At 66.1% G+C, this 57671-nt stretch carries 52 protein-coding genes and 3 pseudogenes (1 of these 55 only partly in view); 32 read left to right on the top strand and 23 right to left on the bottom strand.

What is annotated here, in order from left to right; genetic code table 11:
• On the top strand, nucleotides 1–924 hold the full coding sequence (locus B1A87_RS01325; RefSeq protein WP_078029802.1) for a phosphatase PAP2 family protein: 924 nt from the start codon (nucleotides 1–3) through the stop codon (nucleotides 922–924).
• Between the two features lie 79 nt (nucleotides 925–1003).
• Here B1A87_RS01325 and B1A87_RS01320 read toward each other — a convergent pair whose 3' ends face one another.
• Nucleotides 1004–1555, bottom strand: a complete 552-nt coding sequence (locus tag B1A87_RS01320; RefSeq protein WP_139362932.1) for a DoxX family protein — start codon at nucleotides 1553–1555, stop codon at nucleotides 1004–1006.
• Between the two features lie 280 nt (nucleotides 1556–1835).
• On the opposite strand from B1A87_RS01320, the gene B1A87_RS22765 reads away from it, so the two are divergent.
• Together B1A87_RS22765 and B1A87_RS01310 are read left to right on the top strand one after the other, a co-directional pair.
• Nucleotides 1836–2759: a D-glucuronyl C5-epimerase family protein gene (locus tag B1A87_RS22765; protein ID WP_185982200.1), complete on the top strand. Its 924-nt coding sequence runs from the start codon at nucleotides 1836–1838 to the stop codon at nucleotides 2757–2759.
• Between the two features lie 260 nt (nucleotides 2760–3019).
• Nucleotides 3020–3895 carry a class I SAM-dependent methyltransferase gene (locus tag B1A87_RS01310; protein ID WP_078029804.1) on the top strand — a complete coding sequence of 292 codons (876 nt, stop codon included), beginning with the start codon at nucleotides 3020–3022 and terminating at the stop codon, nucleotides 3893–3895.
• A gap of 40 nt (nucleotides 3896–3935) precedes the next feature.
• Here the strand turns inward: B1A87_RS01310 and B1A87_RS01305 are convergent, their stop codons facing one another.
• Nucleotides 3936–5147 carry an MFS transporter gene (locus tag B1A87_RS01305; protein WP_078029805.1) on the bottom strand — a complete coding sequence of 404 codons (1212 nt, stop codon included), beginning with the start codon at nucleotides 5145–5147 and terminating at the stop codon, nucleotides 3936–3938.
• Nucleotides 5148–5348: 201 nt separating this feature from the next.
• Between B1A87_RS01305 and glgX the strand changes: the two genes are divergently transcribed.
• The 9 genes from glgX to B1A87_RS01265 all read left to right on the top strand — a co-directional run bounded on the left by glgX (nucleotide 5349) and on the right by B1A87_RS01265 (nucleotide 12444).
• A complete protein-coding gene (gene glgX / locus B1A87_RS01300) occupies nucleotides 5349–7679 on the top strand; it encodes a glycogen debranching protein GlgX (RefSeq protein ID WP_144275686.1) in 2331 nt (776 codons plus the stop codon).
• Between the two features lie 199 nt (nucleotides 7680–7878).
• Nucleotides 7879–8106 carry a hypothetical protein gene (locus tag B1A87_RS01295; RefSeq protein WP_078029807.1) on the top strand — a complete coding sequence of 76 codons (228 nt, stop codon included), beginning with the start codon at nucleotides 7879–7881 and terminating at the stop codon, nucleotides 8104–8106.
• 278 nt (nucleotides 8107–8384) lie between these two features.
• Complete coding sequence (locus B1A87_RS01290; RefSeq protein WP_144275685.1) at nucleotides 8385–8963, top strand: hypothetical protein; 579 nt, start codon at nucleotides 8385–8387, stop codon at nucleotides 8961–8963.
• Nucleotides 8964–9071: 108 nt separating this feature from the next.
• Nucleotides 9072–9230 carry a hypothetical protein gene (locus B1A87_RS22760; RefSeq protein ID WP_185982199.1) on the top strand — a complete coding sequence of 53 codons (159 nt, stop codon included), beginning with the start codon at nucleotides 9072–9074 and terminating at the stop codon, nucleotides 9228–9230.
• Between the two features lie 24 nt (nucleotides 9231–9254).
• Nucleotides 9255–9932, top strand: coding sequence for a class F sortase (locus tag B1A87_RS01285; protein WP_078029809.1), 678 nt, complete (start codon nucleotides 9255–9257; stop codon nucleotides 9930–9932).
• Between the two features lie 156 nt (nucleotides 9933–10088).
• Complete coding sequence (locus tag B1A87_RS01280) at nucleotides 10089–10790, top strand: SipW-dependent-type signal peptide-containing protein (RefSeq protein ID WP_260680575.1); 702 nt, start codon at nucleotides 10089–10091, stop codon at nucleotides 10788–10790.
• A gap of 3 nt (nucleotides 10791–10793) precedes the next feature.
• Entirely contained in the window at nucleotides 10794–11417 is a 624-nt protein-coding gene (locus B1A87_RS01275) for a SipW-dependent-type signal peptide-containing protein (RefSeq protein ID WP_260680574.1), read from the top strand.
• 17 nt (nucleotides 11418–11434) lie between these two features.
• Nucleotides 11435–12007, top strand: a complete 573-nt coding sequence (locus tag B1A87_RS01270) for a signal peptidase I (RefSeq protein ID WP_260680573.1) — start codon at nucleotides 11435–11437, stop codon at nucleotides 12005–12007.
• Nucleotides 12004–12444: a hypothetical protein gene (locus B1A87_RS01265; RefSeq protein ID WP_078029812.1), complete on the top strand. Its 441-nt coding sequence runs from the start codon at nucleotides 12004–12006 to the stop codon at nucleotides 12442–12444. Before B1A87_RS01270 ends, B1A87_RS01265 begins: the two co-directional genes overlap by 4 nt.
• A gap of 59 nt (nucleotides 12445–12503) precedes the next feature.
• Here B1A87_RS01265 and B1A87_RS01260 read toward each other — a convergent pair whose 3' ends face one another.
• Nucleotides 12504–13652, bottom strand: coding sequence for an EAL domain-containing protein (locus B1A87_RS01260; RefSeq protein ID WP_078029813.1), 1149 nt, complete (start codon nucleotides 13650–13652; stop codon nucleotides 12504–12506).
• 500 nt (nucleotides 13653–14152) lie between these two features.
• On the opposite strand from B1A87_RS01260, the gene B1A87_RS01255 reads away from it, so the two are divergent.
• Nucleotides 14153–14500, top strand: a complete 348-nt coding sequence (locus tag B1A87_RS01255; protein WP_185982198.1) for a response regulator transcription factor — start codon at nucleotides 14153–14155, stop codon at nucleotides 14498–14500.
• Nucleotides 14501–14555: 55 nt separating this feature from the next.
• Here the strand turns inward: B1A87_RS01255 and B1A87_RS01250 are convergent, their stop codons facing one another.
• The 4 genes from B1A87_RS01250 to B1A87_RS01235 form a co-directional block, all read right to left on the bottom strand.
• Nucleotides 14556–17030 (bottom strand): EAL domain-containing protein, encoded by a 2475-nt coding sequence (locus B1A87_RS01250; RefSeq protein WP_078029815.1) that lies wholly within the window; start codon nucleotides 17028–17030, stop codon nucleotides 14556–14558.
• A gap of 208 nt (nucleotides 17031–17238) precedes the next feature.
• Nucleotides 17239–18087 carry a phosphatidylinositol-specific phospholipase C/glycerophosphodiester phosphodiesterase family protein gene (locus B1A87_RS01245; RefSeq protein ID WP_078029816.1) on the bottom strand — a complete coding sequence of 283 codons (849 nt, stop codon included), beginning with the start codon at nucleotides 18085–18087 and terminating at the stop codon, nucleotides 17239–17241.
• Between the two features lie 201 nt (nucleotides 18088–18288).
• The gene (locus B1A87_RS01240) at nucleotides 18289–18564 is read right to left on the bottom strand and encodes a hypothetical protein (protein WP_078029988.1); all 276 of its coding nucleotides are present in this window, start codon (nucleotides 18562–18564) and stop codon (nucleotides 18289–18291) included.
• A gap of 145 nt (nucleotides 18565–18709) precedes the next feature.
• Complete coding sequence (locus B1A87_RS01235) at nucleotides 18710–20689, bottom strand: APC family permease (protein WP_078029817.1); 1980 nt, start codon at nucleotides 20687–20689, stop codon at nucleotides 18710–18712.
• Nucleotides 20690–21031: 342 nt separating this feature from the next.
• On the opposite strand from B1A87_RS01235, the gene B1A87_RS01230 reads away from it, so the two are divergent.
• Both B1A87_RS01230 and B1A87_RS01225 read left to right on the top strand, forming a co-directional pair.
• Nucleotides 21032–22462: a TrkH family potassium uptake protein gene (locus tag B1A87_RS01230; protein WP_078029818.1), complete on the top strand. Its 1431-nt coding sequence runs from the start codon at nucleotides 21032–21034 to the stop codon at nucleotides 22460–22462.
• A complete protein-coding gene (locus tag B1A87_RS01225) occupies nucleotides 22455–23147 on the top strand; it encodes a TrkA family potassium uptake protein (protein ID WP_078029819.1) in 693 nt (230 codons plus the stop codon). The genes B1A87_RS01230 and B1A87_RS01225 overlap by 8 nt, the downstream gene beginning before the upstream one ends.
• Before the next feature lie 6 nt (nucleotides 23148–23153).
• On the opposite strand, the gene B1A87_RS22755 is transcribed toward B1A87_RS01225, so the two are convergent.
• On the bottom strand, nucleotides 23154–23543 hold the full coding sequence (locus tag B1A87_RS22755) for a hypothetical protein (protein WP_185982197.1): 390 nt from the start codon (nucleotides 23541–23543) through the stop codon (nucleotides 23154–23156).
• A gap of 452 nt (nucleotides 23544–23995) precedes the next feature.
• Here B1A87_RS22755 and B1A87_RS01215 point away from each other — a divergent pair.
• Nucleotides 23996–24968: pseudogene (locus B1A87_RS01215) on the top strand (IS481 family transposase).
• A gap of 310 nt (nucleotides 24969–25278) precedes the next feature.
• Here the strand turns inward: B1A87_RS01215 and B1A87_RS23450 are convergent.
• The 4 genes and pseudogenes from B1A87_RS23450 to B1A87_RS01200 form a co-directional block, all read right to left on the bottom strand.
• The gene (locus B1A87_RS23450; protein WP_260681081.1) at nucleotides 25279–25485 is read right to left on the bottom strand and encodes a transposase; all 207 of its coding nucleotides are present in this window, start codon (nucleotides 25483–25485) and stop codon (nucleotides 25279–25281) included.
• 81 nt (nucleotides 25486–25566) lie between these two features.
• A pseudogene (locus B1A87_RS23445) lies at nucleotides 25567–25908 on the bottom strand (hypothetical protein); the annotation flags it as partial.
• Entirely contained in the window at nucleotides 25808–26383 is a 576-nt protein-coding gene (locus tag B1A87_RS23440) for a transposase (RefSeq protein WP_260680569.1), read from the bottom strand. The gene B1A87_RS23440 and the pseudogene B1A87_RS23445, both read right to left, overlap by 101 nt.
• Nucleotides 26384–26676: 293 nt before the next feature.
• Nucleotides 26677–28428 carry an O-antigen ligase gene (locus B1A87_RS01200; RefSeq protein WP_144275683.1) on the bottom strand — a complete coding sequence of 584 codons (1752 nt, stop codon included), beginning with the start codon at nucleotides 28426–28428 and terminating at the stop codon, nucleotides 26677–26679.
• 269 nt (nucleotides 28429–28697) lie between these two features.
• On the opposite strand from B1A87_RS01200, the gene B1A87_RS22750 reads away from it, so the two are divergent.
• From B1A87_RS22750 to B1A87_RS01140, 8 genes are all read left to right on the top strand, one after another.
• Nucleotides 28698–33368, top strand: coding sequence for an S-layer family protein (locus B1A87_RS22750; RefSeq protein WP_185982196.1), 4671 nt, complete (start codon nucleotides 28698–28700; stop codon nucleotides 33366–33368).
• A 186-nt stretch (nucleotides 33369–33554) separates the two neighbouring features.
• Nucleotides 33555–34343, top strand: coding sequence for a CHRD domain-containing protein (locus B1A87_RS01160; protein WP_078027925.1), 789 nt, complete (start codon nucleotides 33555–33557; stop codon nucleotides 34341–34343).
• Nucleotides 34344–34477: 134 nt separating this feature from the next.
• Entirely contained in the window at nucleotides 34478–35065 is a 588-nt protein-coding gene (locus tag B1A87_RS01155; protein WP_078027924.1) for a hypothetical protein, read from the top strand.
• 3 nt (nucleotides 35066–35068) lie between these two features.
• On the top strand, nucleotides 35069–35779 hold the full coding sequence (locus tag B1A87_RS01150; RefSeq protein WP_078027923.1) for a sortase domain-bontaining protein: 711 nt from the start codon (nucleotides 35069–35071) through the stop codon (nucleotides 35777–35779).
• Between the two features lie 138 nt (nucleotides 35780–35917).
• Nucleotides 35918–39094: a bifunctional cytochrome P450/NADPH--P450 reductase gene (locus B1A87_RS01145; RefSeq protein ID WP_144275682.1), complete on the top strand. Its 3177-nt coding sequence runs from the start codon at nucleotides 35918–35920 to the stop codon at nucleotides 39092–39094.
• Between the two features lie 62 nt (nucleotides 39095–39156).
• Nucleotides 39157–39396, top strand: coding sequence for a hypothetical protein (locus B1A87_RS23435; RefSeq protein WP_260680568.1), 240 nt, complete (start codon nucleotides 39157–39159; stop codon nucleotides 39394–39396).
• 18 nt (nucleotides 39397–39414) lie between these two features.
• Complete coding sequence (locus B1A87_RS23430; RefSeq protein WP_260680567.1) at nucleotides 39415–39609, top strand: hypothetical protein; 195 nt, start codon at nucleotides 39415–39417, stop codon at nucleotides 39607–39609.
• Nucleotides 39610–40449 (top strand): glycoside hydrolase family 3 N-terminal domain-containing protein, encoded by an 840-nt coding sequence (locus B1A87_RS01140; RefSeq protein ID WP_260680566.1) that lies wholly within the window; start codon nucleotides 39610–39612, stop codon nucleotides 40447–40449. It begins immediately after the preceding gene.
• Between the two features lie 133 nt (nucleotides 40450–40582).
• Here B1A87_RS01140 and B1A87_RS23425 read toward each other — a convergent pair whose 3' ends face one another.
• The 4 genes and pseudogenes from B1A87_RS23425 to B1A87_RS24815 form a co-directional block, all read right to left on the bottom strand.
• Nucleotides 40583–40909 carry a VCBS repeat-containing protein gene (locus B1A87_RS23425; protein WP_260680565.1) on the bottom strand — a complete coding sequence of 109 codons (327 nt, stop codon included), beginning with the start codon at nucleotides 40907–40909 and terminating at the stop codon, nucleotides 40583–40585.
• Nucleotides 40906–41256 carry a VCBS repeat-containing protein gene (locus B1A87_RS23420; protein ID WP_260680564.1) on the bottom strand — a complete coding sequence of 117 codons (351 nt, stop codon included), beginning with the start codon at nucleotides 41254–41256 and terminating at the stop codon, nucleotides 40906–40908. Before B1A87_RS23420 ends, B1A87_RS23425 begins: the two co-directional genes overlap by 4 nt.
• A 48-nt stretch (nucleotides 41257–41304) precedes the next feature.
• A complete protein-coding gene (locus tag B1A87_RS23415; protein WP_260681012.1) occupies nucleotides 41305–41622 on the bottom strand; it encodes a S8 family serine peptidase in 318 nt (105 codons plus the stop codon).
• A 70-nt stretch (nucleotides 41623–41692) separates the two neighbouring features.
• Nucleotides 41693–42772 (bottom strand): annotated as a pseudogene (locus tag B1A87_RS24815) (S8 family serine peptidase); the annotation flags it as partial.
• A gap of 230 nt (nucleotides 42773–43002) precedes the next feature.
• Here B1A87_RS24815 and B1A87_RS01130 point away from each other — a divergent pair.
• Both B1A87_RS01130 and B1A87_RS01125 read left to right on the top strand, forming a co-directional pair.
• Nucleotides 43003–43206 carry a hypothetical protein gene (locus B1A87_RS01130; protein WP_078027920.1) on the top strand — a complete coding sequence of 68 codons (204 nt, stop codon included), beginning with the start codon at nucleotides 43003–43005 and terminating at the stop codon, nucleotides 43204–43206.
• A 258-nt stretch (nucleotides 43207–43464) separates the two neighbouring features.
• Nucleotides 43465–44136, top strand: coding sequence for an endonuclease/exonuclease/phosphatase family protein (locus B1A87_RS01125; RefSeq protein WP_139362771.1), 672 nt, complete (start codon nucleotides 43465–43467; stop codon nucleotides 44134–44136).
• A gap of 130 nt (nucleotides 44137–44266) precedes the next feature.
• Here B1A87_RS01125 and B1A87_RS01120 read toward each other — a convergent pair whose 3' ends face one another.
• Together B1A87_RS01120 and B1A87_RS22745 are read right to left on the bottom strand one after the other, a co-directional pair.
• Entirely contained in the window at nucleotides 44267–47665 is a 3399-nt protein-coding gene (locus tag B1A87_RS01120; RefSeq protein ID WP_185982195.1) for a S8 family serine peptidase, read from the bottom strand.
• Between the two features lie 614 nt (nucleotides 47666–48279).
• The gene (locus B1A87_RS22745) at nucleotides 48280–48726 is read right to left on the bottom strand and encodes a hypothetical protein (protein WP_185982194.1); all 447 of its coding nucleotides are present in this window, start codon (nucleotides 48724–48726) and stop codon (nucleotides 48280–48282) included.
• Between the two features lie 537 nt (nucleotides 48727–49263).
• Between B1A87_RS22745 and B1A87_RS01110 the strand changes: the two genes are divergently transcribed.
• From B1A87_RS01110 to B1A87_RS01090, 5 genes are all read left to right on the top strand, one after another.
• Nucleotides 49264–49773, top strand: coding sequence for a GNAT family N-acetyltransferase (locus B1A87_RS01110; RefSeq protein WP_185982193.1), 510 nt, complete (start codon nucleotides 49264–49266; stop codon nucleotides 49771–49773).
• Between the two features lie 292 nt (nucleotides 49774–50065).
• The gene (locus tag B1A87_RS01105) at nucleotides 50066–50644 is read left to right on the top strand and encodes a signal peptidase I (RefSeq protein WP_078026265.1); all 579 of its coding nucleotides are present in this window, start codon (nucleotides 50066–50068) and stop codon (nucleotides 50642–50644) included.
• A 31-nt stretch (nucleotides 50645–50675) separates the two neighbouring features.
• Nucleotides 50676–51329: a TasA family protein gene (locus B1A87_RS01100; RefSeq protein ID WP_078026266.1), complete on the top strand. Its 654-nt coding sequence runs from the start codon at nucleotides 50676–50678 to the stop codon at nucleotides 51327–51329.
• A gap of 12 nt (nucleotides 51330–51341) precedes the next feature.
• On the top strand, nucleotides 51342–51887 hold the full coding sequence (locus B1A87_RS01095; RefSeq protein WP_139362651.1) for a hypothetical protein: 546 nt from the start codon (nucleotides 51342–51344) through the stop codon (nucleotides 51885–51887).
• 196 nt (nucleotides 51888–52083) lie between these two features.
• Nucleotides 52084–52482: a hypothetical protein gene (locus B1A87_RS01090; RefSeq protein WP_078026268.1), complete on the top strand. Its 399-nt coding sequence runs from the start codon at nucleotides 52084–52086 to the stop codon at nucleotides 52480–52482.
• Nucleotides 52483–52551: 69 nt separating this feature from the next.
• Here the strand turns inward: B1A87_RS01090 and B1A87_RS01085 are convergent, their stop codons facing one another.
• From B1A87_RS01085 to hisD, 4 genes are all read right to left on the bottom strand, one after another.
• Entirely contained in the window at nucleotides 52552–53388 is an 837-nt protein-coding gene (locus tag B1A87_RS01085; protein WP_078026269.1) for an amino acid ABC transporter ATP-binding protein, read from the bottom strand.
• A complete protein-coding gene (locus B1A87_RS01080) occupies nucleotides 53381–54034 on the bottom strand; it encodes an amino acid ABC transporter permease (RefSeq protein ID WP_078026270.1) in 654 nt (217 codons plus the stop codon). Before B1A87_RS01080 ends, B1A87_RS01085 begins: the two co-directional genes overlap by 8 nt.
• Before the next feature lie 81 nt (nucleotides 54035–54115).
• On the bottom strand, nucleotides 54116–54931 hold the full coding sequence (locus tag B1A87_RS01075; protein ID WP_078026271.1) for an ABC transporter substrate-binding protein: 816 nt from the start codon (nucleotides 54929–54931) through the stop codon (nucleotides 54116–54118).
• A 26-nt stretch (nucleotides 54932–54957) separates the two neighbouring features.
• A complete protein-coding gene (gene hisD, locus B1A87_RS01070) occupies nucleotides 54958–56277 on the bottom strand; it encodes a histidinol dehydrogenase (protein ID WP_078026272.1) in 1320 nt (439 codons plus the stop codon).
• Nucleotides 56278–56360: 83 nt separating this feature from the next.
• Here hisD and B1A87_RS01065 point away from each other — a divergent pair, with 83 nt between their 5' ends.
• A complete protein-coding gene (locus B1A87_RS01065) occupies nucleotides 56361–57293 on the top strand; it encodes a LysR family transcriptional regulator (RefSeq protein ID WP_078026274.1) in 933 nt (310 codons plus the stop codon).
• A gap of 43 nt (nucleotides 57294–57336) precedes the next feature.
• Here B1A87_RS01065 and B1A87_RS01060 read toward each other — a convergent pair whose 3' ends face one another.
• Nucleotides 57337–57671: the final stretch of a S1C family serine protease gene (locus B1A87_RS01060; protein WP_395940265.1), read on the bottom strand. Its footprint extends 907 nt past the window's final position; 335 of the gene's 1242 nt are visible here — the last part of the coding sequence; its start codon lies off the right edge, out of view; it ends in the stop codon at nucleotides 57337–57339.

Below are 57671 nucleotides of genomic sequence, written 5' to 3'. Positions count from 1 at the left end.
ATGACTTTCCAGCTCAGGGACCCCCGACGCAAGCAGGCAGCGGGCCGGACTCGCCTCGCCAGGGGCACCGGCTTCCTCTTTGCCGTGGCCACCCTGGCCTGCGCCACCGGGCTCGCGGCCACCTATTACTACTTTGTCCGCACCACCACGGGGCAGTTCATCGACGAGTCCGCACTGGTGGAGGCGGTGGCCATCCACGGGCCTGCCGGTAAGGTCACCACCCAGTTCCTGGACTGGCTCCCCACCATCTCACTGGTGATGGCCGCCGTCGTGGTTCTGCTGGTGACGGTGATCCACCGCAGATGGCGGGCCGCGGGCATCGCGGTGACGGCATGCGTTGCGGCGAACATCGCCACCCAGGTGCTCAAGGAGCTTCTGCCGGTGCGGCCGTACCGGGGCGTGGAGACGCTGGAGCTGAACTCGCTGCCGTCCGGCCACACCACGTTGGCGGCGTCGGCGGCTGCCGCCGTGTTCCTGATGGCGTCGCCGCGGTGGCGTCCGCTGGCGGGTTTTGTGGGCGGCAGTTTCGCGATTGCGTCAGGGATGTCCACGCTGGTGAACCAGTGGCACCGGCCGGCGGATGTGGTGGCCGCGTTCCTGCTGGTGGGCTGTTTCATGATCCCGGCGGGCTGGCTGATCATCCGCAACGACAACCACGAGTGGAGTGTCTGGGACGGCTTTGGCGGGCACTGGGCCTCGGCCCGGCTGTGGGTCGCGCTGCCGGTGGTGCTGGGGCTGGCGTCGGCCGCGGTGGCCGTGTACTCGCTGATCAAGATCGCCCCGGGCCTGAGCCAGGAGGACAGCACCACCAACTACTTCTGGGCCGGCATTTCGCTGATCGTGATTGCGGGGTACCTGGCCACCGTGGCGACGACGTCGCTGTTCGCCTACGCGGCCCGACGGCGGGAATCAGCTGAGCGGTAGCCGCACCTCCCGCACTCCCCAACCCAACTAGGTCGCAGCTCGCGCAGTTATCAGCGCTGAAAACGGCGCGAACTGCTACTCAGTTGAGCGCCGCGGGAGCGGGTGCGGCCTCGTGCGACGAGCCCCTCCGGCCCGTGTGCGCGATGAGGACCAAGGCCGCCGAGATGAGGACCGCATTCTTCATCACGAATTCGCCGCTGGCGGTCAGCATGAGGGGGTCGCCCTGGGTGAACATGGCGTCCGGAGCCATCACAAAGGTCGCAAACGTTCCCGCCAGGTGCAGGGCCATGACCAGCAGCGTCAGGCGAACGAAGACCCCTGCCATGAGCATCGCCCCGAGGAGAACTTCCCCTGTGCCGAGCGTGACCATAACCAACTGGTCATTGCCGAACGGAAGGGTTTTGGCGATCAGTCCGGCCACAGGTGAGTTGCCGGTGATCTTCAGCCCGCCGAACCAGACGAAGACCACGCCGAGCACCACCCGCAGGAGGCGCAGCGCCACCGGCCTGAGTGCCTGGCAAGCCGACGCCTCCCACTTTTGTGCTTTGGCCGCGAGGCCGCGTTCGCCTGCGGCCGTGATTCCGCCGGGCTGTGTTTGCGGGCGGCGCTTAGTGCTGCTTTCAAAAATCATCGGAACTCCTTCCTCGCTCAGCCGGACACGGTGCCCGGCAGTCCCCAGAGAAGTGTGTTCGAAGTGTGCGGGAACCCGCTTGGGGAAAACTTGGGCGGTCAGCCGGAGGGCGAGGCCCCTCGCCGTGCGGACAGCAGAGCACCGCTTGGGCGCCCCGCGACCGGGTAGCTCGGATGCGGGATCAACCTTGCTAGCATGGGCGCATCTTGACTTGAATAATGGGGGAATTCTTTTGCGCTTCCGTGGCTTTTCGCGTTCTGTTTCGGCTCTCAGTGCGGTTGTGGCGATTCTCCTGGCGGCCGGGGTGTCATCCCAGGCGGCACCGGTAAAGCTCACGTATGCCAATGCGGGCTACACCATAAACACGGCCCTCGGGTCGCCGTACATCGGCACCGCCGTGGTGCCTTTGACGGCAACAACATGGGGCACCGTGAACAGCCAGGGCGTGGTGCAGATCAAGATCAACAACGTGGCGGTGTACCACCCGGTCAACAGCGCCTGGTTCATCAACCAGATGATCTCTTCGTACCGGGTGACCAAAAACCGGGAGTATCTGCGGCGCGCCGAGGCCACCACACGGTACATCCTGTCGGGCTCGTTCTCCGATGCAAGCGGTGCCACGTGGTTTCCCTACAACTTCCGGCACACCCCGGGCAACAGGATTGACATGGGCCGGCCGTGGTATTCGGGAATGGCCCAGGGAATGATGCTCTCGACGCTCGTGAACCTTTATGAGACCACCGGGAACACCTATTGGAAGACCCATGCCGACCGCGTTTTCAAGTCCTACCAGGTGTCGAAACGGAACGGCCAGCCGTGGTTCAAGGACCAGGTCCTTGAGGGCAGCAAAATCTACGTGTGGTTCGAGGAGTACGTCGGCAAGGACATTCCCTCCTCGCGGGTCGTCAACGGGCACATTTACGCTGCCTGGGGAGCCTACGACTATTACCGGCTCACCAAGAATCCCACGTCCCAATTCATGTTCAACACCGCGGCAACAGCCATCCGCGACCACTTCAATGTGTACCGGCGCCCCGGAACCATCTCGTGGTACGCAGCCAGCGCCTACGGCCAGTACGTGTGGCGTACTCCCGCGACCTACCACAAGGGCGTGACCAGCCAGCTGGCCATTCTGGGTAGGCAGACTGGCGACCCCGTCTTCGCGAACCAGTCGGCACTCCTGAAGGCGGATTACCCGGGATAAGCGCCCCCTCAGTAAGCGGCCCACCCAGGGCAAGCGGGCCTCCGTCGCATAAGCGCCCTCCCTGCCCGCCCCACCCAACTGAGTCGCAGCTGACGCGGTTCTGAGCCCTCAAAACGGCGTCACCTGCGACCTAGTTGGGCAGTCCGGTCCCGGTCTCCTTTACATCCCCTGCGCCGAAGCCCACAATAAGGCGCACCACAGCCTCCGCTGGGTCAGCAGCGCGCTGTCACCGAAACGTGCACCAGCAGAGGGGCGCCGACATGAATGACCACAAAGATGCAGCCGCAGCGGACCACGCCCTGAAGGAAAAGCACCGGGCCATGTGGGCGCAGGGCGACTACCCGGCCCTCGCCAGCGAGCTCATCCCAAACCTCGGAGCCATCCTGGTGGAGGCGTGCGGGCTCAGGCCCCGCCAGCGGGTGCTGGACGTCGGCGCCGGCGCCGGCAACGCGGCAATTCCCGCGGCCCTGATGGGTGCCGAGGTTGTGGCCAGCGACCTCACCCCGGAGATGTTCGACGCCGGGCGCCGCGAGGCCGCCGATCGCGGTGTTGAGCTGGAATGGATCGAAGGGGACGCCGAGGCGCTTCCGTTCCCGGACAACGAGTTCGACGCCGTGATCTCCTGCCTCGGCGTCATGTTCGCCCCGCACCACCAGGCGGGCGCCGACGAACTGGTCCGGGTGTGCAAGCCGGGCGGAACCATCGGGCTGCTGAACTGGACGCCCGAAGGCTTTATCGGGCAGATGTTCAAAACGATGAAGCCGTTCTCTCCCCCGCCCCCGCCCGGCGCGCAGCCGCCCCCGCTGTGGGGAAGCGAGGACCACATCCGCGAGCTGTTCGGTGACCGCATCGCGGACATCCAGGCCCGGAAGCAGACGGTCACCGTCACCAGCTTTCACGAACCGGACGACTTCCTGCGGTACTTCAAGTCCCACTACGGCCCCACCATCTCCGTCTACAAGTCCCTCGCCGGCGACGCAGACAAAGTGAAAGCCCTGGACACAGCCCTCACGGAGCTCGCCGATGCCTTCAGCGACGCGCACGGCGATGCCCCGTCGCAGATGGACTGGGAATACCTGCTGCTCACGGCGCGGAAGACCCGGGAGGCCGGGCAAAGCCACAAGCAGGCCGGCTAAACGCCACAAGCCGGAGCAGGCAGGAGCCAGCAGGCGGCCGTCAGTAGTTCCGGCGGTGCTTGAGTTTGGGGAGGACGACGGCGAACACGCCTGCCGCCGCGAACCCCAGGACGCCGGTGGCCGTCACGCCGGCGGCCAGCGAAGAGACGGCGGTGACCGCGGAGAGGAGCACGGGCCCGGCGGTGGACCCGGCGTCGGCGATGAACCGCCACAGGCCAAGGAACTGCCCGCGGCCGCGGTGGGGCGAGAAATCGGCGCCCAGGGTCATCACCAGGCCCGAGCTGATTCCGTTGCCGAAGCCGATCAGCAGGGCCGCGAGCAGCAGCCCGGTGAACGCCGCCGTGAGCGGTATCAGCATTAGCGCCGTGCCCATGATGAGCGTGGATGGAATGGCCACCCACAGCCGCCCGCGCCGGTCCATCACCTTGCCCGCCGGGTAGAACACCAGCATGTCGATCGCCCCGGACAGCCCGTACAGCAGCGAGGCCTGCGTCGCATCGAGGCCCACGTGGTCGGCCCACAGCGGGATGACCACCTGGCGTGATGCCCGCAGTGCGCTGAGCAGCAGGATGCCTGCGCCGGCGGTCAGGAACACGCCCGCGTGCGACACGGCCACGCCGCGCAGCGTGGGGTCCGGGCCGGCTGCGGAGGACGACGGCGCCACCACCAGATCGGGGATGGTCACGGCCAGCACGGCCGCCGCCGCCATCCCGGCCACGCCCACCCAGTAGGCGCCGCTGATGCCGGCGAAATGCATCACCGCGGCCCCCACGAACGGTCCTATGAAGATGCCGATCCGGCTCACCCCGCCCAGCGTGGACAGGGCCCGCGCCCGGAACTCCACCGGCACGGCCTCGGTCAGGTACTTCTGCCGTGCCAGGCTGAAGACGCTCGCGGACATCCCGACGACGCCCATCGCCACGGCGAGCAGCCACAGCCCATCCGGAATCATCAGGGACAGCCCGGCGGCCAGCAGCGCCAGCGCGCCCGCTGCGGCGGCGCCCACGATGGACCACCGCTCGCCGAACTTCAGCGTGATGAGGGACGCCGGGAGGTTGAAGAACCACGAGCCCAGGCCGATCAGCGTGACGATCAGGGCGGCCACGGCCACCGAGGCTCCCAGTTCGCGGGCGGACAGCGCCACCACGGGCAGCACCGCGCCCTCCCCGACGTTGAACAGCAGCGCCGGCCCGAACGCCGGAACAGCGATACTGCGGAGGCTGAAGGGCGGCGGGCTGTCTGGCGGAGTCATCCCTGCATCCTAGGCAGCCCGCCGTGCGGAGGCCCGCGGACTCCCCGGAAACGGACCGGCGGAGAGGCGAGGATCACAAATGCTTGGCGGCCGCACGGCGAATCTGCTTGGCGATTCTACTAAGTCTGCTTAGCATTGTCTCAGGGTATGGCGCGCGGACCCGGCCCTGACATGGACAACTGAACAGCCACAGGAGTGACCATGGAAGTCTGGCCGGGCCGCGCGTATCCGCTGGGTGCAACCTTCGACGGGGCGGGGACCAACTTCGCCGTGTTCAGCGAGGCGGCCAGGGCCGTCCAGCTGTGTTTGATGGCCGACGACGGCACGGAGTCCCGCGTGGACCTCGTCGAAGTGGACGGGTACGTCTGGCACTGTTACCTCCCGCAGGTCCAGCCCGGGCAGATGTACGGATACCGCGTGTACGGCCCGTACGATCCGCCCAGGGGCCAGCGCTGCAACCCGAACAAGCTGCTGCTGGATCCCTACGCCAAGGCCATCGCCGGGAAGATGGACTGGCATCCGTCGCTGTACTCGTTCAACGCCGGCGATCCGCTCTCCCGCAACGACCAGGACTCCGCCGCGCACACCATGCTGGGCGTGGTGATCAACCCGTTCTTCGACTGGGCCGGGGACCACCCGCCCAGGACCCCGTACCACCGCTCCGTCATCTACGAAGCCCACGTCAAGGGGCTCACGCAGCTGCATCCGGAGGTTCCCGAAGAGCAGCGCGGCACCTTCGCCGCCGTCGCGCATCCCGCCGTCATAACGCACCTGCAGATGCTGGGCGTGACCGCGATTGAGCTGATGCCCGTGCACCAGTTCGTCAACGACGGCGCGCTGCAGGAGAAGGGCCTGGGCAATTACTGGGGCTACAACACCATCGGGTTTTTCGCGCCGCAGAACACGTACAGCGCCATCGGCGAGATGGGCCAGCAGGTCCAGGACTTCAAGGCGATGGTCCGCTCACTGCACCGTGCGGGGATCGAGGTGATCCTCGACGTCGTCTACAACCATACGGCGGAAGGGAACCACCTGGGCCCCACGTTGAGTTTCCGGGGCATCGACAACGCGGCGTACTACCGGCTGGTGGACGGCGCCAGGCAGCATTACGTGGACTACACCGGCACCGGGAACACGCTGAACGTGCGGCACCCGCATTCGCTGCAGCTGCTCATGGATTCGCTGCGGTACTGGGTCACGGAGATGCACGTGGACGGCTTCCGCTTCGACCTCGCCGCGGCGCTGGCCCGGGAGTTTTACGACGTCGACCGGCTCTCCACGTTCTTCGAACTGGTCCAGCAGGACCCCATCGTGTCGCAGGTCAAGCTGATTGCCGAGCCGTGGGATGTGGGGCCCGGCGGGTACCAGGTGGGCAACTTCCCGCCGCAGTGGACGGAGTGGAACGGCAAGTACCGGGACACCGTGCGGGATTTCTGGCGGGGCGAGCCGGCCACGCTGGGCGAGTTCGCGTCGCGCCTGACCGGCTCGTCGGACCTCTATGAGCGCTCGGGACGGCGGCCGGTGGCGTCCATCAACTTCGTCACCGCCCACGACGGTTTCACCATGCGGGACCTGGTCTCCTACAACGCGAAGCACAACGCCGCCAACGGGGAGGACAACCGGGACGGCGAATCGCACAACCGGTCGTGGAACTGCGGCGTGGAGGGGCCCACGGAGGACCCGGAAATCCGGAACCTGCGGGCCCGGCAGCAGCGGAACTTCATCGCCACCATGCTGCTCTCGCAGGGCGTGCCCATGATCCTGCACGGCGATGAGCTGGGCCGGACGCAGCTGGGCAACAACAACGTGTACTGCCAGGACTCGGAGCTGAGCTGGGTGAAATGGGACGAGGTGGACCAGCCGCTCCTGGAGTTCACGGCAGCGGTGAACAGGCTGCGCGCCGCGCACCCCACGTTCCGCCGCAGCACGTTCTTCGACGGGCGGCCGGTGCGCCGCCTCGGCAAGGGCGAGAAGCTGCCGGACATCGTGTGGCTGAACGAGGACGGCACGGAGATGCTGCCGGAGGACTGGGGCCGCGGGTTCGGCCGGACCATCGGCGTGTTCCTCAACGGCGACGGGATCCAGGGCCGGGACGACCGCGGCCGGCAGATCACGGACGTGAACTTCCTGCTGTACTTCAACGCGCACGACGACGACATCAAGTTCACGCTTCCGGCCGGCGAGTTCGCGGCGTCCTGGGACATGGTGATCAACACCGCCGGGAACGGAGTGGAACGCGTGCCGCTCGTCGCCGGCTCGGTCCTCAAAGTGGCCGCGCGGTCCATGACGGTGCTCCGTGCGCGCGACCTGACGCGGCATGAGCCCAACCTGTCCATCGCGCCTTCCCTGGCCGTGCTGGCGCGGGGCCGCAGTGCTGAGCTGGCCGCTGAATCGGCGCCGTCAGGGACTGTCTCTTATACACATCTAGATGTGTATAAGAGACAGGCATCGCCGGCGCGGCGGGCGCGGCGCCCGCGGGGAACCCGCGGTGCCGGGCGGGCAGGGCGTGCGGGGAGCCCCGGGCGCGCGTAGTGTTTTAAGCGCAGCAGCTCTGCGCGCGGAGTGTGTCATACGGGGCAGTAGGACACGGGGAAATCACCTGGCCGAAACGGCGCGGCAACGTGGGGGCCCCATCCTGAAAGGGCGCCAACCGGCGCAGCGTGCCAGTGGACGCCAAAATGCCCGGGGCGCGCAGGGTCAAGGCGCAAGTAACGCCAGGATGGAGCCCGCCATGAACGAGGCAACGACGCGAAGGATCACCCACTGCGGTGACCTCTCACCCGGCGACGTCATCGAGGCCCGCCACAACGGCACCATGTATTACCAGGGGAAAGTCACGGAAACGGTGCCGATCCTCGGCATGTTCTGGATCCTCGACGCCCGGAGCGGGACCCGGAAGCTGCTGGATCCGCTGGCCTTCGAGGTGGTCCGGGCGCCGGAAACCCCCGCCGCGCAATGATTGCCGGCGGCGCGTTTGCCGGCGTAACGATTGCCTCAGTGCCGTTTGCTCTGTACTTTTAGCTCTCACAGCGATCTTTCGGACGGCATTCAGGTAATCCTGAGGTCTCGCCGTCTCACACCGGACGATCAGCGGCATGAGTGTCTCCTGTTTGGATCGTCCGGTCTCCACGGAAGAACCGCAATGAGCCCCTCGACCGCGCGCTGAAACCGCCGGGGGCCGTCCCGGCGGCCGCTTCGTGTTTCAGGAGATGCACACACCATGACCGCAGTATCGAAATGGGTCGCCGCTGGTTCGTCAGCGGCAGTTCTTGCCGGGGGCTCTTTCTCGGTACACCGGCGGCCGTAGCCGCGCCCGGGGACGCCGCATGCCTGCAGGCTTCCTCGCAGTTCGAGGCCGCGCTGTCCGCCGCGGGCATCACCGAGGCATCGGTTACGCAGATCGACGCAACCTCACAAGCCGCGGCCACCGCGCAGGCAGCCTACGCCGCACTGGTCGAAGCGGCCACTGCTGACGAGAGCGCCGCCGTCGCTGCCGCCATCGACGGCCTCGAAGCCGCCCGCGCCGCCGAAGACGCCGCCGAGGCAGCTGCGGAGGCCGCCGAGGATTCAGGCGACCCTGCTGCCATCGCGGCGGCAACGGCCGCTGCCGACGAGGCTGAAGCCGCGGCGGACGCCGCAGAGCAGGCCCTGCAGGATAGCCAGGACGCGTACAACGCCGCGATTGACACCCCGGAGATCCGCGACGCCCAGGGCGTGCTGGAGGCGGCAGCGCGCGACTTCGAAACGGCCCTGGCGGCCGTCTCCCTCGACAGGCCTCCGCCGCAGGCATCACGGGACTCTTCGAGGCCTTCCTGACCGCCTGCGACGGCGTTGACCCCTGGTCACCCCGCCCGGAAGTACGACGCCGGTAGTCACCAAACCGATCATGGCAGCACCCGCGGGGCGGTCAACGCCACTCCGGTTGTGGCCACGAACAAGGGCCTGAACGTGCAGACGGCGGCCCATGCCGAACCCGGCGTTCACCCGGGCCTGGCGCTGCTGGCCGGGCTGCTCGCCGCCGGCATTGCCGTCCCCGCCACCGTGGCGCTGAGGATGCGCCGCCTGGAGCGGACCTCCAAATAGCTGAGCACAGCTAGCCGCACCGCCATGGACCCGCAGACCGTTGGACCGCACACCACGCCAAGCCGACTCCGTCTCCTCCGCCGGCGCTGGCTTGCGGTGCCCGCCGCCGGGCTAGCGGCCGTCCTGTTCCTGGCTCCGCTCACCGGCTGTGGCAGCCCCGCCGTCGGACAGCCAGGCTTCCCCGCCGCCACCGCCAGCGCACTGGCCACGGTGCCTGGTCCGCGCACACCTGTACGGCCAGCGAAGCCTGCCGGACCGGCCGCCGCCGCGCCCACCCGGATCAGCATTAAGGCGGCGAACATCGATGTGAAGGTCCTGCCGCTGACGCCCAGCGCTGAGGAACTCTCGTCGGAGTCCCTGGTCCCGCCGCTCACGCTCGATGCCTACTGGCTGACCAACTACGGCGTGCCGGGCTCGGGCTCCAAGAACACCACGTACATCGCCGGGCACAGCTGGGACGGCAAAGAGGCACCCTTCAACCGGCTGAGCGACGAGTCCCTGGTGGGCAAGGCAGTCCGGGTCACCACAGCCAAGGGGTCCTTGGACTACGTGGTGGATTCGGTGATCACGCACCGCAAGGACACCCTCAAGGACAGCGACATCTGGAACATCGTGCCCAACAGGATCGTCCTGATCAGCTGCTACACCGAGGACCCGTGGGGCAAGAACGTGGTGGTCACGGCCTCCCCCGCCGCGCGCTAGGCGGAAACCCTTTCGAGCATCCTGCAGCGACGCCCCGTGAGCCATCAAGGCGGCGGCCGAGTGCTTTCCGGTTTCTTGATGCAATCCTGAGCAAATCTTGCGGGACCCAAAAGATACTTTTCGCCGGAAACCCCGAAGCGCTATGAAAGCATACTTATGATCGAGATCGTCGGTCATCGCTTAGGCCGTTCAGGCCTCCACATGTCCTTGGGGGAAACAATGACATTTACTGAGATCACGCCTGCCACCGATCGGTCCAAGAGCAGGAAATTCAAGGCAATCCTGGCCGGCGGTCTCGTCCTCGGCCTGGGCGCAGCGGTCACACTCGCCGCATGGAACGACTCAGAGTTCGTAATCGGCAACTTCGGCAATGGCCACTTCAAGATGGTCGGCAGCGAGGACGGCACCTCCTTCTCGAACCACGACACCTCGGCCACCGCCGACTCGTTGTCGTTTTCCTTGGGGTACGACAACCTGAGCCCAGACGATACAGTCGCCGCCCCGTATGTGGTTCACCTGGACGCGACTTCCGACTACCCCGCCACGGTGTCGGTTGAAGCGGCCACCGGCTCCCAAGCCACCGACAAACTTCGCTACAAAATCATTGAAGTCGCCTCAGTTGCAGCATGCACGCCGTCCGCCACGGCAACGCCGGAGGAAACCGTAGTACCGACCTCCAGCTTCAACGCCGATCCCGGTCAGGGCAGCTTTGAACTCGAGACGTCAACAAACGGGACCGATGCTGGGCCCAACGTCTACCTGTGCATCCAGGTGACGGCCGACCCGGAGCTCGACCAGGACGAAACCGCGACGGCAACCTGGCAGTTCGTCGCAAGCTCAGCGACCGCAGCTCCGTAACACGTGCGCAAACACGTGGCGCCCTCGCGGCGCCGCAACTTCACCCGCGTTCGCGCGGTTCTTGCTGGCGCCCTCGTCCTTGGCGTGGGCGCCAGCATGACACTCGCGTCCTGGACAGACTCGGAATACGCTGCCGGCACGTTTACCGCCAGCACTTTCCGCCTTGAGTCCAGCACAGCCACCTCGACGTGGAAGGACAGCACGTCGCCTGCCGACGCGTCGCTCATGATCAACGCGACGTCCATGTCGCCGGGCGCTTCGCAGTACGCGTGGGTTAATATCCGCACCACCGCCGCTTCCACCGTTGGTGGGACGATCGCGTTGGCCAGCTGGACGTCGTCGGGCACTTTGGTTCCCGTGCTTGAGTACAAGGCGGTGCGGACGACGGCGGTCGACACCCCGTGCGATGCCGCCGCCTTTTCGGGGTCCCCGGTATTTGTTGCAGGGTCCTCATCCGCGTACCTGCCGGCTGCATCAGTGCCTGGCTCTCCGGTGGCATTGGCGGTGACGCCATCAAGCCGCGAGCTCCGCTATTGCTTTGAGGTGCGGATCCAGCCTGGAGCGTCGAACACCTACCAGGGCGGCACGGGCACGGTCACATGGCTCTTCACCGGAACGTCGGATTGAGCGCGGAAGGAGTCGACGTGAAACAACGAAATGGCCGCGGGGGTGCAGTAAGCAACGCCCTCCTCAACATCGCCGCGGTCGGGGGCCTGGTCTGCATCGTGCTCGTGATCCTCGCTGCCTTCTTCCACATCACGCTCATCATGTTCAAGACCGGATCCATGGGGCCGACCATCCCTGCCGGATCGCTCGCCGTGGTCAAGAAGATCCCGGCGTCGGAAGTGCGCGTGGGCGACGTCGTGACTATCGACAGGGGCGCAGCCCTGCCGGTGACGCACCGCGTGACGTCCGTTTCTCCGGCTGGGGGCGACGCGTTCAAGATCACCATGCGTGGCGACGCCAACCAGGCTGACGATCCCGCCCCGTACGTGGTAACTACAGTGCGGATTGTGCTGGGCTCAGTGCCCAAACTCGCCTATGCACTCAGCGCCGCCTCCAACCCGGTGGTGCTCGGCGGCGTAACCTTGGTGATGGCGGGCGCAGTCACGTGGGCCTTCTGGCCGCGGGAGGAACGGGAGCCCCGCGGTCGGCGGAGGGCTGCGAAGGAGCCTCTCGTCGAGCATGCTCCCGAGCTTGATAAGACTGCACCATGAAGCGGCGGCACCTTGCCGTCACCGGGCTGCTCGCCTGTGCCGCCGCCCTGGCGGCTGCACCTCCGCAGCCGACGACGGCGGCCTGGGCCTTCCCCGAGTATGCGTCCGGCTCCTTCGAAGCCGGCACGGTGCTGCCGCCGACCTGGGTCAGTTGCGTCAGGAATGGGGTAGGTACGTTTATCTTCACGTGGGCAAACCCTGTGGGCGGCGTGCCCAGAACCGGGTATGAATGGACGTTGAGCCGGGGGACACAGGTGATTTCCGGACCGACAACCGAATCCGCAACCGCGACAAGTCTGACCGTCACCGCAGGCCTCGTGTCGCTCGGCGATACCACTCTGACGCTCACAGCCACAGGGCCTGGCCAATGGACGTCGCCGTCAATCACCGGTTCCATTTCGAGCGTCCTCATTCTCGGAACCAGCTGCAGCGTCTGACCGAGGACCAGTACTCCATGGCCCCTGTCAGTGCTCCGATTCACCCGTGACTCTGCGCCTCAATGAGTGACACCGGGGCCAGGATTCCCGCTTTCTGTGGAGGCCGCGACGTCGGCAGTAGCTGCCTCAGCGATCCACGCGGACCAGTCAAGGGGATGCACGGAGGGTCTGCCAAGCAGATAGCCCTGACCCGTTGCGATGCCCGCCTGTGTAACGGCGGTCAGTCCCGCCTGGCTTTCGATGCCTTCGGCCGACACCGCTGCCCCGATTTGCTTCGCGAGTTCAACCACGTCCATACCGGCGGGCCGCCCCTCGACCGGGTGCATGAGTCCGTCGATGAAACTGCAGTCAAGTTTTATGATGTCGGGAAGCAGCTGCAGGATCTGGTCCCGCGACGCGGCACCGGCGCCGGAGCCGTCGACAGCCAACCGCAGACCCCGCTGACGCAGTGGGGTCAGCATCCGTATCAAGCCATCCAGCTCCGCGCCGACCAGGCTGCCCGCCAGTTCGATGACGATTCTGTCCAGAGCCACCTGCCCGTTCCCCAGCAGCGCCTGTACGCGCGGGTCCGTGCAGGTTGCCGGGCTGAGATTGAAGGCAACGAAGAGGTGAGCGGGAATCTCGCCGGCCGCCGACAGCGCGCTATGCAGGGCAGCGATCTCCAGGTCCGCACCCAAACCGATGGCCGCTGCTTCCCGGAACCAACTGTCAGCGCCGGCCCCGTCCCGGCTGACGAACCGTGCCAACGCCTCGAATCCGGCCACGTTTCCTGCCGGCAGTTCCCTGATTGGCTGGAAAGCGGTCAGGAGCATCCTGGTCCCCAAGACGGCTCTGACGCGTTTGTAGCCCCGCGGGTCAAGGGACACGGGCAGGTGACGCGGGTTCGATGGCGCCGACGAGTCCCGGCCCATCTCCTCGTGTGGTGAAGCGTCATCGGCGAGGGAGTCTGTGAGGTCCGTGGTGGTGACGGTGATCAGGTGCTGCAACAGCGCACGTTCCGGCTCGTCCGGATTCGCCGCCAGCAGACGCCGCAGCTGAATCCTGGCCCACTTTCCATCCGAGGCCGTATCCGTCAGAACATCGTCGATCAGCTCCAGCACCTGGCTGCGGAGAGTCGATCCAGCGACCTGTGGCGGTGCGTACTGGCCCCCGGGCTCCGGACCCGGTTCTGCGCCGGTGGCTGCCGGAAGCGACTCATCCCTGGACATCGGCTGTTCCTCTGGGGTACTCACACCGGCTGAGCCCGGCGCTGGCCAAGAACACCTCCCCCGGGATGTCGGCCCTGACTTGCAAAGAAGACTACATGGAAAAAGAACGAACCGTCGCCGTTCCGACCACTAAATTTGCTGGCACCCGGGGCGTACGGCCGCATCTGCGATCTGGAGAATTGCGCGGGACAGAAGTGCCATCGCTATGGGGTGCTCATCGCTGGCCTTCCTGGAAATGGGTTAAGGGCACCACGGCGCTGCCGCACGGTGCGTAACCACCTTCGCGCATCAGGCTCACGCCCGAGGCAGCTTCACCCCAAGATCTGCGCAAGAGCGCCACTGGGACGCGATTACCACAGGTTCCGGGTCCCCGCGAGACGCCGGGTTCTCCGTGGAGCGCGGGCGACTGCCCCGGGGCGTTCACCTCTTGGTAGAGTGCGTTTAAGGCTTTGCTGGGGCGAGTCTAAGGGGGACGTGTAATGCCGAGTACGTGCGCCGCTGTGGTGATTGAAGATGACGCGGACATCGGACGCCTCGTTCAAACAGTTCTGTCCGAGACTGGCATGCAGGTCCGGCTGAGTGCAACAGGGACCGACGGCGTTGCGGCCGTCCGTGATCACTCCCCGGACCTCGTGGTTCTGGACTACGGGCTTCCCGATATCACCGGCCTGGAAGTGATCAGGCGGATCAGAAGCTTCAGCACGGTGCAGATCCTCATGCTCACGGGTCACGATGATCTGGCCGAAACGCTGCTATCCGCCGGTGCCAGCGCCGTTATGACCAAACCCTTCCGCGTCCGGGCGCTGCGGGAGCAGATCGAAAAAATGCGGGTTCCACACCACGCGTAGATGCGCGAAGACGCTCGGACTGCAGCTCGAGGAGAGTGGACACGGGCGGCGGAACCTACCGCACAGGTTGCACCGGTTCTCGCCCGCGGGGGCCGGACGGAACGGCTGCGAGCCATCCTGGGATGCCCTCCGCCGGTATCGGTTTGCTCCACAGGTAACCCTGGGCGTGCCGGACGCCCAGGCGCCGGAGTTCGGCGAGCTGCACCGTGGTTTCCACGCCTTCGGCCACGACGTCGAGATTCAGGCTGTCGGCCATGCCCATGACGAGTTCGATGATCGTCGCACCGTGAGGATCCGTGCCGAGCTCTTCCACGAAGCTGCGGTCGATTTTCAGGGTCCGGGCCGAGAGCCACTTGAGGTAGCTCAGGGATGAGTACCCTGTGCCGAAGTCGTCAATGGAAAGTCCCACCCCCAGTCCGGAAAGCCGTCGCAGGGTTTCCTTGGGCAGGTCGGGCTGGCCCATGAGCACAGTTTCGGTAATTTCCAGGTGGACGGCGGCCGGATCGATGCCGGAGCTGAGCATTGCCGCTTCCACGACGTCCGGGAAGTCGCCCGCAATGAGCTGCCGGCCCGAAATATTCACTGCCGCCGAAAGGTTTTCCGCCTCGGGAAGCTGGCTTCGCCACTGCTGCACCTGACGCAGCGCTTCATGCAGAACCCAGGTGCCGATGGGAAGGATCAGGCCGGTTTCCTCGGCGATGGGAATGAACGTGTCGGGCATGATCAGGCCGTGTTCGTGATGGTGCCACCGCAGCAGCGCCTCAAAGCCGACGGGGCATTCCGTGGTGATATCCATGACCGGCTGGTAATTCAGGGAAAGCTCGCCGCGGTCCAGGGCCAGCCTCAGGTCGGATTCCAGATCCAGCCGGCCCGCGGCCCGGCCGGTCAGGCGCGCATCATGCACGGCCGAGGAATCGCCACCGGCCGACTTGGCGCGGTACATGGCAGCGTCTGCACCGCTGAGCATCGTCTCGGCGGTGTCCTCGGGGCCCGCCAGGGCGATGCCGACGCTGACATTCAAGTAGACCTTGCGCCCGTCCACTTCGAAGGGCCGGCGCGTAACGTCCCTGATCCGCTCGGCCAGCGTCTTGGCGCCACGCCTGAGCAGGTTCTCGCAGACCACAACGAACTCATCGCCTCCGAACCGGGCCACTGTATCGCCGGCCCTGACGGCCGTCCTCAGCCGCTCCCCCAGGAGAACCAAAATTGTGTCGCCGGCGCCGTGGCCGATGCCGTCGTTGATCAGTTTGAACCGGTCGACGTCGACGAACATCACCACCGGCCGGGAGGCCCGGTCAAGGCAGCTCTGGAGGACCTCGGTGATCATGTATCTGTTCGGCAGACCGGTCAGCGCGTCGTGGCGGGCCTGCCACTCCAGAACCTGCTCCGCGTTCTTGCGTTCGGTGACGTCCAGGACTGTGTCCAGGAACCTGACAGGCTTCCCGTCCGGGCCGTTGACGCTCCGGACCCGTGAATGCAGCCATCGCTGCTCCCCATCGGGCCGGATAATCCGGTATTCGAAATCCGCGAAGCCGCGCCCGTCCTGCAGGCCCTTCCAGACGCGGCGGACCAGATCGCGGTCCTGCGGATGTGTCAGCGCAAGGACCGAGACCTTGGCCGCCGGGGTACCGGCGGCAAGACCCAGAATCCGGGCAAACTCCTCCGAGTGCCAGGTCTCCCCGGTCGCGACCGTGTATTCGACGCTTCCAACATGGGCCATTTCCTGGGCAGCCAGAAGTCGCTCCCGCTCGGCGGCGGCCGCTGCTTTCAGTCGCTGGATCTCGGTGATGTCCCTGGCGATTGCGGAGACTCCGACCTCTGCGCCGTCTTGGCCGTAGACCGGGGACACGGTCAGCTCAACGTCGATCACCGTCCCGTCCTTGCAGCGCCACCGCGCTTCCACTCCGGTCGCGAACGTCCCGTTTCCCAGGCGCGCCGTGACTTCCTTGCCGTAGTCCGCTGAGTCATGGTTGGTCAGCAGGCTGTAGCTCTGTCCGACAGCTTCCCGAGAGCTCCAGCCGAACATCCTCGTAGCGCCGGCATTCCAGCTGGTGATCTTCCCGTTCAGGTCGGCGCCGATGATGGCGTCCCCGGAGGATTCCACCATGGCTGAGAGCCGGCGCAGAATTGCCTCGCTGTGTTTCCGGTCGGTGATGTCCTTGGAGATCGCTACGACGGCGACGGGCACTGTGTGCCGTCCGCGGATAGGGCTGACCGTGGCGTGGACCGGGAATTCCCTCCCAGTCCGGTGGTGCATCCAGAGCTCGCCGGCCCAGTCCCGGCCATGGGCGAGTCTGTCCGCAATCTCCTGATCGGTGGCATCCTGACCCGGGCCGTCAGCGCCGCCGATGATTCCCAGCTCCGTGATCAGCTTGCCCAGCACCTGGGCCGCGCTGAACCCGTACAACCGTTCAGAGGCGCGGTTCCAATACGTGATCCGCCACTCACTGTCCATCCCGATGACCGACTGCCCGATCTCATCGAGCAGCAGTGACTGCATGACCAGGTCATCGTGGTGTTCTTCAGCCATTGGTCCCCTTACCGCTACCGCGTCCGAGAGAAAAAGACTCACAACTCAACGCCGGCGACCACAGGCTGAATCACCGTCTTGAGCTTGTAGCCTAGCGGCGCCCGACAGCCGCGGCCATAGAAAAAGCGCAATTCATCGGACAGATACGAACGAACCCTCCCGCACATCACGTGCGGGAGGGTCGCATCGCATGCGGGAGGCTGCAGCCCTACTGCCCGCGGGCGCTCAGGAACTTGTCCAGCGCGGGAAGGTCGTCCGTGTTGATGTGGTCCACACCGGCGTTGTGCAGCTCGGTCCACATGGCGTCGCGTTCCTGTCCCGGCTGGTCCGGCGTGGCCCAGAAACGCACCCGGTAGCCCTTGGAGTGGGCGGTTTCCACGTAGGCGCGCAGCTTGGCCCGCTCTGACTCCGGCATCGGGCCGACGCCCTGCCAGGTGAACAGCTTGGTCCAGTTGTCGCTGACCAGCGGCATCAGTGCCGCCGGCATGCCGGAGGCGAGATCGGCCGAGCGGCCGTCGAAGAACCCGTACCGCTTGGTCTCGGCCTTCATCGTGGCCAGCGGCCGGTTGCCGCTGATGACGGCGGTGACCGGTCCGGTGGACACCCTTCCGTTGGCGAACCGGCTCATGAGGGCCGGGTGCTGCGCCAGTTCCTTCTCCACGGCGGCGTACGTGGCCTCGCCCTCGCTCTTGATGTCGATCAGCAGCTGCAGGCTGCCGTCCCAGCCGGGGTAGACGCTGTGGCCGTCCTGCCGCACCAGCTTGTCCAGCGGTTCGAGGTACAGACTCTCCAGCGTGACGCCGGCCTTGGCATCCACGAGGTCGTGCGCCACGCGGAGCTCGCCGTCCACCAGCCACACGTCGGCCTCCACACTGGAGAAGCCGTGCTCCAGCGCGTCCAGCAGCGGACGGCCGTGCTCGTAGTCGTTGTGCGCGTGGGCTGCGGCGTGCGGCGGCCCCAGGACAGCGTCGGACGCCGGTGCCGCCGTTGACGGGGCGGCAATTCCGGCCAGGGCCGTGAGGGCAACGAGCGCGGTGACGGTGCTTTTGATCAGCACAGGGTTCTCCTTCAGTGCGGGATGGGTCCGCCGCCCGCCTCCCGGTTGAGAAGGCCCGACGGCGTGCCCCACCACACTGCCCTCCGGCGGCTAACGCGTCCCCACCGGAGTCTGGCGCCCCGGTGAACAGGACATGTCACCGGCTTTCGGCCACAAAAATGCCCCGGACCAAAATGGTCCGGGGCACGGTGGGGCTACTTGCTACCGCTCGATGCAGACGGTGAGATCCACGTGGATGTCGTCGTCGGCGACGAGGCGGTCCTGGAGGTAGCGGGCAAGGCTCGCGTCCGTGGCGGTGTGAACGCTTTTCGGGACGGCTCCGCGGAGCAGCGCCTGGGTGTCGGTGGACTTGACCACGTCCAGCGGCGCCCAGCCCCGGTGGCCGGAGGTGAGGCGTTCTATGTCGGTGCGGAACGAGCGCTTGTGGTCCTCGCGGACACTGGCGCGCATGTTGAACGGGATGAATTCGGTGGGCAAAACGGTCCTTTCACGAGGCAGCCGGTCGTCGGCGCCCCACATGGAACAAGGACCATGGGGTGCAGGGTATTCCTTGGAAGCCCGTAAGGAGTCCGAAGTCACGCCGCCAGGCGAAGGGAGGTGAGGAAGGGCCGGGAAGGAGGCGTCAGCCGACGTGGATGCGCGGGCGGCGTTCCGGCTCCGTCTCGTTTTCGCGGATGATCTCCCGGACCACGGGAGCCGTGTCGCCGCGGCCCAGGAGCAGGTACCGCATCAGGTGGGCCAGCGGGTTCCCTTCGGCCCATTCGAAGTACGCGTGCGGAATGACCCCGGTGGCGTCGCGCAGGGCCAGAAGGATCGCGGCGATCGCGTTGGGCGCGGCCGGGCTCTTCGCGCGGAGGACGCGGTGGCCGGCCACTTCAACGCCCTCCACCTCCAGGACGTCGCTGAACTCGGAGGGGTCGGTGACGTCGATTTCCAGGAAGATCACGTCCGCGGATCCCGGCACCGGGTTCATGCCCCGCTGCTCTTCCTCCTTCGCAGCGTACTCCGCGGCGTCCCCGTCCTGCACTCGGTTGGCGATGAGGTTAATCCGACCGTCGAACTCAAGCGTGTCGGTGATGAAGCGCCGGGCGTTCTCGTCGAACTCGATCCGGTGCACACGCAGTTCCGTGGTGCGGCTGATCCGGGAGACCAGCGAAACCACCACGATGCCCAGGATGAAGAACCCGGAAATGGCCAGGCCGTCAGGCTTTTCGATCACGTTCGCCGCCAGTGCGTAGAGCAGGATGAGGGTCAGGACGGAGAAGCCGACGGCGGCGCGGCGCCGCTTCTGCCGCGCCGCGGAAATGCTGACGGCCACCGCCCCGGAGACCATCATGGCCAGGATGCCGGTGGCATAGGCCCCGGCCTGGGCGTTGACGTCGGCCTTGAAGCCGATGGTGATCAGGACGCTGATGGCCGTGTAGACCAGGACCACCGGGCGAACCGCCCGGGTCCAGTCGGGCGCCATGCCGTAGGACGGCAGGTACCGGGGCACGATGTTGATCAGCCCGGCCATCGCGGAGGCACCCGCGAACCACAGGATGAGGATGCTGCTGACGTCGTAGACGGAGCCGAAGCCGTTGCCGAGCCGTTCGTGGGCCAGATACGCCAGCGCGCGGCCGTTGGCCGCGCCGCCCTCCTGGAACGCCTCGGCAGGGATCAGCAGGGTGGTCACGAAGCTGCTGCCGAGCAGGTAGACGCTCATGATCACCGCGGCCGTGGTCAGGAGCTTGCGGGTGTTCCGGATCCGGTTCTGCAGGGTCTCCTCCGGCGTGGCCCCCGAGGCCGCCACCAGGGGCATCATGCTGACCCCGGTTTCAAAGCCGGACAGGCCCAGTACCAGCAGCGGGAACGCCAGGATGGCGGGCCCGGCGATGCTGCCGAAGCCGCCGGACGAGGTGAGTGCGGCGGTCCAGGATGACAGCGCACCCGGCTGCGTGACGGCGTCGTAAATTCCCGTGGTGATGATGACGGCGTTCAGCACCAGGAAGACCCCCACCAGCGGAATGGCGACGGCCACGGCCTCGGAGAAGCCGAGCAGGAAGACCCCGCCCAGGATCAGCAGGAGCACCACGGTGATGGGGACCGCCTGGCCTTCCAGGAACGGCGGCAGGTAGGGGTTCTCCAGCATGTGGACCGTGGCGTCGGCGGCGGAGAGGGTGATGGTGATGATCCAGGATGTGGCCACGAACCCGAGCAGCACCAGCACAAAGATCTTCCCGCGCCAGAACGGGAGCAGGTTTTCCAGCATGGCCACCGAGCCCTGGCCGTGCGGGCTCTCCTGCGCCACCCGCCGGTACATGGGCAGCATGCCGAACAGCGTCAGGGCCACGATCAGCAGCGTGGCCAGCGGGGACAGCGCGCCGGCCGCGAGCGCCGCGATGCCGGGCAGGTAGGACAGCGTCGAGAAGTAGTCCACGCCGGTCAGGCACATGACCTTCCACCAGGGCTGCTGGTGCGCCCCCGCCTCGGCCACTTCCGGCCCCACCGGCTGGTGGACCTTGTGCTCCAGCAGCCACCGGGCCAGCGGGCTGCTTGGCGGCGCTTCCTGCTCCGGGCTGGGGACACTCGCGGGAACGGAATACTGGGCGGGTGCGGTCATGAAGTGTCTTTCTGGGGGTTCCGGGGGCGTCGGTTCAGGCTGGGGGACGACGGCGGGGGCTACTTGGTGGCCCTGATGAACCGGTAGATCATGTACCCCGTCACGGCGCAGCCCAGAATCAGCAGGAGCAAGGAGGTGGGATCAGCGAGCATGGCCGGTCTCCGCTTGCGCGCGTCTGGTGGCCACGGGGTCCTTCGATTCGAAATGGAAAGTTTGCTGATGACCACGGGAGCCTAGCACCGGCCGCTCCGCGCGGCAGGCCGGAACCCGGAATCCTAACGCTTTCTTAACGCCCCTGTTCAGGCAGTCCGCCGCGGATTCCGCGGTGGTAGCGTGACGCGTATGCGCGACGTTGCGGGTTCCCAGGCGCGGCAAGGCGCCGCCAGCGGAGTCCGCCACGGCCATTGGCACCGGGGGTCGAAGGCGTTTCCGGCCATCCTGAACATCCTTGCGCCCCAGCATCCGGCCCAGGTGATCGTGCTGGGCTTCGCGGCGGCCGTTGCCGCTGGAACCCTGCTGCTGATGCTGCCGGTCTCGCGGAACGGGCCGGAGGGCGCTCCTTTCCTTGATGCCCTGTTCACCTCCACGTCGTCAGTGTGCCTGACGGGCCTAACCACCGTGGACACGCCGGTGTACTGGAGCGGCTTCGGCAAGGTGGTCATCCTGGTGCTGGTCCAGGTGGGCGGATTCGGCGTGATGTCCTTCGGCACCCTGCTCGGCGTGCTCATGGCCCGCAGGCTGGGCCTCCGTTCGCGGCTGTCGGCGGCGGCCGAAACCAAAAGCACCGGCTTCGGCGATGTGCGCCGGGTGCTCGTGGGCGTGCTCAGCATCAGCCTGGCCGTCGAGGTCGTCCTCGCCGGGATGCTCGCGGCGCGGTTCGTGGCCGGGTACGGGTATCCGCCGGGCCGTGCGCTTTGGCACGGCGTCTTCCATTCCGTGTCCGCGTTCAACAACGCCGGCTTCGCCCTGTACTCGGACAACCTGATCGGTTTCGCCGGGGACCCCTGGATCTGCCTGCCCATCGCCGCTGCGGTGATCATCGGCGGGCTTGGGTTCCCGGTGCTGTTCGAACTCGGCCGGCAGTACGGCAAGCCCATCCACTGGAGCATGAACACCAAGCTGGTCCTCGTGGGCACCGCGGTGCTCCTCGCGGGCGGCACCGTCTTCCTCACCGCCGTCGAATGGTCCAACCCGGCAACGCTGGGAGGCCTCAGGCCCGGCGAGCGTGTCCTGGCCGGATTCTTCCAGTCGGTCATCACGCGCACGGCCGGATTCAACAGCATCGACATCGCGCAGATGTACCCCGTGTCCTGGCTGGGGATGGACATCCTGATGTTCATCGGCGGCGGTCCGGCCGGCACCGCGGGCGGCCTGAAGATCACCACGTTCGGCGTGCTGTTCTTCATCCTGGCCACGGAGCTGCGGGGCGGGACGGCCGTCAACATCTTCGGCAAGCGTCTCTCGCGGGCCGTGCACCGGCAGGCCATCACCGTGGTGCTGCTCGCCATCGCCCTGGTGGTGGGCTCCACCATGTACCTCATGCTCATCACGGACTTCGGGCAGGAGCGGATCCTCTTCGAGGTCGTCTCGGCGTTCGCCACGGTGGGGCTCTCCACCGGGATCACCGCGGCCATGCCGCCGGCCGGCCAGGTGGTGCTGATCCTGCTGATGTTCATCGGCCGCCTCGGTCCGGTCACCCTGGGCGCCGCGCTGGCGCTGCGGGAACGCCCGCCGCTCTACGAATACCCCAAGGAAAGGCCCCTCATTGGCTAAGAACATTTTCTCCCGCTCCCCGGACCGCGCCGCCCAGGCGGACTCCGTGGTGGTCATCGGGCTGGGCCGCTTCGGCGGGGCGCTGGCGCTGGAGCTGGAGGCGCAGGGCACCGAGGTCCTGGGGATTGACGCGAGCGAGGAGACCGTCCAGTCCTACAACGGCCGCCTCACCCACGTGGTCCGGGCGGACGCCACCAAGGAAGAGGTGCTGCGCCAGCTCTCGGTGCATGAGTTCGACAGGGCCGTGGTGGGCATCGGCACGGACATCGAGGCCAGCATCCTGACCACGTCCCGGCTCCTCACGTTCCGCAAGCCCCAAATCTGGGCGAAGGCCATCAGCGAACCGCACGCCGAGATCCTGAACCAGCTCGGCGTGGACCACGTGATCCGGCCCGAGCACGACATGGGCAAGCGCGTGGCCCACCTGGTCCGCGGTTCGCTGCTGGACTACGTGGAGTTCGAGGACGACTTCGTGATGATCCGCACCAGCCCGCCGAGGGAGGCGCAGGACCGCCCGCTCGGAGTGCTCGGGCTCCGGGACAAGTACGGGATCACCATCGTGGCCGTCAAGCGCCCCGGCGGCATCTGGGGCCACACCACGGCGCAGACCGTCCTCTACGAGGAGGACCAGATCATCGTCCAGGGCAGCAAGACCCAGGCGGAGAGATTCAGCAACATCAGCTGACGGGCGTCACCCCGCCTCGATGAACGCGATCTGCCTCAGGTTCGCGGCCGGCTTCGATTTCGCGGCTGCGACTGGCTTCCGTTTGGCGGCGACGGCGGCAGCTGGCTTCCGCGCGGCGGCGGCACCCGGCGGCAGATCCCCGATGGCGGCGGCCGGCCTCCGCGCGACGGCGGCAGCCGGCTTTACAACCGGGATCCGCCTGACGCTGAGCTGCTCGAGGTCCAGCAGCCGGCGAGCGCCGGTCCGGGCATCGATGATCCAGAACAGGTCAATCTCTTCGAGCGTGCTGGCCACCGTCCCGCGGTGCGCGAGGCGCCCCCGGTGCCAGGCCTCGATCTCCTCCCCCGCCGAGAGCTCCCCACACGAACGCACCTCAAGGTCCTCATCCGTCATCATCACTGGGCTCCTTTCACCGATCCGGTTCTGCAAGCCCAGCCTGCACGATGAAGTTTTCTGCAGGGTTTCAAAATAGTGCGCCTTGTGTGTCTGCGCTGTTTCCAGCTGGGCGCAAGACCGCACCGCGTGGAAATGGCTCCGCCGGAAGCGGCGCCCGGACAATACCATCGCACGATGGAATAACGTTTGTTTTCCAAAAAACTGCGCTCTTCTTGATCCTATCTTGCGCTGTTCTCAGCTTAAGAACTTTTCGTTCGGGAACGTTTTTGAAGAATTCGATTTGCCGGCAGTGTATTCCCGCTGGAGCCGGTGATAATGCGTTACCGAAAGAGCCAGGCGGGGAATTCCGTATGCCCTAGCTGTACTGAGTCAGGACGTTGGTTACATCGTGAATAGGTGAAGACCTCTTAGGTTGGTGGTTACCACACACAGCCAACGACTAAGAGGTCTTCATGATCCACCGTAATGCCCGCCTGACCCCGACCGGTAGACGGATCCTTGTCGAACGCGTCCTGAACGGCCGTCCGATTGCCCATGTGGCCAAAGAACTGGGCATCTCGCGGACCTGCGCCCACCGCTGGATTAGCCGCTACCGGGCCCACGGCTGGGAAGGGCTGCAGGACCGCAGCTCCAGACCAAAGTCATGCCCGCACGCCACTCCGGGAAAGTCGTTGCCGAGGTCCTGACAAAACGCGTAGAGCACCGCGAGGGGCCGGCCAATCTGGCATTGCGTTGCGGGGTCAGCGCCCGGACGGTCTCTCGGATTCTGGCCCGTGCCGGCATGCCGCGGCTGTGGGACCTGGACCCGGTGACCGGGGCCCGGATCCGCGCTTCCCGTGCCACTGGCCGCCGCTATGAACGCGACGGCCCGGGGACATGATCCACGTCGACGTCAAGAAACTCGGGCGGATCCCCGAGGGCGGAGGCTGGCGGGCCGACCCTTCCCAGGGCCCGGCTAACCACCGCAGATCACACCAGAAGCTGGGTTTCGACTACGTCCACGTGGCCGTCGATGACTACACCCGCTTCGCCTACGCCGAGGTCCTTCCCGACGAGAAGGGCCCGACCTGCGCCGGATTCCTCACCAGAGCTGCGGCCGCCATGGCCGCCAACGGGGCGCCGGTCAAACGGGTCATGACCGACAACGCATTCGCCTACCGGCTCTCCCGCGATTTCCAGGACGCCCTAACTGCGCTGGGCGCTAAACACATCCTGATCAAACCCCGGCATCCCTGGCAAAACGGCAAAGCAGAACGCTTCAACCGCACCCTGCAGGAAGGCTGGGCCTACCGGCAACCATTCACGTCCAACCAGGCGCGCACCGACGCCCTGCAGCCATGGCTAAACTTCTACAACAACCACCGGCCCCACGGCAGCCTCGGAGGCAAGCCACCCATCAGCAGGTGCAACCAACCTACTGGCTGAGTACACCTGATATGTAGGTATTTCTTGTCAAGGGGGCAAGGGTGAGCGGTCCGAGACTGGGTGTCTTGGACCGCTCCTTTTGTGTTCCGTTCCTTGGGCCCGTCCGGGGCTGGCTGGCGCGTCGTGATCGACGGGCGCTGTCAGACTGATATGCGCGGGTTGGTTACCGCAGGACGAGGTGTTCGGCTGGAGGGGTGCCGCTGGTCTAGCAATGTCGGGCGTCACCGGAACTACCCGGTTGTCCATAGGTGTTTCGCGGGTCTCCTCCACGCTGCCAAGCCATCAGGACAGGGCCGGGAACGGCACACGTCTATTCATCCGTCCACGGCTGCTCCTGTTGGACCGCGGCGGCGAGGGACCAGCACCAGCCGGCCAATTCGCGGGCGACGGCGACATTGGCGATGACCCGGCGTTTGTGCCGGGCTTCGAACTGCTCCCACTTGTGGTGCAACCGGTGGTTCCCCTGGTGTCCGCGGACCCGGGAGGCCTCGTCGGCTGCATCCCAGCGGGAACGCATGTCGCGGCTGGCATTGTTGTAGGGGCGCCGGTGGTGCCACGCGGCCTCGACCAGCAGGCGTCGGGCGTGGGTGTTTCCGGTTTTGGTGATGGCTCCCTGGGACCGGGACGCACCGGAGGTATGTTCGGAGGGACAAGACCCAGATACGCGCCGATCGTGGAGCCGGTGAAGCGGGTCCAGTCGCCGATCTCCACCGCCAGGCCGAAGGCGGTGAGCACCGAGATGCCGCGCAGACACATCAGCGCCCGCACGACCGGGGCATACGGCTCGGTCGCCGCCATCGCCGTGATCTTCGCATCCAAACGGTTGCGGCGGTCCAGCGTCAGCTCTGCCATTTCCAGGCGGCCTCGTACGCAGCCTGCAGGGCAGGATCGTCGAAACGCTGCCGGTGCAGCCAGGTGTGGTGGGCGTCGGTCCAGGCATGGCCGCCGGAGTAGACCAGACCGTGGCGCAGCAGGAGCTTCGAGATCCGGTGCCTTGCCCGCATCAGATCCGAACGGACGTCCTCGCGGGCACGTACCAGATCACGGGCCGCCTCCTGAGCCGGACCCGGGACCCGCACCGGGGTAATTTGCCCGAGCAGCGCCAACCGGGCCAGATGCTCTGCATCGCGGGCATCGGTCTTCACCCGGTCCCCGGACGGCCGCTGGAGCTTGGACGGCGCCGCGACCAGGCATTCGACCCCTGCGGCTGCCAGCAACCGGGCCAGGCCGAATCCCGTTGGGCCTGCCTCATAGACAACGCGGACCGGACCCGGCAATCCAGAAATCCACTCGGCGATCCCGGCATCGTTCGCGGCGAGGCTCTGACGCAGGATCTCGCCGGTCTCACGATCGATCGCGCAGCCCTTCACACTGCGCGCATGGACATCCAAACCCACGTAGGTACGCTTATTCATGGCTGGAACCTCCCGACGTTCAAATGTGGCTCTACCAGTCCACACCCCCGCCTCTTGGTGGCGGAACAGACCGTGGCCCGGCAACCCACGAACCTCTTTGAACCCGAGGTTCCAGTCCTACATCAGGGACCGGCCCGCCACACTTCATATCGTCTAGCGTTTGGACAGGCCCTCTGCCTGCCGGTTCGCAGCCTGGGCGGCTTCGGCATTGCCCATCCGCTGGTAGATGTTCGCGAGGACGCGCCAAGGCGTGTCCAGGCCGGGATCCAGGGCCGCCGCGTGCTCCAGGTCCGCTATGCCGTCGGCGGCCCGCCCCAGGCCGAACTGCGCGACGCCGCGCTGGACATAGAGCCCCGTGGAATACGGGGCCTCCCGGACCAGGCCGTCGAGCACGGTCTTGGCGGCACCCGGATCCCCGCTGTAGAGGTAGCCGATGGCCAGCGCCGATCCGGCCTCCTGCGAGCGCGGCGTGCGTTCGCGGGCGAGGCTCCCCATTCGACGGCGCGCCGCGCCGCCTGCTGGTCACCCGCCGTCGCCGGGCGGCAAACGCCTGGGCGGCGAGCAGAGCGGTGTCGCTGTCTCTTATACACATCTAGATGTGTATAAGAGACAGGCTCTGCGAGGGCGACATCCCCGGCCGCGGCAGCCTTGGCACCGGCACCCATCGGCCATTCCGCGATGGCGGCGGGGACAGCAACGGCAAGGCCGGCCGCGACGAGAACCGCACCGGCCGCCGTCGAAACCGCGGGCCGGAAGATGCCCGCAAATGCTGCTGTCAGCTTTCCCGGAATCCCTTCCACCGCCGGCGAACTGACGGCTGGGAAGCCCGTGCCCTCGCGCCCCACCAGCCCGCCGCACAGGAAGGCCACCAGGGCCGTGGTGCCGATGGACGTGAAGTGCGTCAGCAGCGCCAGTCCGTAGGCGGCCACGGTCACCAGCACCACAACCATGTACCGGCGGTCCGCACCGTGCTGGGTTTCCTTCATCCGCCGGACCGCAGCGGCCACGGCCACCGCGCCGAGAACCAGGACCAGTAAAAGCAGCGGGACCCCGCCTGCCGCCAGCAGCTGCAGCGGCCAGCTGTGGGGTGAATCGGCGGGGAAAGAGTCGCCCACGGATCTGGCCCACTCCGCGTTCAGGTACGCCGGCAGCGCGTCAACGAAGCCGCTCGGCCCAACGCCGAAGACCGGATCGGCACTTACCAGGCCGAGGCTCCGGTCCCACAGCAGCCACCGTCCGTCCACTGTTCCCGCGGACAGGAGGCGGTCACGCGCAGCGGGAACCAGCAGGACGCCAAACGCCACGGCAGCGGCCGCCAACACGGCACCCGCCGCGATTTTTGGCCGCGCCCAGGACCGGCTCCGCATCCACACGGAGGAGCCAAACAGGGCCACGATCAGCAGCCCGGCCAGTGCCGCCCGGGAGCCGGAAAGGATCGCCACGCCTGCAGCGGCGATCAGGCCAGCCCGCCTCAGCCAAAACTGCCATCCGCGCTCAGGGCCACCGCCGGCGGACAGCACCCCCGCGATGACGAACCCGATCAGGCCCTGGTCCGTGGCGTTCCCCAGCGTGGCGCCCGGGCGCACGTCCGCGGCACCGCCAAGCGGGCGCAAACCATTGCTTTCCAGCACGGCAACGAGCAGCAGCACCACTGCCGCAGCGGCGAGCGATGTGCTGAGAAGCTGTCGACTCCGGCCGGCCAAGGCACCGCCCAGGACCTTCGCGCCCACCCCGAATACGGCCACGTACACCCCTAGGGTTAACAGACCCTCGTAGCGCGGCCAGCGCCCGGCCAGGCTGGCCAGCGGGGTATCGGACAAGAGCATGGCGGCGGCGATCCACACCACGCAGGCGGCGGTCGCCGCCTGCACCGCCAAGGGAATCCGGGCCCGCAGCGGAGACACCACACCGGCGAGGACACCGATCATCACCACCACGAGTTTGATCCAGACGAACCTGAAAAGGCCTCCGGGCTGAAACACCAGGATGGACCCTGCCATCAGAACGATGCAGAGCCCGGGCAGCCGGGTAATCGCTTGCTTCATGCGCGGGTGGGTGACCTTTCAGCGGAGACCACTCCAATATAACCGCCTAGTCTGACGCAGGACCATGTCAACTGACATGAATGGGCGGTTACTAACTCAATTGGACATACGGCGATAATTTCAGGAGCGCGTGCTTTGAATCCCGTTTATAACGGTTACACTAAGGCGTTCTTTGACAATTAAATGATGCGGCCCAGCTGCTGCATGACCCATGGGGGGTAAAAATGCTCGCTTTGAGCAGGCGATTCCGTTTCCGAGTCGCCGTTTTATTGACGGTTCTGTCAGCGCTGGTGCTGCTCGGCATCACGCCGGCCAACGCAGCGGACTTGTCAGACGCTTCGATCAGCGGGAAGGTGACGGCGCCTGCGGGTGTCCAGCTCACCTCCGTCGGAATCACAGTCCACACCGCCGCGGCGTATTCCTACACTGGCTCGGCCCAGGTCGCCGAAGACGGAAGCTACACGGTCACCGGCCTTCCGGCGGGCTCCTACAAGGTCCAATTCAGTGGTTCCAACTCCGGCGCGCTGAGCCAGTGGTACTCGGGCGCCAAGACCTTTGAATCAGCCACACCCGTCGCGCTGGCAGCGGGCCAAAGCCTGAGCGGCATCGACGCAGCCCTCGTCAAGGGCGCTTCCATCAGCGGCCGCGTCACGCTCCCCGCAGGCATCGATCCCACGTCAGTCGGCGTTTGGGTCAGCAGCACCACCTTTGGCCCCGACTGGTATTCCGCGTATGGGCAGGTCGGCCAGGACGGCAGCTACACGGTCCTCGGCTTGCCTGCCGGCAGCTACAAGATCCAGTTCTCCGGCGGCAACTCGGGCGTCGTTACCCAGTGGCATTCGGGCGCCTCGTCCTCCGAGACCGCCACGCCTGTAACGCTCACGGACGGTCAGGATCTTGGCGGAATTAACGCGGCCCTCGTCATGGGCGCCTCCATCAGCGGCAAGGTCACGGTTCCGGCCGGCGTGGATCCCGGTTCCCTGCAGGCGGACGTCACCGCGGCCACCGGAAATTATAGCGGGTCCGCCCAGCTCGGCGCCGACGGAACGTACAAAGTCAACGGCCTTCCGGCGGGCAGCTACAAAGTCCGTTTCTCCGGGTACAACAGCGCCATCCTCCAACAGTGGTACGCCGGTGCAAGTTCCTTTGAGACAGCGACTCCTTTGACCCTCGCAGCCGGGCAGGAACTCACCGGCATCGACGCCGCCCTGGTCATGGGCGCGTCAGTCAGCGGAACTGTCACCGCCCCCGCGGGCGTGAACCTCGGTTCCATTCAGGCCACGGTCTACCAGGCCGGCGGAACGAATCCCAACTACGTGGCTTCATCCCAAGTCAACGCCGACGGCACCTACAAGGTGGCCGGGCTCCCGACGGGCAGCTACAAGGTGCAGTTCGCCGGGTACAACACCGGCACGCTGGAGCAGTGGTACGCCGGATCCTCATCGTTTAGTACCGCAACGCCCATCACCCTGACAGAAGGCCAGGACCACGGGGGCATCAATGCCACCCTGGTCAAGGGCGCGTCCATATCCGGCAAGCTCACCGCCCCGGCCGGCGTCAACCTGCCCGCGGTGCAGGCCACTCTCTATACGTCGGACAGCTACTCCTATGCGGGATCGGCGCAGGTCGCCGCGGACGGCTCCTACGCGTTTTCCGGTCTTGCGGCCGGCTCGTACAAGGTCCAGTTCAGCGGAGGAAGCTCGGGGGCGCTGGAACAGTGGTACGGCGGCCTGTCGTACGCCGAGGCCGCGCCCGTCCCCGTGGCGGACAGCCAGGACCTGGCCCTGACTGACACGCCGCTCGTCAAGGGCGCGTCCATCAGCGGCAAGGTCACAGCTCCCGCCGGCATCGATCTGTCCGCAATAACGGCCTATGTCTACAACGCCGACAACTTCCGGGCGTACGGCGTGGCAGCCCAGCTGCAGACCGACGGCACGTACAAGGTGGCCGGGCTCCGCGCCGGAAACTACAAAGTCGCATTCAGGGGTTATGGCTCCGGGGCGCTGGACCAGTGGTACCTGAACGGCAGCAGCATGGACACGGCTACCGCGCTGCCGCTGACGGCGGGCCAGGACCTGACAGGCATCAATGCGACCTTGGTTAAGGGAGCATCCATCGCCGGAAAGATCACGGCTCCGGCCGGCGTCGACCTGACGATGGTCAACGTGTCCGCCACCGCAGAGGGGGCCGCCAACGGCTCTTATGGCCGGGTAAACCCAGACGGCACGTACGCGGTCAAGGGACTTGCCGCGGGCACCTACAAGGTCAATTTTTCCAACTACAACTCCGGCGGCCTGGACGAGTGGTACAACAACGTCCAGACCCAGGCGGAGGCAACCCCGCTCACCGTGACGGCCGGCCAGGACCTCACTGCCATCGACGCCACGCTTGCCAAGGGCGCCAGCATCAGCGGCAAGATCACGGTACCGGGAACGCAGAGCTCCTCCAACGTCTACGTCACTGCGTTCCGCGCCAGCGACAGCACCTGGGCAGGCTCCGCCAACTCGAACATCGACGGCTCGTACTCAATCCGCGGCCTGACCCCGGGCAGCTACAAGATCTCCTTCGATACCTACGGCACCGGCGCGCTGCCGCAGTGGTACAAGAACGCCTCATCCATGGAGACCGCCACCGCAGTGCCGGTGACCGAGGGCCAAAGCCTGACCGCCATTGACGCAACCCTGCTCAAGGGCGGCGTCATCAGCGGCAAGATCACGGCGCCTGCAGGAACCAACCTCAACTCATCCCGCGTCATCGCTACGAAGAACGGGGTCACCAATGCGGCCCCCGCGTACGGCTACGTGAATCCGGACGGCACGTATTCGGTGATCGGGCTCGAGGGCGGCACGTACACGGTGCAGTTCTCCGGCGGGCAAAGCGGCGCCGCGGATACGTGGCACGGCGGAACAACGGCGGCGAGCGCCACCCCTGTGACCGTGGCGGTCGCGCAGACCGTCACGGGCGTGGACATGACTGTGATCACCGGAGCGTCCATCAAGGGCAAGATCACGGGCACCAGCAGCGTCTACGGATACCCTGTTTCCGTGCTGGATGCCGCGGGAAAGAGTGTCAAGGAGGGCCACTCGGACGCAGCCGGCAACTACAGTGTGGTGGGCCTCGCGGCAGGCTCCTACAAGGTAGCGTTCAACCGCTCCAGCGGGTACGCACAGGAGGAGGCACAGTTCTTCCAGAACAAGCCCGAGTCCGCCGGTGTGGGGCAGGCCCAGGCCATCCCCGTGACCACGGGCCAGCAGGTGCCGGACATCAACGCGACCCTGGCTGCCGGCGGATCCATCACCGGCACCTTGCTGAACAAGGCCGGACAACCGATGGCCAACGCGTTCCTCCAGGCCTACACCCCTGACGGCTCGCTCGTTACCCGCGCCACGTCCACAGACGCGGCCGGAAAGTACACCATCGCGGGGCTTACCTCCGGAAACTACACGCTGCGGGTGCTGGGCGGCTTCGTGGCCGGCGACCTCTACTCGGGCAACGTGGTCACCGAAGCAGCATCCACTCCCGTGGCCGTCGTCAGCGGCGCCGCCACGACGCACAACCTCTCCTACGTCGGCGTTACTCCCGCTTTGACCACACAGGTGCCCACCATCACGGGCACGGCCAAGGCCGGCTCCACGCTGACCGCAGTAACGGGCACCTGGGGTCCGGCTCCGGTGGCACTGACCTACCAGTGGAAGGCGAACGGGACGGCCAGCGGGCTCCCCATCGCCGGCGCCACCGCCAGCACCTACAAGCTGACGGCGGCCGACGTCGGCAAGACCATCTCCGTCACCGTGACGGGGACCAAGGCCGGGTACACGACGGCGGCTACTACGTCAGCGCGCACCGGCACCGTCATGGCCCTCAACCCGGTGCTCACCGCACCGGTGCCCGCCATCACGGGCACGGCCAAGGTCGGCTCCACGCTGACCGCGGCACCGGGCACCTGGGGACCGGCTCCGGTTACGCTGACCCACCAGTGGAAGGCGAACGGCATCGCGATCGCGGGCGCCACGGCCAGCACGTACAAGCCGGCGGCAGCTGACCTAGGCAAGACCCTTACCGTCACTGTCACCGGAACCAAGGCCGGCTACACCACCGCGGCCAAGACCAGCGCCGCAACAGCCAAGGTCGCCGTAGGCACCCTGACAGTCCCGGCAGTTGCCATCACAGGCGCCGTCAAGGTCGGCGCCACGCTGACCGCCGGAGGGGCCTGGGGACCCGCACCGGTCACGCTCAAGTACCAGTGGAAGGCCAACGGCATCGCCATCACCGGCGCCACCGCCAGCACCTACAGGCCGGCAGCCACGATGCTGGGCAAATCCCTCACCGTCACCGTCACCGGGTCAAAGGCGGGCTACACCGCCGTCGCCCGGACCAGCGCGGCCACGGCCAGGGTCGCGGCAGGTACGTTGACCGCGCCGGTACCGGGCATCGCCGGCACCGCCAAGGTGGGCTTCACGCTGACGGCAACCGGGGCTTGGGGGCCGGCTCCGGTCTCCCTGAGGTACCAGTGGAAGGCGAACGGCATCGCCATCACCGGCGCCACCGCCAGCACCTACAAGCCGGTTCCGGCGGTGGTGGGCAAGACCCTCACCGTCACCGTCACCGGAGTCAAGGCCGCCTACACCACAGTGGCCAAGACCAGCGCAGCAACCCTCAGGGTGGCAGCGGGCACCCTAACGGCTCCGGTACCGGCCATCACGGGCACCGCCAAGGTGGGCTCCATCCTGACGGCGGCTCCGGGCGTCTGGGGGCCGGCACCGGTCACGCTGACGTACCAGTGGAAAGCAAACGGCATCGCCATCACCGGCGCCACCGCCAGCACCTACAAACCGGCAGCAACGGCCCGGGGCAAGATCCTGACCGTCACCGTCACGGGCTCAAAGGCGGGGTACACCGCCGTCGCCAGAACGTCTGCGGCCACGGTCGCCGTGGTCTAGCGGTCACCGGCAACCACTAGCAAACGAGGCCCGCCCAGATGATTCTGGGCGGGCCTTGTGCGTCCCCAGGCAACAACTGAGTGAGGCGAATCACTTATCCACCCATCCGGCCCCATCACCGCTCCGAACTGCATGTGTCCCACCCATGGGAGATCCACCACCACTTGCATGAGGAGAACTCTTCCGATGAACAAGACTTTGCGATTCATGGCTGTTCCCACGCTCGCTCTCGGCGCCCTGGCCTTGTCCAGCGCACCGGCCATGGCCCACGACGGCGATCACTCCTACCAGGCCACCCTGGGCCAGCTGAACGGCAGCTCCGCTTCCGGCACCGTCGTCGTGCACGTCACCGGCAACCAGGCCCACGTGTCCCTCAAAGTCTCCGGTCTCGCCCCGACCTTCATGGACGCCCCGTACCCGCACGTCCAGCACATCCACGTGGGAGCCAAGGGCCAGTGCCCCTCTCCCGCCGCCGACACCAACGGCGACGGCGTCATCTCCACCACCGAAGGCGGCCCCTCCTACGGCAAGATCGGCACCACACTCTCCACCAGCGGGGACACAAGCCCTGCCGCCGGACTCGACCTCAAGCTCGCCGGCCAGGGCGGTGCGTACACCATCGACCGCACCTTCGAACTGAACGCCGAGACCAAAGCCGCCCTGCACGACGGCACCGCGGCAGTGGTGGTCCACGGCCTGGATCCCGCAACCCTGAGTGCCGCAGGCCAGGCCGCCAAGAGCGACCTCGTGCCCAGCCTGCCGCTGGCCGCAACCTCGCCGGCCCTCTGCGGGACCCTCGTCGAGGGCCAGATGGCCATGCCGGTGGGCGGCGCCGATACTGGCGTGGCCCAGACCCCGCAGAACGCCCAGGCCGCGCAGAACAACGACACCGGAACCCTCGCCCTGGGTGGTGGCCTGGTGCTGGCCGCCGCTGCGGGCGGAACCTACATCGTCCGCCGACGCAAGGCCGCATAGCCGCCGGGCCCGGGACCGCCAGGCCCCGGGGCAACAGGGGCTAGGACGGGCACAGATTCCGGCTGCCGCGGCAGCCGGAATCTGCCCCGCACCGGAAACACGCTGACGGACAGAACGCGAGGATGAGTAGAGCAATGAAAAACCCCAGGGCCGCAATGGCCTCGCTGGCCGTGGCGTCGCTGCTGTTGTCAGGCTGCGCGACCGCGGCAGGCAGCACCGATTCCGCTGCTTCCACAGCGCCATCGGCACCGGCACCGGAAAGCACATCAGCCGCCCCCGTGGCCAGCGGCCCGTCGGAGGCCTCAAAGATGATCTGCGGCCCGGAAACCAAGGACGACGTTTCCTCGATCCTGGCCCTGAACGAGGCGCCCCACACCATCAGCAAGTGGGCGGACGGCACCTACACCTGCACGTACCACCTCGCCGACGGCCCCCTGGTGATCTCGGTGAAGGAATCGCCGGACCCAGCCTCGGCCCGGAAGTACTTCGACGCCCTGGAAGGCAAGATCGGGAACACTGCGCCCATCAAAGGCCTCTCCAACCTGGGGTTCCCGGCCTACCAGACCAACGACGGATCCGTCGTCTTCCTGAAGGACAACAGCACCCTCTACGTCAACGCCACCAAGCTCCCGGCCGCCGTCGGCCCCCAGCAGGTGACGCCCACGGCCTTCGCCTACCAGGTGTCAACCACCATCCTGGCGTGCTGGACGGAGCACCACTAGGCCATGAACGCCCCGTCCCAGCACCGAAACCGGCACCGTGCCGCATCCGTGGCTGCTGCCCTGCTGGTCCTTGGCAGCTTGGTCCTGAGCGGCTGCGGAACCGCTGCCCCGGCCGCGAACCCCTCGGCAACCGGCAGCGAGTCCCCGCCAGCAGCTGCATCGCAGCCCGCCACTCCGGCGTCGGCTACCCCCTTGCCAACAGTGCAAAGCACGACGGCGGCTGCCGGCCAGGCAGCGAAAGTCACCGCCCCGGCCCGGCCGGTTCCCCTTCCCGTGGCTTTGACCATTCCGGCTATCGGCGTGCAATCGCCGCTGGTGAAGCTCGGCCTGCGGAAGAACAGGTCGCTCGAGGTGCCGCCCGACGGGCCCGGTGCCCCGGCCGGCTGGTACTCCGGTTCGCCGTCGCCCGGCGGGACCGGACCGGCTGTGCTCCTGGGCCACGTCAATGCCACCGGCGGCGGCCCGGGGGTCTTCGCGGACCTCCGCGGCCTGAAGGCCGGCGATGACATCAAAGTTCAGCGCGCGGACCACAGCATTGCCGTCTTCGCAGTCATCAAGACGGCGGCGTACAGCAAGAGCGACTTCCCCACGCTGGAGGTGTACGGCAACACCAAGGGCCCCGAGGTGCGGCTCATCACGTGCGACGGGTATGACCCGGCAACCGGCCTGTTCAACGACAACTATGTGGTGTACGCCAGGCTGAAGTCCAAGTAGGCAGGCCCCAACAGTCCAACAAATTCCCCGTAGAGCCCGGGTTCCGACCGGAGTAATCTGTGTCGAGCCCGGACAATCTCGCCCGGTGACAGCAAACAATAGCTCACCAGCATCAATGGCGATCGCCTAGGAGGGGCCATGACTTCGCCCAGCGTCCCCATACCGCAGCCTCCCCCGAAGCCGGTGGTCGGCAACCTGCCCGACATCGACTCCAGCAAGGGGATCCTGGGAATAGCCGAGGTGGCCGAGCGGTACGGCCCCATTGTCCGCATCCAGTTCTTCAACCGCAGCGTCATCGCCATTTCCTCCCAGGAACTCGTGAACGAAGTGTGCGACGAGTCGCGCTTCGGCAAGGTGCTGGGGGTATCCCTAAGGGAGGTGCGGGAGTTCATCGGCGATGGCCTGTTCACCGCACGGACAGAAGAGCCCAACTGGCAAAAGGCGCACCGCATCCTGATGCCCGCGTTCGGTCCCGCGGCCCTGAAGCGGATGTTCGCCGGCATGGACGACATCGCCGAGCAGCTGCTCCTCAAGTGGGAGCGGCTCGGCCCCACAACCAGGATCGACGTTCCGGACAACACCACCCGGCTGACCCTGGACACCATTGCCCTGTGCTCGTTCAGCTACCGCTTCAACAGCCTCTACCGGGAGGAACTGCACCCCTTCGTCGGGGCCATGGTCCGTGCCCTGGTCGAATCCGGGCAGCGGGGGCGCAGGCTCCCGGTCCAGAACAAGATCATGGTGCGCAAACGCCACCAGCTCGAGGAAGACAACGCACTGATGTTCGAGGTGGCCGATCAGATGATCAGGGACCGGCGCCGCAATCCCAGTCCGCCGGGCAGCGAGGACATCCTGGACACCATGCTCAACGCGGCGGATCCGGTGACCGGCGAGCGGCTGGACGAGGAAAACATCCGCTATCAGATGGTCACGTTCCTGGTGGCCGGGCACGAGACCACCAGCGGCCTGCTGTCCTTTGCGCTCTACGAACTGCTGCGCCATCCGAACGTGCTGGCCAAGGCGCGCGCCCAGGTGGACGAGGTTCTGGGCACCGAGAGCGCCCGGTTCGAGCACCTGCCCCGGCTGGGGTACCTGGACCAGGTCCTCAAGGAAACGCTCCGGCTGTGGCCCACCGCCCCGGGGTTCAACGTCGCCCCGTTCGAGGACACGATGCTGGGCGGCAAGTACGAGGTCCCCAAGGGGCAGGGCATCCTGGTCCTGATCCCGCAGCTGCACCGGGACAAGGCGGCATGGGGCGAGGACGCCGAGACCTTCGATCCGGAGCGGTTCGCCCCGGAGCGGGCCGCGGACATCCCGGCCAATGCCTGGAAGCCCTTCGGCAACGGGCAGCGCTCCTGCATCGGCCGCGGATTTGCCCTGCAGGAGGCCATGCTGTTCCTGGCCAAGCTGCTGCAGCGCTTCGACATCACGCCGGCGGATCCCGGCTATGAACTGAAGATCCACCACACGCTGACCATGAAGCCCGAGGGGCTGTACATCAACGTGCGCCGGCGGAACATCCGGATCGAAGCGCCAGGCGGGCCCGCCGTCGAACTTGCCCGGCAGGCCGAAACGGCGGCCGCGGCAGCCGCCAACGGCGTCCCTATCCGCGTGCTCTACGGTTCCAATGCGGGAACCTCCCAGGACTTCGCGCAGCGCATCGCCAACGACGCCGGGCGGCGGGGCTACAGCCCCACCATCGGTCCGCTGGACGACGCGGCGGGCGGGCTCCCCACGGCGGGGCTCGTCGCCATCGTGGCGTCCTCCTACGAGGGGCAGCCGCCGGACAACGCCCGGAAGTTCATGGCCTGGACCGAGGGCCTGCAGCCGGGCAGCCTCGCCGGGGTGCGGTACACGGTGTTCGGCAACGGCAACAAGGACTGGGCCCGGACCTACCAGGAGGTGCCCAAGGCCATCGACTCCCGGCTCGAGGCCGCCGGTGCCACGCGGATCTATGAGAGGGGCGAGGCCAACGCCCGCGGCGATTTCTTCGGCGACTTCGACGAGTGGTACGCGGGATTCTGGCCGGCCGTAGACGGCGCCCTCGGGCAGAGCACCGTCTCGCCGGCCGCGCAGCCCGAGCTCGAAATTGAGTTCGTGGGCAACGTCCGGGAGCCGCTGCTGCGGCAGAACGGGCTGGCCCTCGGCACTGTGGTGGCGAACCGGGAACTGGTGGACATGGCCAAGCCCGGCGCCAAGTCCAAAAGGCACGTCGAGATCGCGCTGCCCGAAGGGATGACCTACAGGGCGGGCGACTACCTGGCCGTGCTGCCGCTGAACCCCAGCGACCTGGTGCAGCGGGCACTGAGCCGCTTCAACCTCGACTACGACTCGCACGTCCTGCTGAGCATGGAGCAGGGTGACACGTTCCTGCCCACGGGCATGCCGGTGGCCGTGGGCGAGCTGCTGAGCAGTTACGTCGAACTGGCGGTTCCGGCATCGCGCACCCAGCTCGAGTTCCTGGCCGACGTCGCCGAGGATCCCGCCCAGGGCCGGGAGCTTGAGGCGCTGGCGGAGGACCGCGAGCGCCATGCGGCCGAGATCCTGGACAAGCGCGTCTCCCTCCTGGACCTGCTGGAAACGTACCCGTCGTGCAAGCTGTCGTTCAGCTCGTTCCTGCAGCTGCTGACCCAGCTGGCCCCGCGGCGGTACTCCATCTCCTCGTCCCCGCTGTGGAGCCCGGACCATGTGACCCTGACGTTCGCCGTCATCCAGGCGCCGGCGTGGTCGGGCCGCGGCGTCTTCGAAGGTGCCGCCTCCACGTACCTCGCCCACGCCAGGCCCGGGACACGGGTCGCGGTCACGGTGCGTCCGTCGAACACGGCCTTCCACCCGCCCCAGTCCCTGGAGGTTCCGCTCATCATGGTCTGTGCCGGGACCGGGCTGGCGCCGTTCCGCGGCTTCGTCCAGGACCGGGCGCTGCGGGCCGAATCCGAGGGCACCAAACCGGCGCCGTCCATGCTGTTCTTCGGCTGCCGGGCCCCGGACACCGACTTCCTCTACAAGGCGGAGCTGGCATCATGGGCGGACGAGGCCAACCTCGACCTCCGGCCGGTCTTTTCCACCGCACCCACAGACGGGCAGAAGTATGTCCAGCACCGGCTCTGGGCGGACCGCGCCGATGTGGTGGAGCTGGTCCGGCAGGGCGCCACGGTCTACGTCTGCGGCGACGGCAAGCACATGGCGCCGGAGGTCCGCGACACGTGCGCCCACATCTACCAGGAGGCCACCGGCGCCTCTGAGGCGGACGCCGACGTGTGGATGGATGAGGTGGAACGCGCCCACGGAAGGTATGTCGCGGACATCTTCACGTAAGCAATCGGGCAGGGCGGAACCGGCGTACGCTGGTGGATATATGAGTGCCCCAGCGAAGCCGTGTGACCATGCGTGACCTAAGTAAACTCTCGGTTCTGGGAGCTTCGCTCCTGCTTGCCCTGGCGTCGTGCGCCCCGCCGCCCGCGTCCGGAACTGCCCAGCGTTCGAGCCGGGCCCCCGGCACCCAAATCGCCGCTCCCGCCCGTGTCACTCCCGCCCTCTTCACCTCCGCCGCTGCACCGGCAGCCTTGACACCCCCGGCCCGTGCCACCACCGCCGCGGCACCTGCGAGATGTGTATAAGAGACACCCGCGCAGCAGTTGGCCCGGCTGACCCTGCCGCAGCGCGTCGGCCAGCTGTTCATGGTGGCCGCTCCGGCCACCGGAGCCGACATCAACACCATGTCCGATATCACCAGGTACCACGTGGGCAGCGTGTACCTGGCGGGGCACAACCGCGCGGGAACCGGCGCCACGGCCGCCGTCGTCCATAGGCTGTCTCTTATACACATCTAGATGTGTATAAGAGACAGGGCCACCACCGGGGGCATCCGGCTCGCTGTCGCCACCGACCAGGAAGGCGGCTTCGTCCAGGTCCTCGGCGGTCCGGGCTTCTCCGTGATTCCGACCGGGGTGGCCCAGGGCAGGCAGGCACCTGCGGTGCTGCAGGCCAACGCGCGTGCCTGGGGAAACCAGCTGCGCGCCGCCGGGCTCAACGTGAATCTGGCGCCGGTCATGGACACCGTCCCCAGCGCGCAGTTCGCTCCGCACAATGCGCCCATCGGCTTCTTCGGCCGCGAATACGGATTCACGCCGCAGACGGTCTCCAGCCACGGCGGGGCCTTCGCTGCGGGCATGCGCCAGGCGGGCGTCGCGCCTGTGGTCAAGCATTTCCCGGGCCTTGGCCGCGTCACCCTCAACACGGATACCAGCCGCAACGTCCGCGACACCGTCACCACGCGCACAGATCCGTACCTGTCGCCGTTCCGGACGGCCATCCAGGCGGGGGCGCGCTGGGTCATGGTGTCCAGCGCCTATTACACCCGCATCGACGCCGGGCACATCGCCCCGCTGTCGCCGGTGATCATGCGGACCATGCTTCGGGGAGACCTCCACTTCACCGGGGTCATCCTGTCCGATGACCTGTGCAACGCCGCGCAGCTGGCTCCGTGGGCCAAGGGCGCCCGGGCCACCGGCTTCATCCATGCCGGCGGAACCATGCTGCTGTGTGCCAACCCGCGGGACATTCCGGTCATGTCCTCCGCGGTGCTGCAGCTCGCGCAGCGCAACCCCGCCTTCGCGGCCGAGGTCAATGCCGCCGCACTGAAAGTGTTGACGGTAAAGGCCGGGCACTGACGGGCGGGACTAAAAACGGACGCCGGCCCGCCGTCGTGGACGGCAGTCCGGCTTCCTGTTAGCCGGTAACCGGGTGCCTATTCGGCCAACCGGGCCACGCCCCGCGCCTCGTCGAGATGCCCGGCCAAAGGGGTCAGTTCCAGCCGCTTCCCGCCTGGACGCGGCCGAGCCAGCCGCCGTTGCCGCTGCCCTTGTAGAGCCACAGCGCGCCGGCGGTGTCGACGGCGAGGACGTCGTTCCTGGCGTCGCCGTTGAAGTCGCCGCGGCCGGTGATTGTGGTCATGGTGTTCCAGCCGGTGCCGGCCTTCGTCCGTGCCTGCCAGCCGCCGCGGCCGTTGCCCGGGTAGAGCCAGAGCACGCCGTCGGTATCGCGGGCCAGGACGTCGGCTTTCCGGTCACCGTTCATGTCGCCGGAACCCACGACGGCGGTCATCGCGTTCCAGCCGGATCCCGCCTTCACGCGTGCCAGCCAGCCGCCGCGGCCGTTGCCCGGTAGAGCCACAGCACGCCGGCGGTGTCGCGGGCCAGCACGTCGTTCCGGCCGTCGCTGTTCATGTCGCCGGGACCGACAACGGCGGTCATCGCGTTCCAGCCGTTGCCCGCCTGGGTCCGCCCCAGCCAGCCGCCGCGGCCGTTGCCCTGGTACAGCCACAGTGCGCCGGACCCGTCACGGGCCAGCACGTCGTTCCGGCCGTCGCCGTTCATGTCCCCGGCGCCGACGATCGAAGTCATGCCGTTCCAGCCGTTGCCCGCCTGGATCCGCCCCAGCCAGCCGCCGCGGCCGTTGCCCTGGTATAGCCACAGCACACCGCCGTTGTCGCGGGCCAGGACGTCGGGCTTCCGTCGCCGTTCATGTCACCGGCGGCCACCACCATGGTGATGTGGAGCACCGCGGCGGCGGCGTCCGCCAGGCCTGCCCGCAACCTGCCGGGCAGCCTCCGGGCACCGGCCGGGCGGTGCGCTTGAGGCGTGCCTCGACGGCGGCGGGGTGGTGCCCGGGCCCATCTGGGCCATGAGCAGCGCGGCTGCGGCGGATACGTGCGGGGCAGCCGCGGAGGTGCCCTCGGCGAAGTAGTAGGCCTCCGGCCCGGGCGTGGTGGGGCCGTCGTTCCCCGTGGACAGGATGCCGCCCGGGACGCCGCTGTCGGCGGTGCCGCCGGGGAGGGGCGTCATGTCGCCGCCGGGGCCGTGAGTGTCTCTTATACACATCTAGATGTGTATAAGAGACAGGTCCGCTGGCGGCCACGTTGATGACGTTCTGGCAGTTGCCGGGGCTGGAGGAGGCGGCCTGCACGCTTTCATTGCCTGCGGCCGTCACCACGGCCGCTCCCCTGCCGGTGGCGGTGTTGATGGCGTCCTGGAAAGCCTGCGAGCAGGCTTCCGTGCCGCCGAGGCTGAGGTTGATGACCCGGGCCGGGTTGGGATTGTCCGGGACGCCGTCCACGTGGCCGCCCGATGCCCAGACCAGGGCGTCCGCGATGTCGGAGGTGCGGCCGCCACAGGGGCCCAGCACCCTCACCGGCAGGATCTTGGCCTGCGGGGCAATCCCGGCGATGCCTTCTGCGTTGCCGGCGACGGCGCCGATGATGCCGGCCACGTGGGTGCCGTGCCATGACGAAGCCATTTGCGGTGTACCGTCGGCGCACTGGCCGATGTCGGTCCAGTCGCCTTCGTCGTTGGGGTTGGGATCGCGCCCGTCCCCGTCGCGGGAATTGGCCGGATCGTTGATCATGTCGTAGCCCGGCAGCACATTGGCGTCCAGGTCAACGTGGCTGGTGATGCCGGTGTCCACCACCGCCACCACTTCGCCGCTGCCCCGGGTGACGTCCCAGGCCCGGGTCACGCGCATGCCGCCCGGCTGTTCGGACAGGTTCCACTGGAATTCGAAGTAGGTATCGTTCGGGTCGGCGGCCTTGGCCTGGAGCAGGGCGTCGGGCTCGGCATAGGCCACGGCGGGGTCGGCCCGCAGCGAGGCCAGGAGCTTCGCCGCGTCAGCGGTTCCCAGCTTCTTGTCGGTCCTGAGCACCCGGGCTCCGCTCGAGGTGGCGCGGAGGTCCTTGACCGGGGCGCCGAGCCTGGCCGCGGCCTTGCCGTAGGCCCTGGCCCGCTCCGCGGGGACCTTTGCGGCGGCGTCCTTGAACTTAACGATGAACTGGTCCGTGGTCACCGGAGCGGGGGACGAAGCCCGGCGCGGCACCGCGGGCGGCACGGCCGGATCGTCCGCAGCCGAGGCAGGCGGCGCGAACAGCGCGCCCGCAACCAGGGCTGCAACTCCAGCCGAGGTCAGGAATGAGGACAAGTAAGTGCGGGGCGTCTGAGACATTGAGACCATCCTGTGCGGCGACCTGGCCACTGATGGCTGGGACGCAGAAAAGAGGCGCGGCCCCCGCCGCGTCCAGAACCGAGTGTATCCGGTGGGGGTGACTTTTTGTGATGCAGTCCATAGGGGCGGCGCTTTGCTGGCATCCGGGCAAAAACGATAGCTGGCGCTCTGGTACGGCCGCGCTTCGGAGTTGTAGGCTCTCAGCATTCTCGCCACCCAAGGGGCTAAGCATGGCGGCGGCGGCCAAGACGGCAACGGTCGTGATGGTGTTCGCCGTCAAGGACGCTGCGGAGATGGCTGCCCAGTTCGAGAAGAGCAAGGCGGCGGCGGGCACCTGCTCGGAGTTCACCATCGAGGTGCAAGGGCAGAAGATCACCAGCGAGATGAAGCCGCTCGAGCCGCTGTGCAGGCCGATCTGTCGAACAGTGCACTGATGGTGCAGACTCTGCCCACGGGTCAAAAGCAGGCCCTGGTCACCGTCACCGGGATCAGGGGACCCTGGCTGCGGCGGCTGTGAAAACCGGGCCCGTGGCAGCAGCCACCGCAGCCTCCGCCCCGGAACTGGTCAAGCTCGTCAACGCTGCCCTCGCCGCAGGCTGACCGGGAACGCGGCCAAGGCCCCTTCATCTTAGCCACGGCAACGAAGTCGACCGACAGGATTCCGGGAGCAAGTCCACAAACTAAGGGTGCTAATGCGTATCGTCTCCTGGAACTGCTCGATGGCCTTCTACAAGAAGCGCCACCTGCTCGAGGCGCTGTTGCCGGATGTCGCCATAGTCCAGGAAGTCTCGAAAAAGGACATCGAAAGCAGTGACTACCCCTTCGCGGCTTGGGTTGGTTCCAACCCAAACAAGGGTCTCGGTGTCATCGGACTGCGCTCCGCTAGCTACAAAGTCACTGAACCGAGCGACCCGGCTCTGCCGTGGCACGTCCCTTTCAGCGTGGACGGTCTGAACATCATTGGCTTGTGGGCCCACCAGCTGACACGCGAGCTTCGCTACGTCAGGGTTACGCACGAAATCGTCGACCGGCACGCCGGTTTTCTGGGTTCAGGACGAGGCCTGATCGTCGGCGACTTCAACAGCAACACCATCTGGGACGGCGCGCACCCGGGCAGGAACCATTCCATGCTCGTCGACAAGCTGGCCGGCCTCGGACTCGACAGTGTCTTCCACCGCCAGGAGAAGGCCGCCCACGGTAGCGAACTGACAAAGACGTATTTCCATACCCGGAACCTGAAATTCGGGCATCACATCGACTACGCGTTCGTCTCTTCTGCGATTGACGCGAAGGTGGCTGTGGGTGAGCCTGACGGATGGCTTCCGCACAGCGACCACATGCCGCTGATCATTGACGTCAGCTAACGCATCCGGGGTTCCCGACCGGATGGAACTGACTGACTTCACTTGCCGCTAGACGCTAGGAGAGGAACGGCCGCCACGTGTGTCCATGCAGCGGCCGTCCCGTGACGCCGACGTCCTGTCTGCGCGAAGGTCAGTTCCAGCCCGATCCCACCAGGACACGGCCAAGCCAGCCGCCGGCGCCGTTCCCCCGGTACAGCCAGAGAGCTCCGCCGGTGTCCACAGCGAGGACGTCATTCCTGCCGTCGCCGTTGAAGTCCCGGGCAGCAACAATGGACGTCATCCCGTTCCAGCCGACGCCTGCGCTGATCCGCGGCAGGAAGCCACCGCGGCCATTCCCGCGGTACAGCCACAATGCTCCGTTGCCATCGCGGGCGAGAATGTCAGCTTTACGGTCGCCGTTCATGTCGCCGGGCCCGACGACGGCGGTAAACCCGTTCCAGCCCGAGCCGACTTTCACCCGGGCCAACCAGCCGCCGCGACCGTTGCCCGGATACAGCCACAACGTCCCGCCGGAGTCACGGGCCAGCACATCGGCTTTCCCGTCGCCGTTCATGTCGCCGGGACCGACCACGGCCGTAAAACCGTTCCAGCCCGAGCCGACTTTCACCCGGGCCAACCAGCCGCCGCGAGCGTTGCCCGGATACAGCCACAACGCTCCGCCGCTATCCAGCACCAAAACGTCCGGCTTCCTATCGCCGTTGAGGTCGCCCGTTCCCACCACGGAAGTAAACCGGAATGTGGCTTTGAAAGTCGTTGACCAGGACGATGCGGTGTTGGCTTTGAGAACGTAGTCCGGCGTGGCCTTGGCAGTAACAGTGATGGTGCCACCCGCGGCGTATGTACCGGCGGCCACGACCTTTCCGCCCACAAAGTAGTCCACTCCCTCGGTGGCTGGGACAGCGTAGGTGTCCTGCGCGGTGCCGTCCTTGTCCGTGAACACCACCGCAGCGGGGGTCACTTCGTGCGGCGTCGTCTTGAACGCAAATGTCCACGACGCCGCAGCACCGTCGGTCAAAACATAGTTCGGTTTCGTTTTCGCGGTTACGGTCACCGTGCCCGACCCCTTGTACGCTCCGGCCGCAACGACCGTGTCACCAAGCAGATACTCAACGCCCTCAGTCGCCGGAATTGTGTACGTGTCCGTCGTCGTGCCGTAATTGTCCGTGAACACCACCGCCTTCGGTGACACTTGAAACGGCGTCGCCTTGAACGTGAAAGTCCACGACGCGACCGCGCCGGACTTGAGAACGTAGTCAGCCTTCGCCCTCGCGGCAACCGTCACTTCACCGGTGCCCGGATACGTCCCGGCCGGCACCATCTTGTTCCCGACCAGGTACTCCACACCGTCCGTCGCCGGAACCGTGTACGCGTCCTCAGCAGTGCCGTCCTTATCCGAGAACACCACAGCCGTCGGCTCCACGGTGGTGGTGCTGGTGATGTTGACGTTCCCCAGGCTCTGGAACCCAGTGGAGCCATTGCCGAGGGTGTCCTTCAGCGGGTAGAGCGTGACGTTCCAGGCGCCCGTGGCAGACCCCTGAGGAATTGTCATCGTGCGCTGCCACGTACCGTCTTTAGGGCTTCCCGAAACCAGGGACATCGACCCGAAACCCTGACTCTGTCCCGTGGCATCATTGCCCAACAAAACGAAAGGTGCCTCAACGCCCGTTTGGTCGGTCAGCGCCAAAGTGACCGTAATTTCGGCCGGCCCGTCATCCAAATTATGCGACAAGGGGCTTACCGAAGAACTCACCATAACGGGGCCGGCCGTGTCGGACGGGGCCCCGGTGATGGACACCGTTCCCAAAGATTGGAAGCCCGAAGAGCCATTGCCCAGGGTGTCCTTCAGCGGGTAGAGCGTGACGTTCCAGGCGCCCGTGGCAGACCCCTGAGGAATTGTCATCGTGCGCTGCCACGTACCGTCTTTAGGGCTTCCCGAAACCAGGGACATCGACCCGAAACCCTGACTCTGTCCCGTGGCATCATTGCCCAACAAAACGAAAGGTGCCTCAACGCCCGTTTGGTCGGTCAGCGCCAAAGTGACCGTAATTTCGGCCGGCCCGTCATCCAAATTATGCGACAAGGGGCTTACCGAAGAACTCACCATAACGGGGCCGGCCGTGTCGGACGGGGCCCCGGTGATGGACCCCGTTCCCAAAGATTGGAAGCCCGAAGAGCCATTGCCCAGGGTGTCCTTCAGCGGGTAGAGCGTGACGTTCCAGGCGCCCGTGGCAGACCCCTGAGGAATTGTCATCGTGCGCTGCCACGTACCGTCTTTAGGGCTTCCCGAAACCAGGGACATCGACCCGAAACCCTGACTCTGTCCCGTGGCATCATTGCCCAACAAAACGAAAGGTGCCTCAACGCCCGTTTGGTCGGTCAGCGCCAAAGTGACCGTAATTTCGGCCGGCCCGTCATCCAAATTATCCGACAAGGGGCTTACCGAAGAACTCACCATAACGGGGCCGGCGGTATCCGGCGCAGGCGTAGGAATTGGACTGCCATCTTCAAGGCCCACGGCAGCAGCTGCATCGACAATATATCTGCTCTCGCAAATATCGCCACAGAGAGTGGGGACAGGACGAGCGGTCGTTTTCAAACGCTCTTCAATGTATGCGGGTGTCGCAATGTCTCCAAGTTTGGATACCAGCATGGCAGCAACACCAGCAACGTGAGGAGCAGCCATCGAGGTGCCCTGTGAGTAGAAATAGGCTTCCTCGCCGAGACTGGTCGCTCCATCGTTCAGTGTCGAAGCGATGCCGTTTGCTGCGTTCCAGCTCATGTCTCCGCCTGGCGCCACCACATCGACCGCTGGACCGTAGTTGGAGTACGGCGCGCGGAGTGCGTTACGAGTGCTGGCGCCGACGGTGATGACGTTTTGGCAGTTCGCGGGGCTTGATTCAGAGGCTGGTCGGTTTTCGTTTCCCGCGGCGACAACGATGGCAGCCCCTCGTGAGGTAGCCAGATCAATAGCCGACTGGTAGGTGCTTGAGCAGGCACCGCTGCCACCAAGACTGAGGTTGATCACTCGGGCTGGGTTTGCGTTGCTAGGGGTCCCTGACACTGAGCCTCCTGCAGCCCAAATAATAGCGTCAGCGATGTCTGACGAGTAGCCACCACAGGCCCCGAGGGCCCTCATCGGCAGAATCTTCGCTTCCGGTGCAACACCGGCGACACCCTGATTATTGTCCGTGACAGCTGCGACAGTTCCGGCGACGTGTGTGCCGTGCCAAGACGACTGTCCACCTCCGTCCCCGTAGAAGCATTGATCAGCCCCGGTCCAATCGCCCTCGTCTCGTGGGTCGGCATCACGTCCGTCGCCATCACGGGCTGCGCCTGAGCTCGAGATCATGTCGTAACCCGGCAGAACGTTGGCGTTGAGATCGCTGTGGCTGGTTATGCCAGTGTCAACGACAGCCACTACGACGCCCTTGCCCTTGCTGACCGACCATGCTGCCGGCACTCTCATGCCGCCCTGCGATTCAAAAAAATCCCATTGGAGAGGGTAAAAAGTGTCGTTGGAAGTGGACACGGACATTGGTCTCATAATGAGATCGGGTTCCGCGGAGGCAATGTCCGGGTCTGCGCGGAAAGTCGCCAAGAGCTTCGAGGTCTCGTCAGCGGTGAGCTTTCGCTCAGCCCGAACAATACGTGCCCCGGCAGAAGTCGCTCGCACGTCCTTGAGATTGGCGCCGATCTTCGCACCCGCGGCGGCAAACGAGCGGCCACGCTCTACAGCACTTACGCGCGCTCGATCTCTGAACTGGACGATAACCTGATCCGTCGGGGAATTCGAGACAGCCGGAGACATCGGGACGGCCGGCAAAGCTGAGTCATCAGCGACGGCCGGATGTGCGAACAGACTTCCGCCGACCAAGGCGGCAACGGCGGCAGTAGCTACATATCTGAAGTATCGAGCTCGCGGCGGGTTAGACAATCGGGCCGTCCTTTTGGTCGTGCGTCGACCAGAGAGGAGTCGAAACGCGGTGGAGGCCGCGTCCCCCGCGTCCAGATTGAATTGTAGTCACAACTTCAACCTTCAATTACCGAACGCGCAGGACTGCAGCGGCCGTCAACTTGGACACCTTGCGTGCATCCGGCCTCGGTACGTTCACGATCACGAGGTCCCGTTCGGCCACTCGCCAGTCATAGGGCCCGGCGATCAGCTGGGGTCAGCTTCCCGAGGGGTGCTGTTGGGCTCGCTTCACGCCGCAACAGACTTCCGAGCACGCTGACGTTATCGGAATCGATGCCGATAACGGGAAAGGGGAACACCGTGGTTGCGTGTTGGAGGGCTTCGAAGACCCATTTCTGGGCTTTGTTGCGCACGGATCGGTTCACCGTCCAGCCCGCGGCGATGTCGGTGACGGTGAGCGTGAAGCAGAACTCGCCCTGGCTGTTGCTGCCTTCGTGGCCGACGAGGTCGATCTCCACGAAACCGGGTGCCGCGTCGTCCCACTCGGCCCAGGTCCGGATAGGGATCTGGGCCTTCAGCAACGACCCGGGCTTGGTGTGGGAGCGCCCGTGCAGCCGGATCTTCTCCCGTTCATGGGCCAGTCTGCGGTCGATCGTTGCGGCACTCAAGCGCACCAACAGAACCGCCTAAGCATCGGTGATCACCAAGACCCGCTCTGCGCGCAGCATCGGGACGAGGTAGCCGGTTGCGGCCGCCAGAAGCTTCCCCGCCGGGCCCCTAGCACCGACCAGCACAACACCGGGGGCGGTTGGAGATCCGCCGGATAGACAGGCTTCCGTCCCGGCCGCGCCGTCCGTGGTCGAGGCGGCTTTAGAGCCTGGCGCAGCGCAGACCGTGCATAGTCCCAGTGCCAGCCGGTTAAGTCCACGAGCTCGGTGAGGATCTGACCCTTCACCGTCCGGTCCGCCGAGCGGTATCGCAACGCCAGATGCTTCGTCACTGCCTTGCGCTCACCCATGGTCAGTCCCATCCACAACAATCACGCTGCTACCAGGGCCCCGGCAACCCTGCCCATCCGGAGATTTTCCAATGAGGCAACGTATCGGCCTCCGCGGAGCTTTTTTATGAGTCAACTCCGGGTCTTCCCCCGGAGTCCGGAATGCCGCACACTTAGCGCAAGAGTCATTCCCCCACCGGCGGAAGGCAGATCAATCATGGTCCCTCTCATCTCCCTGGCGGCCCTCCTCAGCCCGCAGGAAGCCAAGCAAGGCACAAGCGTTCCCCGGCCCGTGGAATCCACGGATCTGGCAGAACTGACGGACCTGTATCTCCGGTCCTACCATCCCGAAGCGGACCGCCTGGACGCCGAAAAGGCTGCCGGCAGGATCAGCCGGATCTTCGCCGGAACGCACGGAACACCTATCCCCCAGGCCTCCCTGGCGATCGTCAACGCGGTCGGCCAGATCACCGCGGCCATCCTCGTCACGGACCGCCATGTCGGCAGCGCCACGCCGGGCACTGCCTACATCGCCGAGCTCTTCACCCACCCGGACCACCGCAGGCAGGGCCTCGCCGAGGACCTCCTGCGCCATGCCATGCATGTCCTGCACACGCTGGGGCACAGGACCGTTGCCGTCACCGTCCACAGCACCAACTCCGCTGCCATGGCCCTGTACCTGTCCAGGGACTTCCGCCGCCTCACGCAGCGGGCCGGCGTCGACTGACTTTCCTTGACCCGGGTTGAGCCCTCGCTATTGCCAACTGCCAGCCGCGGAGGCCATCGTTGTGATCCCGATTGAGTGCGCCCGTGGGGCACGGCTGTCCGCCCTGCCCACGAGGCGCTAAAGGCGCACCCTGATGGACTATCTTGATGGACGCGCTGTTGACCGCTTGCCCTTGATCAAACCTTGATCAACTGATGATCCGTTTTTGACCCGAAGCAGACGCTTTCCTGAGCAGCCCCGGGCATCGTTGGTTTTGTTCCACCAACGGTCTCGACGGAAACGGAAACATCCCATGGGCACTGCATCCAGCTCAGCCACAGCGGGCACGACGCCGGTCGCGGGATTGTATGCAGCGGTTCGCCGCGCCGCCAACTTCGTCATCTGCGCGGCAGCCGCGCTGCTGTTCGTCGGCGTCTGCGTCGCGGCCCCGCTGCTTCACCTCGGGTTCTCCCCGGTCCTGACAGGCAGTATGCGTCCCACCTTCGCCCCGGGTGACCTTCTGATCACTGCCCCGGCGCAGGTCAGCAGTCTCCAGCCGGGACAGATAGCGGTCTTCACTCCTCCCGGAGAAAGTACCCCCTTCGCCCACCGTATTACCGCCGTCCTCGGAAGTTCCGAGCATCCGGTGATCACCACCAAAGGTGATGCTAATCCTGCGCCGGATCACTGGCGGGCCACGCTGAACCAGGACCAGGTACCGGTGGTGGTAACCGCTGTTCCGTATGCCGGCAACGTACTGCTCTGGGCGGAGAACCCGGCCCAAAGGGCCATCCTCACTGCTCTGTTCGGGTTGGCTGTCACGGGCGCCAGCGTTCGCTGGATCCTCCGGTCGCAACCGCCGGCGCAATCAAGCTCGTCTGCCACCGCCTAAACCTTTTCCATAGCCAAAGTAAGGATCTGTCATGTCTGTTATCGCAACCCCCTCCGTTCGCCGCCCCAACCCCCGTCTGCTCGCCGCCTTTGCAGTGGGCGCCGCCGGCCTGGCCATCACCGGCGGCGGCGTCTTCGCCGCACTGAACGCAACCGCCTCCAACACCACCGCACAGAACGCCACCAGCGGCATCCTGAGCCTGACCATGGCCGACAATGGTGCGGGATTTACCCAAGCCATCTCAAACCTGGCTCCCGGCGACACGGTGAACCGGTACGTCAACCTCACCCAGGGCAGCAGCCTGGACGGCAAAGCCTTGACGCTGGGCGTCAGCGCCGCAGCGGCCACTAAGCTGACCACAGATGCAACCAACGGACTGCACGTCACCGTCACCCAGTGCAATGCTGGCACCTGGACTCCCGGCACCGGCATCTGCAGTGGGACCCCGGCCGTTCTGGTGACCAACGCAGCCCTGAGTACCCTGATCACCACGCCGGCATCCGTCGTTGGGGGCGCCGTGGCCAAGGGTTCGGTCCTGAACCTGCAGATCTCCACCACCCTGCCGGACCAGACAGAGACCACGACGAACGGCGTAGTACCCGGCGCCACCATCCAGGGACTCTCCTCGTCATTGACCTGGACGTTCACGGAAACCCAGCGCACGGCCTCCACCACCACCAACTGACCTGCTACTACCATGACGCACAGGCACAGCAGCGGGGTGGCGGTCATCATTGCCGCGGCCCTGCTGCCGTGCCTGGTCGCCGCTCCAGCCCACGCTGCAATAAAGGCAGGGGCGGTGTCCGGCACTCAGGCAGCCGGCTCGGGACAATGGAGCGCCGTGGCCACCACCGCCGGGGCCGCCCCTTTCGGCACTGGGGCACTGGCACTGACGTTCACGGCGGCAGGAACAGACCGGCAGTACTTCAACGTGGTCAACACCGGCACACTCTCTCTCACCGGGGAGACCTTTACTGCCACGACCACAAGGAGTTCAGCCGCGGTGGAAAGGTGCAGCACCACCTGGGACGAGTCCACCGGAACCTGTCCGTCGGGCACTATCACGACCGTCATGAATACGGGGGCCTCCCCTACGGCGTTGAACGCTCCGCTTGCGGCCACAGGAACCAAAATTCGACTGCGCGTCCGGATCACCGCGGCTATCCAACGAGATTCAACCATCACCATTGGAGTCACAGTCTCGCGCAGCCAGGTCCGCACAGCTAACACCACCACGTCCTGACCGTATTCCCCGGTCGCCGCTGCTAGTACAGATGTCGTCAAGAGGACCGAGATGAGAGAGCGAACCGAGCCAGTCACGCCCGTTACCAGGGCTAAGGTCTGCACGGCCACGGCCACCGGGCGCTGATGCGGAACACCGGCCAACCCCACACATTCCAAGGGAGCCGAAGCTACAAGACACATCGAACGGAAAGACAATGGCACTTCAAGGCAATGGAGCCGTATTCTCCTCCTCGCGGCTGCTTCGGCTCGCGGAGGACGTCGAAAGCGACGCTATCGCCGTCACCTATGCCACAATGTTCGTGCAAATGCTGCCGGAACGAGTGGGGCGCATCCTTTCCACTGTTCGCCAGGAGGACCTGCCAGCCGCACTAGACGCGGTGCTGAGCCTGAAAGTCCGGGCCCATATGGCAGGCGGCCTGGCGATGGAACGGGACTGCCGCATCCTGGAAGAGAACCTGCGCAAAGGGGAAGCCGCTGCCGCGGCCCAGTCCGCCCGCGAGGTGGCTAGCGACTGCCTGCCGCTGACCCGGGAGCTGGAACAATTCATTCGAGGCTGGCAGGACCAGGGGGGCTCAAAAGGCGGGCAGGCATGAGGCAGCGGAAGAAAGCTTACGACGCCGGTGCTGCCGCCAGCTTCCCCAGGAAGCCGGCGGCACGCGTCTCTACGCGGGCAGAATGCCCGACCGGCTCAGCAAGGCCCGGGTCTTCGGATGCTGGGGCGAGGTGAAGATCCGGCTTGGCGGCCCCTCCTCCACGATGACCCCTTGATCCATGACAACTATGCGGTCCGCGATATCCCGGGCGAACTGCATCTCGTGGGTGACGATGACCATGGTGGTGCCCTGCTGGGCGATCTTCTTGATGACGGCGAGGACTTCGCCCACAAGCTCGGGGTCCAGGGCGGATGTCGGCTCGTCGAAGAGCATCACGCTGGGCTCCATGGCGAGGGCACGGGCGATGGCAACGCGTTGCTTCTGACCACCGGAAAGCTTGCTGGGATAGTTGTCCATCTTGTCGGCCAGTCCCACCATTTCCAGGTTGGGCACAGCGACGTTCCGGGCCTCGGCCGCAGAGAGCTTCTTGACGTCCCGCAGCGGAGCCATGACGTTTCCGAGGGCCGTCTTGTTGAGGAACAGATTGAAGTGCTGGAACACGAAGCCGATGTCGGTGCGCTTCTGGGCAGTGACGGATGCTTTTTCGGCGATCAGCTCGCCGTCGCGTTCCTCGTAGCCGATCAGGTGTCCGTTGACGTAGATACGGCCCGCTTCGATCGTTTCGAGTTTGTTGATGCAGCGCAGCAGCGTGCTCTTGCCGGAGCCGCTGGATCCCAGGATGGCGATGGTCTCTCCGCGGTGAACCACAAGGTCCACGCCCTTGAGCACTTCGACCCTCTTTTCCACATGCGGCCGGCCTGTAAGCCGGCTCCAGAGTGTCCTTTTCGTCTCGGAGACGAAGGTCTTGTGGACATCGCGGACGTCGATGATGGTCTCGTCAGCCATTGGCCCGTGCCTTTCGTTCAAGCACTACCACGACGCGTGAGAGTGGGAGGCTGATAATCAGGTAGAGAATCGCCGCGGCGGTGTAGATGGCTGTGGTCTGGAAGGTCTGGCTGTTCAGGATGTTGGCGGTCTTCAGGATCTCGGTCACGGCGATCACCGAGGTGAGAGCGGTGTCCTTGACCATGGCAATGAAGTAGTTGCCGATCGGCGCCATGGAGACCACGAAAGACTGTGGGATCACCACTTTCCACAGGGTCTTCGTGGGGGTGTAGCCCAGGGACAGTGCTGCTTCGGTCTGGCCGTGTTCCACCGACAGGATGGCGGAGCGGAATACCTCGGAGAGGTAGGCGGCGTAGTTGAGCCCCAGGCCCAGGATGCCGGCGGGAACGGGTTCAATGTCCACACCGATGCTGGGGAGGACGAAGAAGATGTAGACCAGCTGCACCAGAAGGGGTGTTCCCCGGATGACCTCCAGATAGAAAGTCGCAACCCCGCGGAGGATCCTGATCGAGGAAATGCGCGCCAAGGCAATCAGCAGGCCCAGAACCAGCGCCAGCCCCATTGCGCCCAGCGCCAGTTGCACCACGACGGGTACGGCCACCAGCAATGCCGGAAAAACGGCGAAGGTGTTGTCGATGAAGTCCATTAAGGATCCCTAGATTGAGGCCGGGCCGGCGGTCATCACTCCCATGAAGCGGTGTCCGCCGGCCCGGCCCGGTGCCGAATACTACTTGGACATGTTGGCTTCGCCGAGACCGTACTTTTTGAGGATCTCGAGGTATTTCGGGGTCTTCTTCAGGTCTGCGAGCCCGGAATTCAGGTCCTGCAGCAGCTGCGAATCGTCCTTGCGCACTCCGGCGCCGATGATGCCCGGGTAGTAGGGCTTGTAGGGCTGAACGAGCTTGAGCTTGGGGTTGGGCTTCTGAACCAGGCTGTAGCCGATCACGGCGCTGTCGGTGAAGACGGCGTCAACCTGCTTGTTTTCCACGGCGGCCAGCAGGGCAGCCTGCGAGTCGAAGAGCTTGACCTGGCTGCCGCCCAGGCTGTCCACGAGGTCCTTGAATACGGTGCCCGTCTGCGCCCCGAGGACCTTGCCCTTCACATCGTCCCGGGAGGCCAGGGTGGAGTCCGCCGGGACCACCATTGCCTCGCCTTCGGTGTACCAGGGGTCGGTGAAGTTGATCTGCTTCTTGCGGTCGTCCGTGATGTACATGGCATCAACGATGACGTCGGCCTTCTTTGCGTTCAGCGCCGCGATCAGCGTGGCAAATTCTGAGGTGAAGACCTTGATCTTCCAGCCCTTGGCGTCCGCGATGGCCTTGATCATGTCGCCGTCAATGCCCTTGAGATCACCGGACGCCTGATCGGTAAAGGAGAAGGGAGCATCGTTGGACGTTGCGATGGTGAGGGTTTTCTGTTCAGTGCCGCCCGTGCTCCCTCCACTGCTGGCTCCTGAGCCACAAGCCGTCATCGCCAGGGCAACAACAATGCCCATGGGCACCAGGGCAGCGAAGCGCCTGCGGAGCATCTTTGTATTCATCATGAAGTGCCTTTTGCTAGTGATGGGTTTTATCGGTTGAAGCGTTCGAGCCGAAGGGTGGCTGTGGCCTTGTGGGCTTCCATTCCCTCGACGTCGGATATTGTCGCCACGTAGTTGGCCAGACGTGGCGTGGCGTCCTTTTCCACCCGCTGGTAGGTGAGTGGTTTGAGGAACCTGGAGACGGAGAGCCCTGCTGATGACCGGGCCCCGCCTCCGGTGGGGAGCACATGGTTGGTGCCGGAAGCGCCCTTGTCTGAGTAAGCCACGGTGGACCACGGGCCCAGGAAGATGGAGCCGTAATTACGCAGGTTGGCGTGATAGTAGGAATCGTCCGAGGTCTGGATTTCCAGGTGCTCAGGGGCCAGCAGATCCATGATCTGCACTGCCGTTTCCCGGTCCTCCGCAAGGTAGACGGTGCCGTAGTCGCGCCATGCCGGCCCGGCAATGTCCCGGGTGGCCAGCGAGCGCAACTGCTTGTCGATGTGCCTGATGACTTCTTCGCCCAGCTCCCGGGACGTGGTCACGAGGGACGCTGGTGACTGCGGGCCGTGTTCTGCCTGGCCCAGGAGATCCGCGGCGACGAGTTCCGCGTCCGCGGTTTCGTCGGCGATGACGGCGACTTCGGACGGGCCGGCCAGGAGGTCGATGCCGACGCGTCCAAACAGCTGGCGTTTCGCCTCGGTGACGTAGGCGTTGCCTGCGCCGACGAGGATGTCCGACGGCTGCTCGCCGAGAAGGCCGAAGGCCATGGCGGCCAGGGCCTGCACGCCGCCGAGGACAAAGGCACGGTCAACTCCGGCAAGGTACGCGGCGTACAGAACAGCCGGGTGTCCGCTGTCCGGGCCGGCCGGCGGAGTGCAGGAGATGACGCTGCCGACGCCGGCGGCCTTCGCCACCCCCACCGTCATGAAGGCGCTGGCAAGGATGGGGAATCTGCCCGCTGGCAGATAGGCCCCTACGCGGGCCACGGGAACGTACTTGTGTCCGGTGAAGACGCCCGGGAGGAGCTCGGCCTCAAAGTCGGTGAGGTGCTCGCGTTGCTCGACGGCGAAAAGCCTGGTCCGCTCGGCACTGGCCATCAGGGCCTCACGCAATTCCGGGGACAGTGCGTCTCCGGTCCTGGCCAGATCGTCCTGGCCGATCTCCATGTTTGCGCCCTGCCAGCCGTCTAACTGCTTCGAGTATTTGACGACGGCGTCCATACCGTTTTTCTCGATGTCGCCAAGCATCTCGGAGACCGTTTGAATAACCTCCGGCAAACGCTGGGCCGGGACGCCCCCTACGGCGGGGCCCTTCAGTGTTGAGAAGTTGCCCCGGATGTGGACCCGGTCACGTTCAGTAAGTTGCATGGGCTAAAGGTACGTGCAGGCGAGCCATCGCACAACGGGACGTAAACACGTGCCTGCCATAGGGTTGCCCGATAGGATGAGTCATGACACTCACGCAACTCCGGGCCTTCCTCGCCGCGTATGAGCTAGGCTCCTTCACTGCCGCGGCACGAAAGTTGGAAACAAGCCAGGCATCCGTTTCGGAGCTCATCAGCAGGCTGGAACACGAGCTCAACCACAGCCTTTTCACCCGCGGCGGCAGACGGCTCATTCCCACCACCGCAGCAGTCGAACTCAAGGTCCATGCGCTGCAGTCCGTGACCTCTTTCGACAACGGTGTGGAGGCCCTGAAATCCATGTCATCGCTGGAGGGCGGCGTCTGCACCTTCGGCGTCCTGCGTTACGGAGCGCACTACGATCTTGCCGACCTCGTGCAGCGCTTCCACCGTCGCTATCCCAAGGTGAAAGTGCGTCTTGTGGGGTTGAACTCCGTCGCCGTGGCCGAATCCGTGGCTTCCGGTGAAATTGAAGCGGGTCTCATTGTTCTCCCTGTTGTGGAAACCGGGCTCCAGGTCAGGCCGCTCTTCAGGGACGAAGTTTTTTACGCCTCCGCCCAGCGCGATCCGTCACGCGGCCCCATGACCATCGAGGAACTCGCGCAGTCCAAGCTGGTGCTTTATGACGCCTTCGCCGGCTGGCGTGATCCCACGCGCCGGCAGATTCTCGAGCGCGCGCGGCTGAAAGGCCTGAAGATAGATCCCGCCATTGAAGTGGAACATGTCGATACGGCGCTGGGCCTTGTGGCCACGGGGGCGGCGGACACCATTGTCCCCCAGGCAATCGTCAACGGGCCCGGTTTCCCGAAAAACGTCAAAGCCGTTCCATTTGCCGAACCGCTGTACGACACCATCGCCCTCATCCAGCGGGAGTCCGCCTACCTTTCCCCCGCAACACGCAAAATGGCCCAGATGGCCGAGCGGACGCTGCTGGCCAAGGTGGCGCCGGAACAGAATGTCCGGCGAGCGGTCCGGAATTGACCGGCGTCGAATAACCGGCCCCTGCCGCGTCAGCGAGCCGGCGTCAGCCTGCCGTTGCCGCACCGAGCGTGACGTCGGCTTCCTGATCCTGGCCGCCCCGCTGGAACGTGATCTTCACCGTGCTCCCGGCTGCCTGTTCGCGGGCGGCCGCCGTCAGCTCGGACGCGTCCGTCACGGTGTGGCCGGCCAGCGCGGTGACCACGTCGCCCTCTTTCAGTCCCGCCTTGGCTGCCGCGGACCCGGGGGTCACGGCGGCCACCTCGGCCCCGGTGGTGAACTCGGACGTGCCGGGCGCCTTGTCCTGCACGGACAGGCCCAGCTGGCCGTGCGTCGCGGAGCCGTTGGCGATGATCTCCTGGGCCACCCGCTTGGCCACGT

Origin of the sequence: Arthrobacter sp. KBS0703 (genome assembly GCF_002008315.2) — a bacterium.
Classification (GTDB): Bacteria; Actinomycetota; Actinomycetes; order Actinomycetales; family Micrococcaceae; genus Arthrobacter.
The sequence above is the reverse complement of the archived record's forward strand: the minus strand, read 5'-3'. Positions and strand labels throughout refer to the sequence as shown.

Coding starts and splice junctions, on each gene's coding strand:
- B1A87_RS01305 (WP_078029805.1), bottom strand. CDS start 5,147: ATGACTCCGCCAGACAGCCCGCCGCCCTTCAGCCTCCGCAGTATCGCT.
- B1A87_RS01065 (WP_078026274.1), top strand. CDS start 56,361: ATGACACTCACGCAACTCCGGGCCTTCCTCGCCGCGTATGAGCTAGGC.
- B1A87_RS01310 (WP_078029804.1), top strand. CDS start 3,020: ATGAATGACCACAAAGATGCAGCCGCAGCGGACCACGCCCTGAAGGAA.
- B1A87_RS01105 (WP_078026265.1), top strand. CDS start 50,066: ATGGGCACTGCATCCAGCTCAGCCACAGCGGGCACGACGCCGGTCGCG.
- B1A87_RS01090 (WP_078026268.1), top strand. CDS start 52,084: ATGGCACTTCAAGGCAATGGAGCCGTATTCTCCTCCTCGCGGCTGCTT.
- B1A87_RS01075 (WP_078026271.1), bottom strand. CDS start 54,931: ATGATGAATACAAAGATGCTCCGCAGGCGCTTCGCTGCCCTGGTGCCC.
- B1A87_RS01085 (WP_078026269.1), bottom strand. CDS start 53,388: ATGGCTGACGAGACCATCATCGACGTCCGCGATGTCCACAAGACCTTC.
- B1A87_RS01080 (WP_078026270.1), bottom strand. CDS start 54,034: ATGGACTTCATCGACAACACCTTCGCCGTTTTTCCGGCATTGCTGGTG.
- B1A87_RS22755 (WP_185982197.1), bottom strand. CDS start 23,543: ATGATGACGGATGAGGACCTTGAGGTGCGTTCGTGTGGGGAGCTCTCG.
- B1A87_RS01285 (WP_078029809.1), top strand. CDS start 9,255: ATGGACCCGCAGACCGTTGGACCGCACACCACGCCAAGCCGACTCCGT.
- B1A87_RS01095 (WP_139362651.1), top strand. CDS start 51,342: ATGACGCACAGGCACAGCAGCGGGGTGGCGGTCATCATTGCCGCGGCC.
- B1A87_RS01140 (WP_260680566.1), top strand. CDS start 39,610: ATGTGTATAAGAGACAGGGCCACCACCGGGGGCATCCGGCTCGCTGTC.
- B1A87_RS01235 (WP_078029817.1), bottom strand. CDS start 20,689: ATGACCGCACCCGCCCAGTATTCCGTTCCCGCGAGTGTCCCCAGCCCG.
- B1A87_RS01155 (WP_078027924.1), top strand. CDS start 34,478: ATGAAAAACCCCAGGGCCGCAATGGCCTCGCTGGCCGTGGCGTCGCTG.
- B1A87_RS01160 (WP_078027925.1), top strand. CDS start 33,555: ATGAACAAGACTTTGCGATTCATGGCTGTTCCCACGCTCGCTCTCGGC.
- B1A87_RS01200 (WP_144275683.1), bottom strand. CDS start 28,428: ATGAAGCAAGCGATTACCCGGCTGCCCGGGCTCTGCATCGTTCTGATG.
- B1A87_RS01100 (WP_078026266.1), top strand. CDS start 50,676: ATGTCTGTTATCGCAACCCCCTCCGTTCGCCGCCCCAACCCCCGTCTG.
- hisD (WP_078026272.1), bottom strand. CDS start 56,277: ATGCAACTTACTGAACGTGACCGGGTCCACATCCGGGGCAACTTCTCA.
- B1A87_RS01280 (WP_260680575.1), top strand. CDS start 10,089: ATGATCGAGATCGTCGGTCATCGCTTAGGCCGTTCAGGCCTCCACATG.
- B1A87_RS01295 (WP_078029807.1), top strand. CDS start 7,879: ATGAACGAGGCAACGACGCGAAGGATCACCCACTGCGGTGACCTCTCA.
- B1A87_RS01320 (WP_139362932.1), bottom strand. CDS start 1,555: ATGATTTTTGAAAGCAGCACTAAGCGCCGCCCGCAAACACAGCCCGGC.
- B1A87_RS01110 (WP_185982193.1), top strand. CDS start 49,264: ATGGTCCCTCTCATCTCCCTGGCGGCCCTCCTCAGCCCGCAGGAAGCC.
- B1A87_RS23440 (WP_260680569.1), bottom strand. CDS start 26,383: ATGAATAAGCGTACCTACGTGGGTTTGGATGTCCATGCGCGCAGTGTG.
- B1A87_RS01290 (WP_144275685.1), top strand. CDS start 8,385: ATGGGTCGCCGCTGGTTCGTCAGCGGCAGTTCTTGCCGGGGGCTCTTT.
- B1A87_RS23450 (WP_260681081.1), bottom strand. CDS start 25,485: ATGCGTTCCCGCTGGGATGCAGCCGACGAGGCCTCCCGGGTCCGCGGA.
- B1A87_RS23415 (WP_260681012.1), bottom strand. CDS start 41,622: ATGACGCCCCTCCCCGGCGGCACCGCCGACAGCGGCGTCCCGGGCGGC.
- B1A87_RS01130 (WP_078027920.1), top strand. CDS start 43,003: ATGGCGGCGGCGGCCAAGACGGCAACGGTCGTGATGGTGTTCGCCGTC.
- B1A87_RS01260 (WP_078029813.1), bottom strand. CDS start 13,652: ATGTCCAGGGATGAGTCGCTTCCGGCAGCCACCGGCGCAGAACCGGGT.
- B1A87_RS01125 (WP_139362771.1), top strand. CDS start 43,465: ATGCGTATCGTCTCCTGGAACTGCTCGATGGCCTTCTACAAGAAGCGC.
- B1A87_RS01265 (WP_078029812.1), top strand. CDS start 12,004: ATGAAGCGGCGGCACCTTGCCGTCACCGGGCTGCTCGCCTGTGCCGCC.
- B1A87_RS01325 (WP_078029802.1), top strand. CDS start 1: ATGACTTTCCAGCTCAGGGACCCCCGACGCAAGCAGGCAGCGGGCCGG.
- glgX (WP_144275686.1), top strand. CDS start 5,349: ATGGAAGTCTGGCCGGGCCGCGCGTATCCGCTGGGTGCAACCTTCGAC.
- B1A87_RS01145 (WP_144275682.1), top strand. CDS start 35,918: ATGACTTCGCCCAGCGTCCCCATACCGCAGCCTCCCCCGAAGCCGGTG.
- B1A87_RS01250 (WP_078029815.1), bottom strand. CDS start 17,030: ATGGCTGAAGAACACCACGATGACCTGGTCATGCAGTCACTGCTGCTC.
- B1A87_RS01230 (WP_078029818.1), top strand. CDS start 21,032: ATGCGCGACGTTGCGGGTTCCCAGGCGCGGCAAGGCGCCGCCAGCGGA.
- B1A87_RS01150 (WP_078027923.1), top strand. CDS start 35,069: ATGAACGCCCCGTCCCAGCACCGAAACCGGCACCGTGCCGCATCCGTG.